44 protein-coding genes and 1 riboswitch (1 of these 45 running past the window's edge) are annotated in these 57671 nt (G+C 63.1%); of the genes, 17 read left to right on the top strand and 27 right to left on the bottom strand.

Going from position 1 to position 57671, the window contains the following annotated elements; translation table 11 throughout:
- The 4 genes in view from AC1RBA_RS06845 to tsaB are tightly spaced (each overlapping or abutting the next) and all read right to left on the bottom strand, a layout consistent with a single transcriptional unit that may run on beyond the window.
- Window positions 1-410 carry the 5' end (the start) of a DUF1853 family protein gene (locus tag AC1RBA_RS06845; RefSeq protein ID WP_492417343.1) on the bottom strand. The gene continues 529 nt to the left of window position 1, outside the view, so the window shows 410 of its 939 coding nt (coding positions 1-410); its start codon is at window positions 408-410; its stop codon lies beyond the left edge, outside the window.
- Window positions 403-1305, bottom strand: coding sequence for a uracil-DNA glycosylase (locus AC1RBA_RS06850; protein ID WP_492417344.1), 903 nt, complete (start codon window positions 1303-1305; stop codon window positions 403-405). The genes AC1RBA_RS06845 and AC1RBA_RS06850 overlap by 8 nt, the downstream gene beginning before the upstream one ends.
- Complete coding sequence (rimI, locus tag AC1RBA_RS06855; RefSeq protein WP_492418125.1) at window positions 1302-1790, bottom strand: ribosomal protein S18-alanine N-acetyltransferase; 489 nt, start codon at window positions 1788-1790, stop codon at window positions 1302-1304. Before rimI ends, AC1RBA_RS06850 begins: the two co-directional genes overlap by 4 nt.
- Window positions 1790-2515 (bottom strand): tRNA (adenosine(37)-N6)-threonylcarbamoyltransferase complex dimerization subunit type 1 TsaB, encoded by a 726-nt coding sequence (gene tsaB / locus AC1RBA_RS06860; RefSeq protein ID WP_492417346.1) that lies wholly within the window; start codon window positions 2513-2515, stop codon window positions 1790-1792. Before tsaB ends, rimI begins: the two co-directional genes overlap by 1 nt.
- 186 nt (window positions 2516-2701) lie before the next feature.
- Between tsaB and dapC the strand changes: the two genes are divergently transcribed.
- The 9 genes from dapC (at window position 2702) to AC1RBA_RS06905 (ending at window position 12751) form a co-directional block, all read left to right on the top strand.
- Window positions 2702-3931 carry a succinyldiaminopimelate transaminase gene (dapC, locus tag AC1RBA_RS06865; RefSeq protein WP_492417348.1) on the top strand — a complete coding sequence of 410 codons (1230 nt, stop codon included), beginning with the start codon at window positions 2702-2704 and terminating at the stop codon, window positions 3929-3931.
- A gap of 17 nt (window positions 3932-3948) precedes the next feature.
- Window positions 3949-4776: a 2,3,4,5-tetrahydropyridine-2,6-dicarboxylate N-succinyltransferase gene (gene dapD / locus AC1RBA_RS06870; RefSeq protein ID WP_070223998.1), complete on the top strand. Its 828-nt coding sequence runs from the start codon at window positions 3949-3951 to the stop codon at window positions 4774-4776.
- Window positions 4777-5007: 231 nt separating this feature from the next.
- Window positions 5008-6555 carry an FAD-dependent oxidoreductase gene (locus tag AC1RBA_RS06875; RefSeq protein WP_492417350.1) on the top strand — a complete coding sequence of 516 codons (1548 nt, stop codon included), beginning with the start codon at window positions 5008-5010 and terminating at the stop codon, window positions 6553-6555.
- A gap of 124 nt (window positions 6556-6679) precedes the next feature.
- Entirely contained in the window at window positions 6680-7372 is a 693-nt protein-coding gene (locus tag AC1RBA_RS06880; RefSeq protein WP_492417352.1) for a hypothetical protein, read from the top strand.
- A 10-nt stretch (window positions 7373-7382) separates the two neighbouring features.
- Entirely contained in the window at window positions 7383-7991 is a 609-nt protein-coding gene (locus AC1RBA_RS06885; RefSeq protein ID WP_492417354.1) for an RES family NAD+ phosphorylase, read from the top strand.
- A 138-nt stretch (window positions 7992-8129) separates the two neighbouring features.
- A complete protein-coding gene (locus AC1RBA_RS06890; protein WP_492417355.1) occupies window positions 8130-8486 on the top strand; it encodes an ArsC family reductase in 357 nt (118 codons plus the stop codon).
- A 48-nt stretch (window positions 8487-8534) separates the two neighbouring features.
- A complete protein-coding gene (gene dapE / locus AC1RBA_RS06895; RefSeq protein ID WP_492417357.1) occupies window positions 8535-9671 on the top strand; it encodes a succinyl-diaminopimelate desuccinylase in 1137 nt (378 codons plus the stop codon).
- Window positions 9672-9727: 56 nt separating this feature from the next.
- Complete coding sequence (prmB, locus tag AC1RBA_RS06900; RefSeq protein WP_070224006.1) at window positions 9728-10618, top strand: 50S ribosomal protein L3 N(5)-glutamine methyltransferase; 891 nt, start codon at window positions 9728-9730, stop codon at window positions 10616-10618.
- A gap of 138 nt (window positions 10619-10756) precedes the next feature.
- Window positions 10757-12751 carry an ATP-binding cassette domain-containing protein gene (locus AC1RBA_RS06905; RefSeq protein WP_070224008.1) on the top strand — a complete coding sequence of 665 codons (1995 nt, stop codon included), beginning with the start codon at window positions 10757-10759 and terminating at the stop codon, window positions 12749-12751.
- Window positions 12752-12792: 41 nt separating this feature from the next.
- Here the strand turns inward: AC1RBA_RS06905 and AC1RBA_RS06910 are convergent, their stop codons facing one another.
- Entirely contained in the window at window positions 12793-13293 is a 501-nt protein-coding gene (locus AC1RBA_RS06910; protein ID WP_492417359.1) for a chemotaxis protein CheW, read from the bottom strand.
- A gap of 193 nt (window positions 13294-13486) precedes the next feature.
- Here AC1RBA_RS06910 and arfB point away from each other — a divergent pair, with 193 nt between their 5' ends.
- Window positions 13487-13885, top strand: a complete 399-nt coding sequence (gene arfB, locus AC1RBA_RS06915; protein WP_034749850.1) for an alternative ribosome rescue aminoacyl-tRNA hydrolase ArfB — start codon at window positions 13487-13489, stop codon at window positions 13883-13885.
- Between the two features lie 3 nt (window positions 13886-13888).
- On the opposite strand, the gene AC1RBA_RS06920 is transcribed toward arfB, so the two are convergent.
- Window positions 13889-15748, bottom strand: a complete 1860-nt coding sequence (locus tag AC1RBA_RS06920; protein ID WP_492417360.1) for a flagellar assembly protein A — start codon at window positions 15746-15748, stop codon at window positions 13889-13891.
- A 269-nt stretch (window positions 15749-16017) separates the two neighbouring features.
- Window positions 16018-16407 (bottom strand): hypothetical protein, encoded by a 390-nt coding sequence (locus AC1RBA_RS06925; RefSeq protein ID WP_070224012.1) that lies wholly within the window; start codon window positions 16405-16407, stop codon window positions 16018-16020.
- Between the two features lie 263 nt (window positions 16408-16670).
- Here AC1RBA_RS06925 and ompR point away from each other — a divergent pair, with 263 nt between their 5' ends.
- Together ompR and AC1RBA_RS06935 are read left to right on the top strand one after the other, a co-directional pair.
- Entirely contained in the window at window positions 16671-17372 is a 702-nt protein-coding gene (ompR, locus tag AC1RBA_RS06930) for an osmolarity response regulator transcription factor OmpR (RefSeq protein WP_223278807.1), read from the top strand.
- A 13-nt stretch (window positions 17373-17385) separates the two neighbouring features.
- Entirely contained in the window at window positions 17386-18744 is a 1359-nt protein-coding gene (locus AC1RBA_RS06935) for a sensor histidine kinase (protein WP_099410924.1), read from the top strand.
- Between the two features lie 150 nt (window positions 18745-18894).
- On the opposite strand, the gene AC1RBA_RS06940 is transcribed toward AC1RBA_RS06935, so the two are convergent.
- Together AC1RBA_RS06940 and AC1RBA_RS06945 are read right to left on the bottom strand one after the other, a co-directional pair.
- Window positions 18895-19374 carry an Imm26 family immunity protein gene (locus tag AC1RBA_RS06940; protein WP_230505205.1) on the bottom strand — a complete coding sequence of 160 codons (480 nt, stop codon included), beginning with the start codon at window positions 19372-19374 and terminating at the stop codon, window positions 18895-18897.
- 93 nt (window positions 19375-19467) lie between these two features.
- Window positions 19468-19773, bottom strand: a complete 306-nt coding sequence (locus tag AC1RBA_RS06945; protein WP_034750230.1) for a ferritin family protein — start codon at window positions 19771-19773, stop codon at window positions 19468-19470.
- 142 nt (window positions 19774-19915) lie between these two features.
- Between AC1RBA_RS06945 and AC1RBA_RS06950 the strand changes: the two genes are divergently transcribed.
- The 3 genes from AC1RBA_RS06950 to AC1RBA_RS06960 all read left to right on the top strand — a co-directional run bounded on the left by AC1RBA_RS06950 (window position 19916) and on the right by AC1RBA_RS06960 (window position 25580).
- Window positions 19916-21073 (top strand): iron-containing alcohol dehydrogenase, encoded by a 1158-nt coding sequence (locus AC1RBA_RS06950; protein ID WP_230505203.1) that lies wholly within the window; start codon window positions 19916-19918, stop codon window positions 21071-21073.
- Window positions 21074-21140: 67 nt separating this feature from the next.
- A riboswitch (TPP riboswitch) is annotated at window positions 21141-21238 on the top strand.
- An 85-nt stretch (window positions 21239-21323) separates the two neighbouring features.
- The gene (locus tag AC1RBA_RS06955) at window positions 21324-23471 is read left to right on the top strand and encodes a TonB-dependent siderophore receptor (protein ID WP_492417362.1); all 2148 of its coding nucleotides are present in this window, start codon (window positions 21324-21326) and stop codon (window positions 23469-23471) included.
- 12 nt (window positions 23472-23483) lie between these two features.
- The gene (locus AC1RBA_RS06960; protein WP_492417364.1) at window positions 23484-25580 is read left to right on the top strand and encodes an alpha/beta hydrolase family protein; all 2097 of its coding nucleotides are present in this window, start codon (window positions 23484-23486) and stop codon (window positions 25578-25580) included.
- Here AC1RBA_RS06960 and AC1RBA_RS06965 read toward each other — a convergent pair.
- The 3 genes from AC1RBA_RS06965 to AC1RBA_RS06975 form a co-directional block, all read right to left on the bottom strand.
- Window positions 25577-26113 (bottom strand): AAA family ATPase, encoded by a 537-nt coding sequence (locus AC1RBA_RS06965; protein ID WP_492418127.1) that lies wholly within the window; start codon window positions 26111-26113, stop codon window positions 25577-25579. The two genes, AC1RBA_RS06960 and AC1RBA_RS06965, sit on opposite strands and share 4 nt — an antisense overlap.
- Window positions 26113-26724: a nicotinamide riboside transporter PnuC gene (pnuC, locus tag AC1RBA_RS06970; protein WP_070224181.1), complete on the bottom strand. Its 612-nt coding sequence runs from the start codon at window positions 26722-26724 to the stop codon at window positions 26113-26115. Before pnuC ends, AC1RBA_RS06965 begins: the two co-directional genes overlap by 1 nt.
- Window positions 26725-26809: 85 nt before the next feature.
- Window positions 26810-27328 carry a DUF2867 domain-containing protein gene (locus AC1RBA_RS06975; RefSeq protein ID WP_492417365.1) on the bottom strand — a complete coding sequence of 173 codons (519 nt, stop codon included), beginning with the start codon at window positions 27326-27328 and terminating at the stop codon, window positions 26810-26812.
- 67 nt (window positions 27329-27395) lie between these two features.
- Between AC1RBA_RS06975 and AC1RBA_RS06980 the strand changes: the two genes are divergently transcribed.
- Together AC1RBA_RS06980 and AC1RBA_RS06985 are read left to right on the top strand one after the other, a co-directional pair.
- Window positions 27396-28046 carry a TetR/AcrR family transcriptional regulator gene (locus tag AC1RBA_RS06980; protein ID WP_121670043.1) on the top strand — a complete coding sequence of 217 codons (651 nt, stop codon included), beginning with the start codon at window positions 27396-27398 and terminating at the stop codon, window positions 28044-28046.
- A 71-nt stretch (window positions 28047-28117) separates the two neighbouring features.
- Window positions 28118-28519 (top strand): hypothetical protein, encoded by a 402-nt coding sequence (locus AC1RBA_RS06985; protein WP_492417367.1) that lies wholly within the window; start codon window positions 28118-28120, stop codon window positions 28517-28519.
- Between the two features lie 3 nt (window positions 28520-28522).
- On the opposite strand, the gene AC1RBA_RS06990 is transcribed toward AC1RBA_RS06985, so the two are convergent.
- The 15 genes from AC1RBA_RS06990 to sppA all read right to left on the bottom strand — a co-directional run bounded on the left by AC1RBA_RS06990 (window position 28523) and on the right by sppA (window position 57670).
- On the bottom strand, window positions 28523-29056 hold the full coding sequence (locus AC1RBA_RS06990; RefSeq protein WP_492417369.1) for a hypothetical protein: 534 nt from the start codon (window positions 29054-29056) through the stop codon (window positions 28523-28525).
- Window positions 29057-29184: 128 nt separating this feature from the next.
- Window positions 29185-30282, bottom strand: a complete 1098-nt coding sequence (locus AC1RBA_RS06995; protein WP_492417371.1) for a tetratricopeptide repeat protein — start codon at window positions 30280-30282, stop codon at window positions 29185-29187.
- A gap of 4 nt (window positions 30283-30286) precedes the next feature.
- On the bottom strand, window positions 30287-31882 hold the full coding sequence (locus AC1RBA_RS07000; protein ID WP_492417373.1) for a tetratricopeptide repeat protein: 1596 nt from the start codon (window positions 31880-31882) through the stop codon (window positions 30287-30289).
- A 27-nt stretch (window positions 31883-31909) separates the two neighbouring features.
- Window positions 31910-33502, bottom strand: coding sequence for a tetratricopeptide repeat protein (locus AC1RBA_RS07005; protein ID WP_492417375.1), 1593 nt, complete (start codon window positions 33500-33502; stop codon window positions 31910-31912).
- A 2-nt stretch (window positions 33503-33504) separates the two neighbouring features.
- Window positions 33505-35562 (bottom strand): phospholipase D-like domain-containing protein, encoded by a 2058-nt coding sequence (locus AC1RBA_RS07010; RefSeq protein WP_492417377.1) that lies wholly within the window; start codon window positions 35560-35562, stop codon window positions 33505-33507.
- A gap of 25 nt (window positions 35563-35587) precedes the next feature.
- Window positions 35588-38362: a type VI secretion system Vgr family protein gene (locus AC1RBA_RS07015; protein WP_492417378.1), complete on the bottom strand. Its 2775-nt coding sequence runs from the start codon at window positions 38360-38362 to the stop codon at window positions 35588-35590.
- A 148-nt stretch (window positions 38363-38510) separates the two neighbouring features.
- Entirely contained in the window at window positions 38511-40664 is a 2154-nt protein-coding gene (locus AC1RBA_RS07020; protein ID WP_492417380.1) for a S46 family peptidase, read from the bottom strand.
- Between the two features lie 87 nt (window positions 40665-40751).
- Window positions 40752-42875: a PAS domain-containing sensor histidine kinase gene (locus tag AC1RBA_RS07025; protein WP_254679452.1), complete on the bottom strand. Its 2124-nt coding sequence runs from the start codon at window positions 42873-42875 to the stop codon at window positions 40752-40754.
- Window positions 42872-45466, bottom strand: a complete 2595-nt coding sequence (locus AC1RBA_RS07030) for a chemotaxis protein CheB (protein WP_070288722.1) — start codon at window positions 45464-45466, stop codon at window positions 42872-42874. The genes AC1RBA_RS07025 and AC1RBA_RS07030 overlap by 4 nt, the downstream gene beginning before the upstream one ends.
- A 138-nt stretch (window positions 45467-45604) precedes the next feature.
- Complete coding sequence (locus tag AC1RBA_RS07035; protein WP_070288723.1) at window positions 45605-47026, bottom strand: efflux transporter outer membrane subunit; 1422 nt, start codon at window positions 47024-47026, stop codon at window positions 45605-45607.
- On the bottom strand, window positions 47023-50274 hold the full coding sequence (locus AC1RBA_RS07040; protein WP_070288724.1) for an efflux RND transporter permease subunit: 3252 nt from the start codon (window positions 50272-50274) through the stop codon (window positions 47023-47025). Before AC1RBA_RS07040 ends, AC1RBA_RS07035 begins: the two co-directional genes overlap by 4 nt.
- A complete protein-coding gene (locus AC1RBA_RS07045) occupies window positions 50271-53387 on the bottom strand; it encodes an efflux RND transporter permease subunit (RefSeq protein WP_492417384.1) in 3117 nt (1038 codons plus the stop codon). The genes AC1RBA_RS07040 and AC1RBA_RS07045 overlap by 4 nt, the downstream gene beginning before the upstream one ends.
- Window positions 53384-54736, bottom strand: coding sequence for an efflux RND transporter periplasmic adaptor subunit (locus AC1RBA_RS07050; RefSeq protein ID WP_492417386.1), 1353 nt, complete (start codon window positions 54734-54736; stop codon window positions 53384-53386). The genes AC1RBA_RS07045 and AC1RBA_RS07050 overlap by 4 nt, the downstream gene beginning before the upstream one ends.
- 436 nt (window positions 54737-55172) lie before the next feature.
- On the bottom strand, window positions 55173-55706 hold the full coding sequence (locus AC1RBA_RS07055; protein WP_492417388.1) for a GNAT family N-acetyltransferase: 534 nt from the start codon (window positions 55704-55706) through the stop codon (window positions 55173-55175).
- Window positions 55707-55795: 89 nt separating this feature from the next.
- Complete coding sequence (gene sppA, locus AC1RBA_RS07060; protein WP_070224056.1) at window positions 55796-57670, bottom strand: signal peptide peptidase SppA; 1875 nt, start codon at window positions 57668-57670, stop codon at window positions 55796-55798.
- Window position 57671 lies beyond the last annotated feature (1 nt).

Raw genomic sequence — 57671 nt, forward strand, 5'->3', positions numbered from 1 at the left:
GCAAATTCCCAGTGCAGCAATTCACTCTCGTCACGCAGCAGAAAATCAAACTCGCCCACCGTGTCGTTGCGGTTGACCTGCACTTGCAAGCCATGCGCGGCCAGCAAGCCATGTTGCTCAAAATAAAAGGCCAGCAGCTTTTCAGCGTACAGGCCCAGGCGGGAATAGAATCGGGGCCCCAGCGCCGCATCGAGCGGTGACGGGTCATCCTGCAGCGCCCCCAGCCACGCCGCCACGGCAGGCGTGACGGGGGGCAAGCTGGCGATGCGCCCGCCCCAGTAGGGGCTGGCAGGATCGAGCAAGTCGGGCGAGTCGAGCAGCCAGGCCAGCGCACGCACGCGGGGGTGCGTCAAATGTCCCCAGCGGCGTTCGAAGCGGGCCTGGAAGGTAGAGACGGCCGTATCAACCACCGTGCGTGCTTTTCGCCAGGCACAGGTCGGCCCAGGCGCGCGCCTTGGCCTTGCCCGTCCCGTCCTGCAACAGTTGCTCTGGGTGGAAGGTGGCCACGACGGACGCACTGCCCAGCTGGCGCACCTTGCCCCGTACGGGTTTTTCGCCGGGATTGATGCCGGCGGCGGCCATCGAACCGAGGGTGACGATGGTGCGCGGCTGCAGCAGGGCCAGTTCGCGGTCAAAATACGGACGGCAGGCGGCCGACTCGGCCTCGGTGGGCAAGCGTTCCTGGCCCGTCTCGTCAAGCGGACGGCATTTCAGCAGGTGCGTGATGTACACGTCGCGCCCCGCGTCGACGTCGATGGCTTTCAACATATTGTCGAGCAACTTGCCCTGCTCGCCCGGCAAGGCGCGCCCTTCCCGTTCTTCCAGGCGCGAGGGGCTGCTGGCCAGCATCAGCCAATCGCCCTGGCGGTCGCCACGGCCCATGACGACGCCCTTGCGCGTCTTGCACAAGTCGCAGCGCGCGCACTTGGCGACGGCCGACGTCAAGCCTTCCCAGTCGAGGGCGGCGATGTCACTATCGCTCAGCTGTCTGGCAGGCGGCGGTGGCGGCGCATCGTCGAACCAGGCCGTGTCGTCGGGCGCGGCGGCAGGCACTGGCGTAGCGGCAACGACGACGGGCGCAGCAACCTCCACAGTGTCCACGACTGCCACCTCGGCCAGCATTTCGATCACAGGTGCCGGAACAGCGACGGTTGCGGCAACTTCGGCCACGGGTTCCGCCACGGCCACTTCCGCCTCCACGGCGGTCTCAGCGACGACGTCGACAGCCTCGGGTGCGGCGCCCTGGCGCAAGCGCCACAAGGGGCCGACGCCCATTTCATCGAGAAAAACGGCGCTGCGGCTCATAAGGTATAACGCATCACGATGGCGTCCTCACGTTGCGAGTTGCTAGCCGGGTAGTATCCCTTGCGCCGGCCTATCTGTTCAAATCCATAGCGCTGGTAAATATCGAGCGCGCGCGTATTCGACGGGCGCACCTCCAGCAGCATCGATTCCATGCCCAGCTGGCGCGCGCAGGCGCAGGACTGGTTCAGCAGGAAGCGGCCCAGCCCCTGGCCCTGGATGGCACCCTCGACGGCAACGTTGAGCAAGTGCGCCTCATCGACGACCAGCATCAGCAAGAAATAGCCAAGCAAGGTACCATCCACGTCGCGCAGCACCCAGGCCGGATAGCCGCTCTTGAGGGAATCGACAAAGTTGCCGTGCGTCCAGGGATGCGGGTAGACGCGCTGTTCCAGCGCCAGCACCTCCAACAGGTCTGCTTCCTGCATCGGCTGATAGTCGAGGCGCAGCAAGTCCCAGCCTGCCGCGCTGTCCTTGCCCGTCTCCATCATTGTGCCGACTCCGCAGCGGCCTTGGCGGCCTGCATGTCGAGGCGCTCGGCACTCGTGTAGGCGATCTTGTTGCGCAAATACAAAGGCTGCGCCTCGGCCGCCGTCACGCACTGGCCGGCCGCAAAGGCGATGCGCGCCAGCTGCGCCACTTGCACGGCGTGCGGCATGATGGCGGCATCGGCCGTGGCGGCGCACGGCAACGCGGCCAGCGCTTCGGCGTAGGCACCAAAGCCGTTGCCGCAGCCGGTCACGTCGCCCTGCGGCGCCACGCCGGCCGGCGCGCTCAAGGCCGGCGGCAGGACGGCTTGCAAGCCATCCTGGTAATCATATTGCGCCCAGTACACTTCGCCCATGCGGGCGTCGAGCACGGTCACGATGTGCTGTGCGCCATGCTGCTGGTGGCACGCGAGGGCCATGGCGTCGAGCGTGACGACGGGCACGACAGGCAGCTTGGCGCCATAGGCCAGGCCTTGGGCGATGCCGCAGGCCGTGCGCACGCCCGTAAACGAGCCGGGGCCTGAGCCGTAGGCGATGGCGTCGACGTCGGCCAGGGTCACGCCCGCTTCGGCCAGCAATTCCTGCACCATGGGCAAGATCGACTGGGAATGGGTGCGCACGCCCGACGAGGCGCGGGACAGGACGACATCGCCGCGCAACAAGGCGCAGGACGCGAGTTCGGACGATGTTTCAATGGCAAGCAGGGTGGGAAGTAAGGTAGACATAGCGTATTTTACCTTGCCAAGCCCGGGAGCGACATGCCGTGCAGGTCAACAACAGCCCACTTGCACAGCCTGCGCCCGAGGACGGCTATAATAAAAGGCTAAGCTGATTGCTTGACCGGCGTCATTGCGCCATGCCAGGCAATCCATACGCGACACTATCACCCCACTCTTGCCCTGGTCCGCTCCGTGAATCCACTTCTTGCTAAACTGCAACCATATCCATTCGAAAAGCTGCGCCAGCTGTTTGCCGGCGTGACGGTCAATCCCGAGTATGCGCCCATCAGCCTGGGCATGGGCGAACCCAAGCACCCGACGCCAGCCTTCATCGAGCAGGCGCTGGTCGACAATATCCACGGCCTGGCCAGCTATCCGACCACCATCGGTTCGGAAGCCTTGCGCAGCGCGATTGCCGGCTGGCTGGAACGCCGCTACGGCATCCCCAAGCTCAATCCTGCCACGCAAATCCTGCCCGTGAACGGTTCGCGCGAAGCGCTGTTTGCGCTGGCGCAAACGGTGATCGATCCGGCAGCCGGTTCGCTCGTGATCAGCCCGAATCCGTTTTACCAGATCTATGAAGGCGCGGCCTACCTGGCCGGCGCCGAACCGTATTTCGTCAATTCCGACCCGGCGCGCAATTTCGGCTGCGATTACGACGGCGTGCCCGCCTCGGTATGGGAAAAGGTCAAGCTGCTGTTCCTGTGTTCGCCGGGCAATCCGACGGGCGCCGTGCTCACCCTGACGGACTGGGAACACCTGTTCGCCCTGTCCGAGCGCTACGACTTCGTCATCGCCGCCGACGAATGCTATTCCGAGATCTACCACGGCGACACGCCTCCGCTGGGCGCGCTGCAGGCGGCGCACATGCTGGGCCTGTCCACCATCGAGCGCCCGTATGCGCGCCTGGTGGTGTTTTCCAGCCTGTCGAAGCGCTCGAACGTGCCGGGCATGCGTTCGGGCTTCGTTGCCGGCGACGCGGAAGTACTGAAAAAATTCCTGCTCTACCGAACCTACCACGGCGGCGCCATGAGCCCCGCCGTGCAGGCGGCCTCCGTCGCGGCCTGGAACGACGAAACCCATGTCGAGGAAAATCGCGCCAAGTACCGCGCCAAGTTCGACGCCATCACGCCGCTGCTGCAATCGGTGATGGACGTGCAATTGCCGGACGCCGGCTTCTACCTGTGGGCCGACGTCAGCCGCACGGGACTGTCCGACACCGAATTCGCGCAACGCCTGTACGCCGAATATAATGTCACGGTATTGCCTGGCAGCTACCTGGCGCGTGACGCGCACGGCATCAATCCGGGCCGCAACCGCATCCGCATGGCCCTGGTGGCCGAAACGGCCGAAGGGCTGGAAGCGGCGTTGCGCATAGTAAAATTCTGCCAGCAGCTTTCCGCATCCGCATCAACCAACTAAATGAACAAGACATCATCATGAGCCAACAACTGCAAACCATCATCGACCAGGCCTGGGAAAACCGCGCCGAGATCAATCCGCGCAACGGCACGGCCGAACTGCGCGACGCCGTCTCCCACGTCATCAATGGCCTGGACAACGGCAGCATCCGCGTGGCGGAAAAAACCTCGGGCGACTGGGTCGTCAACCAGTGGGTCAAGAAAGCCGTGCTGCTGTCGTTCCGCCTGGAAGACAACGTCGTCCTGCCATCGGACGGCACGATGCAGTTCTACGACAAGGTGCCGACCAAGTTCGCCAACTACACGGCCGAAGACTTCGCCAAGGGCGGTTTCCGCGTGGTGCCGCCAGCCGTCGCCCGCCGCGGCAGCTTCATCGCCAAGAACGTCGTGCTGATGCCGTCCTACGTCAACATCGGCGCCTACGTCGATGAAGGCGCCATGGTCGACACCTGGGCCACCGTCGGTTCCTGCGCGCAGATCGGCAAGAACGTCCACCTGTCCGGCGGCGTCGGCATCGGCGGCGTGCTGGAACCGATGCAAGCGAACCCGACCATCATCGAAGACAACTGCTTCATCGGCGCCCGTTCGGAAATCGTCGAAGGCGTGATCGTCGAAGAAAATTCCGTCATCTCGATGGGCGTGTACATCGGCCAGTCGACCAAGATCTACGACCGCGCCACGGGCGAAGTGACCTACGGCCGCGTGCCGGCCGGTTCCGTCGTGGTCTCGGGCAACCTGCCTTCAGAAGACGGCAAGTACTCGCTGTACTGCGCCGTGATCGTCAAGCGCGTGGATGCAAAAACCCGCGCCAAGACCGGCATCAACGAACTCCTGCGCGGCATCTGATGACACCTCTGTAAACCTGCTGCGCGTCGCGGGGCGCGACCGGCGATGCTCACCGTACGCATGTACGGTTGCGCTTCTCGGCCACGCCGCGCATCCGCTCGCTACGGTTTGCAGAGGCGTCGAGACGCACGTAAAAAATCATGTCCTGCCATCCGGCGGGACATTTTCATTTCCGACTAGCAACTTCAATCGTCCCGCTGTCCTCTCCCATCCTGTCCTATACTGGATGGCATGAATACTCCTCCCGTATTGATCGTCGGCGCCGGTCCTACCGGCCTCATGCTTGCCTTGCGCCTCGCGCGCCATGGCGTCGATTGCCGCATCATCGATAAAAACAGCGGCCCCGGGCAGGCGTCGCGGGCCATGGCCGTGCATGCGCGCACCCTGGAGTTTTACCAGCAGCTGGGCTTTGCCGACGAACTGGTGCACCTGGGCATCAAGATCAATGCCATGCACATCCACGAAGGCGGCGAAGAGTTGGTGAAACTGGCGCTGGGCGAGATCGGCGAAGGCCTGAGCCCCTATCCTTTCGTGCTGAGCCTGCCCCAGGACGAGCATGAACGCTTTCTGATCAGCAAGCTGGCGGCGGCCGGCGTGCACGTGGAATGGAATGTCACGCTGGACTTGTGGACGCAGGACGATAGCGAAGTGCAAGCCATCCTGCTCAACAATGGCGAACGACAATATTGTACGTTTGACTATATCTGCGGCTGCGACGGCGCCCGCAGCAAGGTCCGCGAGATCGCCGGCTTTGACTTTTCCGGCGGCACCTACGACCACTTGTACTACGTGGCGGACGCGCAAGTAGCCGGCAAGAATACGGATTTGCACGCCCACCTGGGCGCGAACTCTTTCGCGCTGATGTTGCCCGTGCGCACCAGCGGCATGCAGCGCCTGATCGGCATCCTGCCCGACCGTCCCGACGGCGCGCCCGCGCCCGTCTTCGACGACGTGCGCGGCGACGTGGAAACCCTGCTGGGCATCCACGTCGAACACGTGAACTGGTTTTCCACCTATAAAGTCCATCACCGCGTGGCGGGCCAGTTCCGCGCGCGGCGCTGCTTCATTTTGGGCGACGCGGCCCACCTGCACAGCCCCGTGGGCGGCCAGGGCATGAATACGGGCCTGGGCGATGCCGTCAACCTGGCCTGGAAGCTGGCGCAAAAGCTGCATGGCCAAAGCAATGATGCCCTGCTCGACACCTATGAAAGCGAGCGCATCGTGTTTGCCCGCAAGCTCGTCGCCACCACCGACCGCGCCTTTCAGGCCATCGTCGCGCAGGGCATCGCCGGGCAATTCCTGCGGCGCTGGCTGGTGCCGCACGCGCTGCCCTTCCTGTCCGGCTTTGCGCGGGCGCGCCGCTTGCTGTTCAAGACCGTGTCGCAAATCGAGATCAGCTATGAAGACAGCGCCCTCTCCGCCGGCCATGCGGAATACCTGCGCGGCGGCGACCGCCTGCCCTGGTTCTCGGACGGCACGCAAGACAATTTTATCGCCCTGCGCAGCATGGATTGGCAATTGCACATCTATGGCGAGCCGGCGCCCGAACTGCTCGACGAGGCGCGCGTGCTGAAACTGCCCGTGCATTGCTATACCTATAACGTGGCCGCCAAGCTGGCCGGCCTGGGCCGCGACGCGGCCTACCTCGTGCGCCCCGACGGCCACATCGCGCTGGCCCTGCACCTGCAGGAAAGCGGCGCCCTGCGCGCCCTGGCCTTGCGGCTGGGCCTGCATTTCGGTCCCGTCGAACCGGGCAAGGCGGCGCCCCGGCCGGTGTAAGAGACAACGCCGCAGGTTTGTGCTGCATCAAGGCAGATAGAGTTAATCTCCTTGCTTTGTTTGCTTTGTTTGCTTTGTTTGACTTGCTATCCTATGCTGAGACTTGCCTTTCAAGGATACGGCCATGTCGAACACACATCGCAACCACTCAACAAATGACCAGCCCGCCTGCGAAGCCGAAGATGCTGAATCGGCATCCCCGCTGGCTGAGCAGCTGGCCGCCACACTGGCTGCCAGCGCCACAGGCTTGCGCTTCAACATTGCGCAAGACACCTTCCAGGAAGCCTATGCATCGCTGCTGGATGCCGTGCCGCGCGACGACCGGCCCGCGCTGCTGGCGCAAATGCGGCACGATCTCGATATCGTGGCAGAGCGGGAGCTGAGCATGGCTTCCGGCAACGATACGCAGACAGGCCACGTCAGCACCCGGCAATTCATGCGCGGCCTGGAAGAACAGGAACGGCATCAGCGTGAAAAAGACCTGGCCTCGCACAGCTTGCTGTCCGGCCCCGAATTGCGCGCCCGGCTGGCAGTCACGCCGCAGGCACTCAGTGCGGCACTGAAAGCCAGACGCCTGTTCGCCTTGCGCGGCGCCTCCGGCGAATATGTTTATCCGGCATTTTTCGCCGATCCCCGCCACGACCGGCACACCCTGGAAAAAATCAGCAAAATTCTCGGTGACTTGCCCGGCGCCGCCAAATGGGACTTTTTTACCGCCCCGCGCCTGTCGCTGGGCGGTAAGTCGCCGCTGCAAGCCTTGGCAAAAGGAAAACTCGACGCCGTGATGGCGGCCGCCCGCGCCTACGCCGACGAATAGCGGCGCCCCCGTGGCAACCTTGCGCCTGCCCCGCTTGCCGCAACTGCCCGCATCGCTGCAAACGGTGCGCTGCGATCCTGCCACCTTGTACCGGGTTTCCGGCCATGCCACGGGTGAACCGTACTTCGGCAGGGCGAATACCTACCGCTTCGACGATCCCCACCCGCAAGCGGCGGCCCGTTTCGGCACCTGCTACCTGGGCACCTCGCTGGCCGTGGCGCTGGCTGAAACCCTGCTGCACGACCGCAAGCCCATCCGCAACCACTTCATCATCGGCCTGGCCGTGATACAGGCGCGCTTTGTCATACTGCTCACGGGAGAAGCACTCGTCCTGGCCGACTTGACGGGTGCCGCCCTCCGGAAGCTGGGCGGCCACGCGGGACTCGGCGGCACAGCGTCGTATCAAACGACCAAAGCCTGGTCGGCCGCCATCCATGCGCATCCGGATGAGGTCGATGGCATGCTCTACATGTCGCGCCACAAGAATGATGAAACGGCAGTGGTACTGTTCCACCGCGCCACGCCCAAGCTGGCGATGGCGTCCGCCACGCCGCTATCCGCGCACCGCGACTTCGGCCAGGTGGCCACGCAACTGGGCATTCGCAGCGCCTGGCCCTGAACCTGCCCGTAACATGCAACCGTGTTGCACTGCCGCATCGGCTGCGCATCGACTGTATAATGGCGGCTACCATCGCATTTTGACCTGGCGCAAGCGCCGCGATCAAGCGAACCGCATTCATTCCCCTTAGCCCTACCCATGACGACCATTACACTCTACGGTATCCCCAACTGCGATACCGTCAAAAAGGCCCGCACCTGGCTGGCCGCGCAGCAACTCGATTTCACCTTCCACGACTTCAAGAAGCAGGGCCTGGAACGCGCCACCGTCGAGGCGTGGCTGGCGCAATTGCCATGGGATGTGCTGGTCAACAAGAAAGGCACGACCTGGCGCGCCCTGTCCGACGAGCGCAAGGCGTCCACCGTCGATGCGGCCAGTGCCCTGGACCTGATGCTGGAAAACCCGTCCATCATCAAGCGCCCCGTGCTGGACAAGGATGGCCAGTTCAGCGTGGCGTTTTCGGATGCGCAGTACCAGACCCTTTTCTCGCTGTAACCATACTTAGTTGACCACCGGAACGATGTTGCCGGCACGACCTTACCCATGACCACCTCCAAAACCCTCGCCCTGACCGAAAAACTGATCGCCCTGTCCTCGGTCACGCCCGACGACAAGGGCTGCCAGCAGCACCTGATCGACCTCCTCACCCCGCTGGGCTTCGTCTGCGAGACGATCCAGTCGAACGACGTCACCAATCTGTGGGCACGCCGCGGCACGACGTCCCCCGTGTTCGTCTTTGCCGGCCACACGGACGTGGTGCCGACCGGCCCCGTCGAGCAATGGCGCTCGGAACCGTTCATTCCCACGCACCGCGACGGCAAGCTGTACGGCCGTGGCGCGGCCGACATGAAGACGTCGATCGCCGCCATGGTGGTGGCTTGTGAGGAATTCATTGCCGCCACGCCGGAGCATACTGGCTCGATCGCCTTTCTGATCACCAGCGACGAGGAAGGCCCGGCCACGGACGGCACCGTCATCGTCTGCGAGCAACTGAAGGCGCGCGGCGAGCAGATCGACTATTGCCTCGTGGGCGAGCCGACCTCGAGCGCGCAGCTGGGCGACATGATCAAGAACGGCCGCCGTGGTTCGCTGTCGGGCCGCTTGACCATCAAGGGCGTGCAAGGCCATATCGCCTACCCGCACCTGGCGAAAAACCCGATCCACGAAGCGGCGCAGGCGCTGGCCGACCTGGTCGAGGAAAAATGGGACGCGGGCAACGAGTATTACCTGCCGACCTCGTGGCAAATGTCGAATATCAACGCAGGCACGGGCGCCAACAATGTGATCCCGGGCGACATGGTGATCGACTTTAACTTCCGCTTTTCCACGGCCAGCACGGCCGAGGGCTTGCAGGAACGGGTCCACGCCATCCTCGACAAGCATGACTTGCAGTACGATTTGCAGTGGACCCTGAGCGGCCTGCCCTTCCTCACGCCGCGCGGCACCTTGAGCGATGCGCTGTCGTCGGCCATCCTCGAAGAAACGGGCCTCACGACGGAGCTGTCGACCACGGGCGGCACCTCGGATGGCCGGTTTATCGCGCAAATCTGCCCCCAAGTGATAGAATTCGGGCCGCCCAATGCCAGTATTCACAAGATCGACGAGCACATCGAACTGCGCCACATCGATCCCCTGAAGAATATTTACCGGCGCACGCTGGAGCATTTGCTGCCCGTCTGAACCAGAATACCGAGGCCCGTCACGGCGGGCCAGAACACCGTCTTTTCGAGAATGCCATGACCCCGAACCCGTTTTCCACGCCACGCGACCTGCTGCGCTACGCCGTTACCCGTTTTAATACCGCCAAGCTGTTTTTCGGCCACGGCAGCGCCGAAGCGTTCGACGAAGCGGCTTATCTGATCCTGCACACCTTGAAGTTGCCGCTCGACAAGCTCGAACCGTTTCTCGACGCCAAGCTGCTGCCGTCGGAAGTGGCCAGCGTGATGACGGTCATCGACCGCCGCAGCATCGACCGCGTGCCAGCCGCCTACATCACCAAGGAAGGCTGGCTGGGCACGTATAACTTCTACGTCGACGAGCGCGTGATCGTGCCCCGCTCCTTCATCGCCGAGCTGATCCCTGAATACTTCTCGCCGTGGGTGGCGGAACCGGAAGCCGTGGAAAACATCCTGGAACTGTGCACCGGTTCGGGCTGCCTGTCCATCATGATGGCCGACGCCTTTCCGAACGCCCAGGTCGACGCCGTGGACATTTCCGCCGACGCGCTGGCCGTGGCCAAGCGCAACGTCGACACGTACAAATTGCAAGACCGCGTGAACCTGATCGAATCAGACCTGTACACGAACGTGCCGGCCAAGAAATACGATTTGATCATCAGCAACCCGCCGTACGTGAATTCCGCGTCGATGGGCGCCCTGCCCCAGGAATACCTGGCCGAACCGCAAATCGCCCTCGACGGCGGCAGCGACGGCATGGACCTGGTGCGCAAGATCATCGCCGGCGCAGCCGAGCGCCTGACGGACGACGGCATCCTGATGATTGAAATCGGCAACGAACGCGCCTACGCGGAAGCGGCCTTCGGCGAGCTGGGCCTGACTTGGCTGACGACGAGCGCCGGCGACGACATGGTATTCCTGCTGACGGCCGAGCAGCTCAAGCTGGTTTGATCGACTTGGTAGGTCGGATTAGCGTAGCGTAATCCGACATGCCTGTGCGGCACCCGTCGGATTACGCCCTTCGGGCTAATCCGACCTACACGATGTTTTTACGGCGAGGGGTAAAGCCCAGCCTTTACAAAGAAAAAAATGATACGTTTCCTACAAGTAAGCCTGATGCGCGGCATCAAACCGTTGCTCGAACAAGTCGATGTCACCCTCAATCCGGGCGACAAGATCGGCCTGATCGGCGCCAATGGCGCGGGCAAATCGAGCCTGTTCGCCATGATGCGCGGCGAATTGCACCCTGACCAGGGCGAGATCGATTTCCCGGCCAAATGGCGCGTGGCTTACGTGGCGCAGGAAACGCCGCCGCTGGACCGTGCCGCGCTCGATTACGCCATCGACGGCGACGTGACCTTGCGCAAGCTGGAAGCGGAACTGGCGCGCCTGGAATCGGAACCGGCCACGTCGGAAAACGGCATCGCCATCGGCGAGATCTACAGCGCCATGGCCGATGCCGATGCATATACCGTGCAGTCGCGCGGCGAGCAATTGCTGCTGGGCCTGGGCTTTACCCTGGACCAGATGCAGCAGCCTGTCGCCAGTTTCTCCGGCGGCTGGCGCATGCGTCTGAACCTAGCGCAAGCGCTGATGTGCCCGTCCGACCTGCTGCTGCTCGATGAGCCGACCAACCACTTGGACCTGGACGCCATCATCTGGCTGGAAGACTGGCTCAAGCGCTACGCCGGCACCTTGCTGATCATTTCCCATGACCGCGACTTCCTCGATGAAGTGGTCAACGTCGTCGTGCATATCGACGAGCGCAAGCTGAAACGCTATTCGGGCAACTATTCGAGCTTCGAGCGCCAACGCGCAGCGCAGATGATCCTGGCCGCCGGCGCGCTGGAAAAGCAGCAGCGCAAGCGTGCCCATCTGGAATCGTTCGTGAACCGCTTCAAGGCGCAAGCCTCGAAAGCCCGCCAGGCGCAAAGCCGCATGAAGGCGCTGGCGAAGATGGAAGAACTGGCGCCGCTGCGCGCCGCCGCCGAATTCTCGTTCGAATTCCGCGAGCCTTTGAGCGCCCCGAACCCGCTGCTGGTGATGGAAGACGTCGATGCGGGCTACAAGATCGAAAACGAAGCGACGGGCGAGATCACGCACAAGACCATCGTCAACGGCATCAAGTTTTCGCTGCAGATCGGCCAGCGTATCGGCCTCCTGGGCCAGAACGGCGCCGGCAAATCGACGCTGATCAAGACCATCGCCGGCGAACTGATGCCATTGACGGGAGACGCCACCATGGGCAAGGGCCTCAACATCGGCTACTTCGCCCAGCACCAGGTGGAAATGCTGCGCCACGACGAATCGCCGCTGTGGCATCTGGCGAAGATCGCCCCGACCGTGCGCGAGCAGGAACTGCGCAACTTCCTGGGCGGCTTCAACTTCCCCGGCAACATGGTCACCGCGTCGATCGCGCCGTTCTCGGGCGGCGAAAAAGCCCGCCTGGCGCTGGCCCTGATCGTCTGGCAGCGGCCGAACCTGCTGCTGCTCGATGAACCGACCAACCACCTGGATCTGGAAACGCGCGAAGCGCTGACGGAAGCGTTGGCCCAGTTCGAAGGCACGCTGGTCGTCGTGTCCCATGATCGCCATTTGCTGCGCGCCACCACGGACGAATTCATCATCGTCGCCGACGGCAAGCTGCAGCCGTTCGACGGCGACCTGGACGACTACAAGGATTGGCTGTTCAAGACCAAGCTGGGCAAGGGTACCGATGTGCTGCCGGCCGCCGGCAAGGCCAACAAGACCGACTTCCCGGTAACGTCGTCCGTCCCTGCGCCGGCCGCCGCCCCTGCCGCGCCCGTGCGCGACAAGCGCCAGGAAGCGGAAGACCGCCAGAAGGCGGCCGCCCTGCGCAAGCCGATCGAAAACAAGATCAAGCGCCAGGAAGAGCAGATTGCCAAGCGCAACGCGCAAAAGGCGGAAACGGAAGAAAAGCTGGGCGAGCCGACCATCTACGACGCGGCCAACAAGGCCAAGCTGAAACAGTTGCTGGCCGACCAGACCTTCTTCACCAAGGACCTGGCGCAGCTGGAAGCGGAATGGCTGGACTTGCAGGATCAGCTGGAAAAACTCGGTTAATCAAGCAGCGACAAAAGACGACCTTCAGGTCGTCTTTTTTTTTAGGCCACCTGCATGGGACCGGGGCTGCGGATTGCCATCAGGCGGTCGATGTCGACGAGGATCAAGCGGCGTCCCGCCACCGTGGCCAGGCCCATCAGGTAATCGGCCTCCGCCTCGCCAAGGCCAGGCACGGCGGCGATGTCGGCGGGCGCCAGGCTGACGATATCGGTGACGCCGTCGACCACCATGCCCATCACGCCATTACTCAGCTGCAGGATGATCACGTCGGTGGCCGGGTCTGGCGCGCCGTGGGCGCTGCCGAACGCGGCACGCATATCCACTATGGGGATGATCACGCCGCGCGAGACGGCCACGCTGTGCAGCACTTCCCCTTCCGAAGAAAAACGGTCGAGCTCCTTGAGGGCACGCAATTCCCGCACGCAGCGGTAATCGAGGCCGTATTCCAGGCCGCCCAGCCGAAAGCTCAAGTACTGCGTCAGGGATTGCGCGGTGCCGCGTTCCGCCGTCGCTGCGGCGCCAGGCGTGGTCGTGGGCTGCATGGTGTTCCTTTCATCCGGTAAGCGCTGCCAGGATGCGCAGTGGCGCAACGTTGGCCCATGCTAACCAGCATCCCCGCCTCCAGCGTTGAGAAACATCAACTTTCCCGGAAGACATCATCGACTGGCCGCCCGCCCTTGCGCCGGCGCAGCCATCTTCCCTTACAATACCCACATCACTCCCTACAGGCAGGCCATGCAACACCTCGTCAACCCCGCTGAAGTTGAATTTTCCGCCATCCGCGCCCAGGGCCCGGGCGGGCAGAACGTCAACAAGGTGTCCAGCGCCATCCATCTGCGCTTCCCCATCGCCGCCTCGTCGCTGCCGGAAGCGTACAAGGAACGGCTGCTGGCCCTGCGCGACAGCCGCATCAGCAAGGATGGCGTACTGGTGCTCAAGGCGCAGCAGTCGCGCAGCCAGGAGCAGAACAAGGAAGAAGCCTTGCGCCGGCTGCAGGAAATCATCGACAGCGTCACGTTCCTGCCCGCCGTGCGGCGCGCCACCAAGCCCACGCGCAGCTCGCAGCGGCGCCGCCTCGACAGCAAGAGCACGCACAGCGTCCTCAAGCAGTCGCGCGGCAAGGTCACGGATTAAACGCTAGGGCGGTGGCGCATACGTCCACTCCAGGCTGCCCGTGCTGTCCGCGAACACGGCTTGCGTGGCCGGCGTGGCGCTGCGCAGCAAGGCCTTGATCTCTTTCGGCGGCCGGTCGTAGACCTTGGCCGGCCCGGGCGGCACGACCAGGGCGCGCACCGTCGTTTCTCCATCGACCAGGCCCAGGCTGCAGCGCGACTGGCCAGCCGTCGCCTGCCGCTCCTGGCGCAGCTGCGCCACCAAGGACAGCATTTGCGCCTGCAGAATTTCCGACTGCTTGACTTCCACGCGCAGCCGCGCCACTTCCTTCAGGACGGGAGCGATGCGCGCGGCCAGCTTGTCGTATTGCAGCTGTTGCGCCGGCTGCAGCTGCAATTCGCCGCGCCGCAGCTGGCCCGCCAGGGTCAGGTAGTTGCGCACTTCCGGCAACTGCGCGATGGCATCAATTTCCTGCTGGCGCTTGTGCTGCACCTGCTGGTACTGCGCGGCCTTGGCCAGACTCTCGGCGATCTGTTGCTCCAGGGCGCTCAAATCGGGCACGAGGGGAAATAGCAGCATTTCCACCTGCTTGCGCGGGCCAGCGCTGCCGATGCGGATGGTGCGCGCCGCCACGGCGCAGCCTTCGGCCAGTTCGATGACGACCTCGTCGGCGATGATCTCGCAATTGCTGGCGCTGTCGATCACCACGCGCGTGCCGGCGATGACACAGCTTTCGGCGCGCTTCACATGCACTTCGCCGCTGAGTGCCTGCAGCACGGAACCGGAAGCGACGCCCTCGACGCGCACGTCGCCGTGTTCATTGAACGCCGTGCCGCCCACCAGGTTGCGCTGCAACAAGATCAGTCCGCCATGCGAGTGCAAATGGCCATACACGTCGCCATGGATGGTGATGTCGCTGCCGTCGAGCTGACGCTGCTCCTGCACGTCGCCATATTCCTCGTAGGCGGCGCGCAGCTTCAGATTGCCCGTGGTGCGGCTGCTGACGCCTTCGCGGCTGACGATCTTGTTCTCGATGGAGATCTTGCCGCCCTCATCGACATTCACGTAACCAGCCTGGGTTGCCACGACGAAATCGCCATCGCTGAAATGTTCGACCGCCGTGCCCGGCCCCGCCACTGTGGCCAGGTCCAGCGCCAGCGGCGCGGGCGGCGGCAGGGCCTTGCCGGCCAGGTCATAGCCGGGCAAGCCGGGCGCACCTGGCAGCAGACGCAGCAGGCGCGCGTGTTTTTTGACTTGCGGAAAGCGGTTCTTGAAGCTGAGCAAATCGAGGCGGCCATCGGAGCGTTCGCGCGGCGCATCGTCGCGGTGGATGCCTTGCGACACCTCCACCAGTTGGGCGTCGCGCCCCGGCTGCGGCGGCAGCACCCGCGCCACCGTGATGCGCTCGGCCTTGCCGCTGGCGAGAACGGCGCGCACGGCCACACTATCGATGCCGTAGTGCACACCCTTGCACCACAGGTCAGCCACCAGCTCGTCAAACTCGCGGCGCACAGGCACCTGGCCATCGGCGTCAGGAAGCAATGCTTCAAAGTAAAACTCGGCGCTGTCGCCGTGGATCTTGACCTGTTTATACAGGGCGCGGCGCTGGGGTGAAAATGGCGACACGCGCACGGCGATGCGCAGCAAGGCGTCACCCTTGGGCGCGGCGCGGGGCGTGGGGGCATGGAACAGGGTCAGCAGGAACAAACCGTAATCGAGGCCAGCCAGCAACTGCCCCGACTGGAACAGCTGGTCGACGGCGGCGCGCAGCTGCGCCGGCGCCAGCGACAGGTCCAGGAACACGCCCCCGTCGCGCTGGACCAGGCCGTACGGCAGGCCGCCTGCGAGGGCCGCATCAGGAACGGGTGTGTCGTCGTCGCTCACCACTTGCCTCCCCCTGCAACACATTCAGAGAATTGTCTCAGTGCGCTACAACAATATCACGGGGCGTGGCGGTATGCCGGATTAGCATAATCCTGGCGCAACAAACAGGGGAATGAAAAATGGAGATGGATGTTTCAGGTAAAGTCACGACATCTGGCAAGACCGTAGCGAGCGGAAGTGAATTGTGGCCGAGAAGCGGAACTGTACTTTAGTACAGTGAGCATCGCAGGCCACAAGTCGCGACGCGCAGTAGGTATTGCCGGATGTCATCAACGACGCGGCGGATTCGAGTAAATATCCTGGCCCACTTCGTTGATCTGGCGGCGCAGGTCGCGGCGCTCGTCGGGCGTCATGCGGCCCGTGCGGCGTGAGGCGTCCGCGCCCTCGTTGGCGCGGCGCTGCTCTTCGGCGCGGGTGTCGAAACTGCGTGCGTCACGCTGTTCGCGCAGTCGCGTATCATTGCTATTGCTGCGCTGTACCTGTTCATACCGCTGGGCCTGCATTTGCTGCTGGTCGTCACGGCGTGGCGGCGGCTGGTTTTGCGCCAGCGCCAAGCTGGCGGCAAACACGGAACAAACGGCAAATGCGGACAGCACAGTCGTACGTGCGGCAATAGCTGCGCTGGGAGCGGCGTGAATTTTTTTAGTAAAGATATTCATTGAGTTCCTCTTCCGCGATGCCGTATAAACTAAAGCTGATTTCCACTGTGGCCCCAGTGTATGATGCTTTACACGGTGCAGTAAGAGTAATTGGGTAAAGTTTGTAACACTTTGTAATGGGTCGCCACAGCCCCTTGCCGACGCCGCGCGAGGCGTTACTATAGCAACTAATATAAGATAACACGACACCCTAAATGACCACAACCTCCACTACCGGCAGCAATACAACAACGCAATCGATCCATGGCCACCAGGCAAAAATCATGGTGGTCGATGACGATGTGCGCCTGCGCGACCTGCTGCGGCGCTACCTGACCGAACAGGGCTTCAATGTCTTCACGGCAGAGAGCGCGACGGCCATGAACAAGCTGTGGCTGCGCGAACGCTACGACCTGCTGGTGCTCGACCTGATGCTGCCGGGCGAAGACGGCCTGTCGATCTGCCGCCGCCTGCGCGGCGCGGGCGACCAGACGCCGATCATCATGCTGACGGCCAAGGGCGAGGACGTGGACCGCATCGTGGGCCTGGAAATGGGCGCCGACGACTACCTGCCGAAACCATTCAATCCGCGCGAACTGGTGGCCCGCATCGGCGCCGTGCTGCGCCGCAAGGGTCCCGATGAAATCCCGGGCGCGCCGTCGGAAACGCCGCAAACCTTCGAGTTCGGCGACTTCGTGCTGGACCTGGGCACGCGCACCTTGAAAAAGAACGGCGAAACGGTGCCGCTGACCACGGGCGAATTTTCCGTATTGAAAGTGTTTGCCCGCCATGCGCGCCAGCCGCTGTCGCGCGAAAAACTGATGGAACTGGCGCGCGGACGCGAATACGAAGTGTTCGACCGCAGCCTGGACGTGCAGATTTCGCGCCTGCGCAAACTGATCGAACCCGATCCGTCGAGCCCGCTCTTCATCCAGACCGTGTGGGGCCTCGGCTACGTCTTCATCCCGGACGGACAGCCGCGCTGATCGCTGGCGAGGCATGATGAAGCTTGTTCCCGATATCAGCCTGGCGCGGCTGAAAAGCGGCCTGTTCTGGCGCACCTTTTTGCTGCTCGGCACCTTGACCACGGTCAGCATGATCACCTGGATCGGCATGATTTCCGTCATCCAGCGCGAGCCGCAGGCGCAGCAGATTTCCGCCCAGATCATTTCCGTCGTCACCATCACGCATGCGGCACTGACGCACTCGGCGCCCGAGTTGCGCCGCGAGCTGCTGTTCGACCTCGTCAGCAACGAAGGCATCCGCATCTTCTCGCTGGAAGAGGACGACCGCATCGAGCCGCCGCCCGACAATTACCTGATGCCCGAGATCGAGGCGCTGGTGAAGGCCAAACTGGGCAAGGACACGCGCTTTTCCGCGCGCGTCAACGGCGTGGCCGGCTTCTGGGTCAGCTTCAAGATCGACGACGACGAATACTGGCTGATGCTGGACCGCGAGCGCCTGCGCGGCCTCACGGGCTTCCAGTGGCTGGGCTGGGCCAGCCTGGTATCGCTGCTGTCGCTGTTGGGCGCGGCCATCATTTCCAGCCTGATCAATCTGCCGCTGTCGCGTCTGACGGCGGCCGCGCGCGACATCGCCAAGGGCAAGCAGCCGGCGCCGCTGCCGGAAAAAGGGCCGATCGAAATCATCGAGGCGAACCGCAGCTTCAACCAGATGGTCGATGATCTGAAACAGGTGGAATCGGACCGCGCCGTGATTCTGGCCGGCATTTCGCACGACTTGCGCACGCCGCTGGCGCGCATGCAGCTGGAAGTGGAAATGGCCAACCTGTCGGACGAGGCGCGCGAAGGCATCCAGTCCGATATCGGGCAGATGGACGCCATCATCGGCCAGTTCCTCGACTACGCCAAGCCGACGGAAGCGTCGAGCTTTACCGACGTCGACCTCAGCGGTTTGCTCCACGATATGACGCGCGAAGCGATGCGCCTGTCGGACGTGAAGCTCAACGCCACTATCGCCGATGGCGCGCATGCGATGGGCAACCCCACCGACTTGCGCCGCGTGCTGAACAACCTGATCGAGAATGCGCGCCGCTATGGCAAGACGCCGGGCAGCGACGTGACGGAAATCGACATCGCCTGCCAGGTGCGCACCAGCCACGGCGCGAAAAAGGTCATCATCGAGGTACAGGACCACGGCACGGGCGTGCCGGCGGAAAAGATCGAGCAGCTGATGAAGCCGTTCACCCGCCTCGACACGGCGCGCGGACAAGCCAACGGCGCTGGCCTTGGCCTGGCCATCGTCGACCGCGTGCTGCTGCGCCACGGCGCCGAATTGCAGGTGCGCAACCGCGAAGGCGGCGGCCTGGCGTTTCAGATCAGCTTGCCGGCGGCATAAGCGGCGTAGGTCGGATTAGCGAGGCCTTGCCTCGCGTAATCCGACAACATTGTTGACCTGGGCCGCTGGTGGTGTCGGCTTACGCGCTTTGCGCTAAGCCGACCTACGCCGTCCGATGCAGGTTCCGGCACCAAGGCCGCCCGGCAGCCATCAAGCCGACGCCTGCTCCTGCGCCAACAATTTACTCATCAACAATTCCGTCGCCCCGTAGCCGTACAGGGAATCGCTTTCCATGCCCGGCGTGTCGAAGGGGATAGATTCCTCGCGGTTCAGCTTGGCAGGATCGGCGTCCGCATAGCTGGCGCGCCAGGCGCGCTGCAAGGATTCATTGCGGCGGATAAAGGCCGGCATGGGCCAGGCATCGCGCTCCCAGTGGAGGCTGTCGCCCAGCAGGGGCCAGCGTTCGTTGAGCAGGGCCATGTCGCCCGTGCGCAGGCGGCGCACGGCCTGTTCCGGCCGCAAGCCTTCCAGCTCTTCCAGTGTGGGCAAAGTGTCGCGCTTCGGCCCGAACATATACGCCAGCATGATGCGCCCGGCAGGCGCCCTGCGCGCCACCACGCCGACGGCATAACCGCCGCCCGGCAGGGGCACGGCAAACCAGCTGCCTTCTCGGTATGGTAATGATTTCATTTCTGCAGACTCCCCCAAAATCGTGTTCGGGGCACAGTCTACGCGAAGCAAAGGTTAAATGGCGCATGGTACACCACAACAACAAACCAATAGTTACAATATTTTCTCGTCATAGTGATACTGGGCAACAATTGGCCCCGCCTTGAACAGCGCTTCCTTCATGGCCGTATCGAGGCGCGCGTCGCGGCGGCGCATCCATTCGAGCAGCATGGCCGCTTCCTTGCGGCTCGTGTCGCCCGCATGCGCCAGCACGCGGCGCAGTTCCGGGTCCGTGCACGCCTCGAAGCGCTGGCTGTTCAAGTCCAGCGCCTGCAGCGCGGCGATGGTGGCGCCGATGGCGCGGTGCATGTCGAGCGCGGTGGCCGGCAAGCCGGATTCTTCCAGTGGGACGGTGGTCATGCGCATTCCTTTTCGCGTGGTGGTGACATCGGCTGCATTCTCCACCGCGCCGACGAAAAGCTCAAGCGTCCACAACACGATTTCACCCGTTCGGCCATAATCATGCCTCAGCAACAGCCTACACCTCGGCAGCGGGAGCCCCATGTTCAATTTCGATTTTTACAATCCGACGCAAATCCTCTTCGGCCAGGGCCAGATCGCCGCCATCGCCGGCCTGATCCCGCCGCAGGCCCGAGTGCTCATGACGTATGGCGGCGGCAGCATCAAGCAGAACGGCGTCTACGATGAAGTCAAGGCGGCACTGGCCGGCCACACGGTACTGGAATTTGCCGGCATCGAACCCAATCCCAGCTATGAAACCCTGATGCAGGCCGTGGCCATGGTGAAAAGCGAGCGCATCGATTTCCTGCTGGCCGTCGGCGGCGGCTCCGTGGTCGATGGCACCAAGTTCATCGCCGCCGCCGCCCTGCATGAAGGCGAGGCATGGGACATCCTGGCCAAAGGCGGCAAGATCGTCGAGGCCGCCCTGCCCTTCGGCACGGTGCTCACCTTGCCGGCCACGGGTTCCGAAATGAATGGCTCGGCCGTGATCACGCGCAAGGCCACGCAGGAAAAGCGCTCGTTCATGAGCCGCAAGGTGTATCCGAAATTCTCCGTGCTGGACCCGTCGAAAACGTTCACCTTGCCGCTGCGCCAGGTGGGCAACGGTGTCGTCGACGCGTTTGCGCATGTGATGGAACAGTACCTGACCTACCCCGTGAACGCGTCCGTGCAAGACCGCTTCGCGGAAGGGATTTTATTGACCCTGATCGAGGAAGGCCCGAAAGCCCTGTCGCACCCGGACGACTACGACGTACGCGCCAACGTGATGTGGAGCGCCACCCTGGCCTTGAACGGCCTGATCGGCGTAGGCGTGCCGCAGGACTGGTCCACGCACGCCATCGGCCACGAATTGACGGCCCTGTACGAGCTCGACCATGCGCAGACCCTGGCCATCATCCTGCCCAGCATGCTGCGCGTGCGCAAGCAGGCCAAGCGCGCCAAGCTGCTGCAATACGCGGCCCGCGTGTGGGGCCTCGATGGCGGCGACGAGGACGGCCGCATCGAGGCGGCCATCGCGCGCACGGAATTCTTCTTCCGCCACATGGGCGTCAAGACGCGCCTGGCCGACTACGGTCTGAACCACGCGAGCGTGGACGCCGTCGTGTCCGCCCTGGAAGCGCACGGCATGACGACGCTGGGCGAACAGCGCGAAGTGACGCCCGCCGTCAGCCGCAAGGTGCTCGAACTCAGTTTGTAGATTCGCGTCACAGTGTTGTAAAACGGTCAGCCGGGTGGGACAGCTGGCCGTGCTTCATGCTAAGCTGTCATTTCGCTAGGGGTCCTGGAGCAGTCATCCGGGTGAGAGATACCCTTCGTACCTGATCTGGATAATGCCAGCGAAGGAAAGCGCAAAGTACCTCCCTCCTTTGATAGCTCCTGCGTTGGCGCCAGCCGAACAAGCAGCCTGCCGTGCTCTTTCCCGAGACGGCTTGAACCACGAGCACTCTATGTCCACACCGAATTTATCCGTTTCTGTATTGACCCTGGCCATCCTGCACGCGTTTGCCGCGCCTGCCCTGGCCGCAAATGACGCCGTCGAAGCCGCCGAGCCGCAGGCCCAGAATATGGCCGAAGTCGTCGTCACGGCCAGCAAGGCGCCGGCCGCCAAGCGCGCCTCCGTGGGCGGTTTCAGCGACGCGCCGCTGCTGCAGACGCCCGCGTCCGTCACCGTCATTTCGCAGAAAGACATGCAGGACTTGCAAATTCGCAACCTCAGCGATGCCGTCAAGCTCGACGCCAGCATCAACGATGCCTACAACGCCGTCGGCTATGCGGAACAGTTCACGATCCGCGGTTTCAAGCTCGACAACAATTCCAGCTACCGCAAGGATGGCGTGGCCATTCCTGGCGACACGCAAATTCCGCTGGAAAACAAGGAACGCATCGAAGTGCTGAAAGGCCTGGCCGGCTTGCAGGCGGGCGTGGCCGCGCCGGGCGGCGTGATCGACTTCATCGTCAAGCGCCCCACCGCCGCGCCGCTGCGCACGGTCACCGTGGAAGCGCGTGAGCGGGGCACCCTGTACGGCGCCATCGACCTGGGCGGCCGCCTGGAAGACACGCGCTTCGGCTACCGCGTCAACGTGGCGGCCGAGCGTCTGCGCTCCTACATCAAGGGCGCGGACGGCAACCGCAAGTTCATTTCCGGCGCCTTCGACTGGCAAATCTCGCCGCAAGCGCTGCTGCAGCTCGACGCCGACTACCAGGACAAGGCGCAGGCGACGGCGCCCGGCTTCCAGCTGCTGAATAACACGACCTTGCCGACCGGCATCAGCGCCGACGCCATGCTCAACCTGCAGCCGTGGACGCGCCCCGTGGAAACCGTCACCAGCAATATCGGCCTGCGCTTCCAGTACGCGTTCAATGACGACTGGCGCGCCACCCTGTCGGCCAACCAGCACTCGTTCAAGCGCGACGACTACACGGCCTTCCCGTATGGCTGCAGCGGACAGGACCTGTACCCCGGCTTCTGCGGCAATGGCGATTACGACGTGTACGACTACCGCAGCCTGGGCGAGACGAAAAAACCGCTGAGCGCGCAAGCCATGATCCAGGGCAAGTTCGCCACCGGCTCCCTGCGCCATGAACTCACGGCCGGCGTCTCGACCTTCCGCCGCAAGGACCGTGCCGGCCTGTATGTGTACGACTGGGTCGGCGTGAGCAACATCTACCAGCCGCAGATCGTCGGCACGTCGCCCGGCGTCACGGGTCCCGTGCGCCTGGTGCGCAAGGATACGGAAAACTCCGTCTTCGTGCAGGATATCGTCAGCCTGGCGCCGAACTGGAAACTGCATGGCGGCTTGCGCCATATCAATGTCGATGGCTACCAGTACGTGCTGAAGGCCGACACGGAAATCCGCGCCAAGCACGATTTCCTGCTGCCGAATGTATCGCTCGTCTACACCCCGCTCGACAATGTGTCCGTGTATGCGGCCTATTCGCAGGGCATGGAACATGGCGGCACGGCCGACCGCAAGGCGATGAATGCCAATGAAGAACTGTCACCGAGCCGCTCGAAGCAGATCGAACTCGGCGCCAAGATGGATGTGACGCCGGACTTCATGCTGGCGGCCAGCCTGTTCCAGATCCGCAAAGGCCTGGAATTCCAGAACACGGCCGGCTACTTCGTGCGCGAAGGCCAGGCCCAGCACCGCGGCCTGGAATTGTCGGCCCAGGGCAAGGCAAGCGCCAACCTGAGCCTGGGCGCTTCCGTGACGGCCCTGAACAGCCAGCAGTCAGGCACGGGCAATGCCGACCTCGACGGCAAGCGTGTACCCAACGTGCCCGCCTTCAAGGCGGCCGTGCATGCGGACTACGCCGTGCAACAGGTGGCGGGCTTGAGCGTGAACGGCAGCTGGGAATATGCGGGCAAAAAAGCGTTTGAGTACAACAACACGACCTTCGTGCCGTCGTACCACGTGTTCAACCTGGGCGCCGCTTACGCCACGCGCATCGCCGGCACGCGCGCCGTGCTGCGCGCCGCCGTCAACAACGTGGCCGACAAGTTCTACTGGCGCGACGTGACGCCGGAATCGGACGGCTATCTGTACCCGGGCGCCAGCCGCACCTTCAAGGTGTCGGCGCAGTTCGATTTTTAATTTCTGTAAAGATTGATCCAGGGCGCAAGAGACCTGGCACGGGCACGACGGCGAGGATGGCGAGGAAGCTGGAAATATTTCCTAATAGGAATTGATTTTATTGCTACAATAAATATCATTATTTGCAACTACCCACCCTTGCCGATGCCTACATTGCCACGCGCCTTGCCCTTACTCGTCGCCGTCCTGTTCCCGACTTTGGCGGCCAGCGCTGCCTGGTCGGCAGAGCGACTCATCCCCATCGAACACTTCACCAAGCGCGATGCCGTCAGTAAGCTGCGGCTTTCGCCAGATGGCAAGCATTTGGCCGTGACGGTGCAAGTTCCCCAGGGTGAACGCATGGTTCCCACCATCGGGATCTACAGCCTGCCCGAGATGCAACTGGTCGGCACGCTGCGCCTGCGTATCTTTGAAGTGCCGATGAGCTACTTCTGGCTGAACAACCGGCGCCTCGTCATGCGCAAGGGCGAGGAACAAGGCTCCCTCGAAAAGCCCATGTCGACGGGAGAAATCCTCGCCTTTGACCTCGACGGCAACAAGCAGGAATATTTGTATGGCTATGAAATGTTTCGCTCATCAAGCCGCGGACAGTATCAGGATGATTATGGCTACGCCTATATCAATACCATTCCCCGGCCGCGCACGGGCCATGTCTTTCTGTCCGCCCAGGACTGGGATCGCGACCGCTCGATGCTGTATGACGTGGACAGCAAACAGGGCGTGCGCAAGCTGATCGCCAATATTGCTGCGCCGCGGCTGAGTTACATCTTGCAGAATAATCAGGTGCCACGTTTTGCCTATGGCTGGAACGACGAGCTCACTCCCATCTTGTATCGCTATGACGATGCCAGCAGCGAATGGCGTCTGCATACGATGCAGAAAGGCAGGAATTTCATTCCATTCCAGTTCACGCCGGACGACAGCGCGTTTTTCGCCTTTCAGAACAACGATAACGGCCCGTATTCGCTGATACGTCAAGAACTTGCCAGCGGCAAACAAACTGTCCTGGCGCAGGATGCCGTCGGCGACGTCAGAACTGCCATGCTGGCGCCCGACGACACGCCATTTGCCGTCGTCATCGACATCGGCAGGCCACGCACCGTGTACGTCGATCCTGCCAGCGATAGCGCCAGACTGCACCAGCAATTGAGCGCCTCGTTTCCGGACGATCATGTCCAGTTCATCAATTTCACGGACGATGGCGCCACCTTGCTGTTTGCCGTTTCCAACGACCGCGATCCGGGCAGCTATTACCTGTATCACAAAGCCAGCAACAAGGCCGACCTGCTGTATGCGACCATGGCCGACATCGATCCGGAACAGATGGCCCCGCGCCGGCCGATTGCCTTCAAGGCACGTGACGGACTGGACCTGCATGGCTACCTGACCATGCCGAAGCATGCTCCCGGCGTCAAGCTGCCTCTGGTGGTGATGCCCCATGGCGGCCCGCACGGCATCGCCGACACCTGGTATTTCGATAGCGACGCCCAATTCCTTGCCAGCCGCGGCTATGCGGTGCTGCAGGTAAACTACCGTGGCTCCGATGGTCGCGGCGAGCGGTTCCGGCGCGCCGGCTATCGCCAATGGGGTACGCTGATCCAGGATGACATCCTCGACGGCCTCGCGGCCGTACTGGCGCAGGGTGAAGTCGATGCCAGCCGCGTCTGTTCGTATGGCGCCAGCTTCGGCGCGTATGCGGCCATGATGCTGCCTGTCCGTGCGCCTGGCGCCTTCAAATGCGCGATTGGCTATGCCGGCGCGTATGAACTGAAGCTGCTGCAGGACGCCCCCATGACGCGCCGCCTCAAGTATGTGCGGCGCGAGTTCCAGGACTATCTGGGCGAGGATACACGCGAACTCGATGCCATTTCACCGAGCCAGCAAGCGCAGCGGATCAAGGTGCCGGTGTTGCTCATCCATGGCGACAAGGATGAGACCACGCCGCCCGTGCAGGCCGAGCTGATGCGCAAGGCGCTGATTGCCGCCAATAACGCGCCCGAATGGATGATGGTGGAAGACGAGGGGCATGGCTTTTACAAGACGCGCAACGCCACCGCGATGTATCGGAAACTGGAAGCATTCCTGCACCAGCATATTGGCAGGCCTTAACGCTGCAGGACTGCCGCAGCCCTCGCCATCCAGCCGTCAACCTGCTTCAAGCGCTGCGCGAGTGGACCGTTGACCAGCAGGTAGGCGATGCCGCGCGCGTCCAGCTCGTCGAGCAGATAGCGGTAGATCAGCTGGCGCACGGCTTCCGATTCGCGCTGCAAACCGTCTGGCGTCCAGGGGCTGTCGGGAGCAGTCACGATGGTCGCGTGGTATTGATGGCCGGCGGCCAGCGCCGCCAGCGGCGCATCGGCGCCATTGAAATAATGGCGGCTGTAGACCGCCGTCATCAAGGGCGTCGTGTCGCAGAACAGGAAGTGACGGGCTTGCGCAGCGGCCGCGTCTTCGCGTTCAACTTGCGTACGCGCAATCCCATACTGGTCTTCCGCCACAGGCACCCTGCCCTGCGTGGCGACGAATTCACGTAAATACTCAGGCACCCAGACGGTGCCGTAGCGCTCGGCCAGGGCCGCCGCCAGGGTCGACTTGCCCGACGATTCCGCGCCCAGGATGGCCACGCGCACGCAGCGGCCCATCACTTGAGGACCATTGCATCGGGCGCGGCTGGCGCCGCTTTTTTCCACGCCAGCAAGCCGATCGTGGCCATGACGACAAACACGGCATACAGGATGGCCGTCAGGGTCAGGTCCTTGTGCAGGTACAGCCACACGTACAGCACGTCGACGACGATCCAGACGATCCAGTTTTCCAGCTTCTTGCGCGACAGCAGGAATTGCCCCACCAGGCTGCCTGCCGTGAGGAAACCATCCGCGTGAGGCACGTCCGTGTCGGTCGAAGTCAGCAGCCAGGCCAGCAGCACAAAGCCCGCCAGCCACGCCAGGGCGCTGCCCAGCCAGCCGCGCATGCCCAGCCGCGTGACGGGCAAGGTCTTGCCGCCGCTGGCCGGATGCAGCCACTGGTACCAGCCCCAGAACGAGACGCTGATGAACAGCAGTTGCAAGGCCATGTCGCCATACAGGCGCGATTCGAAAAACACGAAACCGTAGGCGGCCGAGGAAATGATGGCGAACAGCCACGCCCAGTGATTCTGGCGGATGTTCAGCGCAACGGTTGTCAGTGCCAGGACAAAGGAAATCAGTTCAAGCGGCGTGGTGGCAAAACCCAGCAGGAGAAGCGTATCGTTCATGGGAATCGTGATGAGGCTGGTGGTGCAGTATGCAATACCGGCCATGAATAAGCAAGATTGCCCTTGCCGTCCGCCCCTCCCCGCCTCAGGAGAAGCCCGCCCTGGCGGCGCGCGCCAGCGAATGCCGCACGATCAGCTTGTGAAACGGCCGGATCAGCATGATATAGGCACGCCCCACCCGGTTATGGCAATGCACGACGCTGGAGACGGTCACGTTGCCATGGCGGCCCGCGTCGCGGTTGCGCAGCACCGACAGGCGGAAATCGAGGTGGCTGTCATCCTCGCCCAGGATGATCTCGTCGTCGCTGACGGCATAGATGCGGAAGATGCCGATGCGCTTGCCGGGCCGCGCTTCCATCTGTTTTGCCGTCCGGATGCCGAAACGCGCCACGATGGCATCGCGCAGCACCATCAGCTTGCGCGCCCAGCCCGGCTGCTTGCCCAGCAGCTGGCGCGCCAGGCTCTGCATGTCCATCTGGCGCGCCTGCGCGGTGGGCAAATCGACGGCGTAGGCGTCGGCCAGGTTGCTGCCGGGATACAGCGGGGCGATGCTGGCGCCTGGCGGCAAGTCCACGGTGCGGACGGCAATGTTCATCTCATGCATGTGCTCTCCATGTTTTCAGTGATAACATGCCCATCATACACGACAATGTGAACAGCGATAACATCGAATGACAACAACGAGCACCTACCATCACGGCAACTTGCGCGACACCCTGGTCGCCACCGTCATCGCGCAACTGGCGCAGCAGCATGACGCCGCCCTCTCGCTGCGCGAACTGGCGCGCACGGTGGGCGTCTCGGTCGCCGCCGTGTACCGCCACTTTCCCAGCAAGGAAGCCCTGCTGGCCGAGGTGGCGGCGGCCGGCTTCGCCAGCCTGATACAGAAATGGGAAACGCAGCTGCCGCCGCCGGGCAGCCTGCCGGCCGAACAGCGCTTTCAATTGCTGGGCCAGCAATACATCGAATTCGCCCTGGCTGCGCCGGCCCACTACCGGCTGATGTTCGAGCACCAGGACGTGCGCCAGTTCCCCGCCCTGCAGGAAGCGGCGCAGGCGTGCTTCCAGTACGTGCTGCAGACGGCAGGCGCCGCCGTGCGCGAAGCGGGCCTCGATCCCCGCTGGGACAAGGCCGCCGCCAGCGCCGGCTGGTCGCTGGGCCACGGCTACGTGATGCTGCTGCTCAGCGGCCGCCTGGCGATGGCGGACGGCGGCGACGCGCTGTCGCCGGCCATGGTGCCGCGCTTTTTTCAATTGCCGGTGGAGGCGCTGCGGCAGGCGCCGCCGTCAGGAGCTTTTGACTCATGCACAACATCTCGATAGACACGCTCTCCGTCATCGCCAGGCAATGACTTGCCGTCACGTGCCTGCAACGCTTTTGCCGGCGCTTTGATGTGGATCATCCTGCCCTGTCCGCGTTCGCCGCTCACGTGTGGAAAGTGGCGCAGGTCGGGCCAGAGGATTTTGCCGCCTGGGAACGGGGCTTCGCTTCCCTGGCTGTGACGGGCATGGGCGATCCCTGGCCGGAAGACGTGCGTGCGCCACTGCCCGGGCACCTGCTGGGCACGCTGGAAGCACTGGCGCAGCATGTGCTGGAAACGAGCGCCTGTACCTGGCATGGCGATGACCTTGCGGCCAGCAGGCGCCAGCTGGAAGCCGTCTTTGACATCTGCGTCCGGCATGACGTCGCCGTGCCGCAGCTTGGGCACTATGCGCAGCACGATGCGGCGCTGCGCGGCGGCTGGGGGCCGGCGCTCACGGACGAAGAAGTCAGGGCGTGGCAAGCCCTGATATAGCGCTCACGCCAGAAAGTCTTGGCGCACCTGTTCGAGCAGGCGCTCCTCTTCATCCGTATCGGCATCGATTTGCGTGACCACGGTCCAGAACGGCGCGCACGTCTTGATCTGCTCGAAAGCACGGCTCGTTTCCAGCCGCACCATGGTTTTCCTGAGGCTGTGCAGATAGCCTTCCTCGATGGCGCAGAGCAGCTCGTCATCAGCGACGTCGATCAGCTCGCTCAACGCGCCTTCGATCCTTGCGTGGCCCTCTTCCCATAGTTGCCCGATTTCCGGCACATCGGCTTCCATGCACTCGTTCGACCAGTCCGGAGGATAGTAATCACGCGCCCTGTTACCGGGATCGGTGTCAAAGCTCAGCGAAATGGACGGGAACGATACGGCGTTGAAGGCAAAGGCTGAAAATGCCTGATCCTTGAAAGCGGACGCGCCCAGCAGCGCCAGCGAGGCATTGGCCAGCCTGAACCAGGTTGCTTCAACGTCATAGGCTGTTTCAAACGCGTGCCAATCCGGCGGTAAATCGGGAGTCTGGGGCATGGGAACCTGTCGAAAAAGAATAGCGGTGGATAGTGCGCGGAATTATACGTGGCGCAGCCCATGCGGCAGGTCGTGGCGCGTGCACAGTGTGGGCGATGCCGGGGAGGCAAACCGGCGGGACGCTGCGCCTAGCCGGCGGCCAGGAAGTACGGTTTTTGTAACTGCGAGGCGTCGCTTGGCTGCGGGGTGGCTGGTGGTGGGCTGATGCCCTTGGCGGCATGCAGCAAGGTATCCCTGTCGCCATTCCAGGGCGGCAGATCGGCGGGCGGGAGCGGCAAGACCTTGTCCAGATTAGGAAAACGCGCATTGGGATTGAATCCAAGTTCACGGCTAAGTACGCCGTAACGTTCCGCTCGCGCTTTATCAATGTACGGAACCAGCATATTTGCAAGATCAAACGGATCGCCGAATTCAATCGTGAGTTTGTTTGCGCATTTCTCGCAGCCCAGCCTTACTCCGGTATGTAATACTTGCAAGGCACGCTCTTTGGTTTCAGTTGTTCTTTCCCCATCAGACGTGCCGTCAGGCGTTCTTAATACAACATATAAATAAGATAAATCATATGCGGATGGGCCATATCCCTGCCCCAGTGCACACTCCATCATCTTGATTGCCACAGGAATATTCCCCCACATTTCAGCACCCGGATAATCCTTCCCCGCAGTGAGTTTTTCTCCTAAAAAACCCAGCGCTTGGGGGTTACCCATCTGCGCCGCCTTTTGCCAAAAGGCATAGGCACGCGTGATGTCGCCGTTAACGCCCGTGCCATTCGCGTAATACGTCCCCATCCGGTCATAGGCGGCAGGTATGCCCAGGCGCATCGCCTTTTCCACCAGTTGCACCGCTTCTTCCTCACCATATACAGGATCACGCCCTTCCACATACAGGCTGGCCAGATTGAGCATCGCCTTCCAGTGCAATCGCTCTGCCGCCTGACGCGTCAAATCGACGATTTTTTTGTAATCGCGGTCTTCCACAAAAATTTCAGGATCTTCCAAAGCGCGTGCTTCGAGAAACCAGTCCTCGGCTTGCGCATCAATGGGCGGCACCTTGTTCGATTCGATTTCACAAATGAAATCAGGGACATGCGGATTGAAGAGCGGCAGGCTCTGGTTACGTGGCAAGACTTTGTCGTTAGGCATTTTGCAGGCAAGCAGGCAGCACAAGACAATCAGCGACGCAAGGCGTCCTCTTGTGGCAGCCATGCTGGATTGATTGCTATCCATTACCTTATCCAAGATCAGGAAGGGACGCATCCATCAAATGCCACGTCACGTCGCCATCTGGCAAGTCCAGCAGCCAGTCGCGGCGCGGTCGCGGGAACGGTGCGCCCTGGGTCAGCCAGGCCTGGCGCCAGTACTGGTTGACGATGGCCTGCAGCGGATGGTCGGCCGCCACCCACGGTTGCCAGACGCCGCTGACCGGACAGACCTGGTCGCAAGCGCAGCTCAACAAAGGCTCGGGCCGCGCCACCTCGCGCAGCAAACCCTGCACCGCGCGCGGTTCCACGGCGCCATGGTTGTGCCGTATCGTCAGGCACTGCTCCCACGTCACGGGGCCATAACGACTGTTTCCATCAGCATCCAGCGTGCTGAAATGGCGGAACGCTTCGCCTTTGTGAAATAGTCGGGCCGGTTCCGTCAAGCCCTGCCCAGCGGCAGGTTGCCAGTATGCGGAAAATGGCGCAGTCGGCGCATCGCTGTGCAAGCCGGTGGGGCGCAGCGCATAGTCGGCGGCCAGGAAATATGGCTCTTTTGAAAGCGAGGCGGCGCCTGGCTGCGGGGTGGCGGGCGGCGGACGGATGCCCTTGGCAGCATGCAGCAAGGTATCCCTGTCGCCATTCCAAGGCGGCAGATCGGCGGGCGGGAGCGGCAAGACCTTGTCCAGATTAGGAAAGCGCGCATTGGGATTGAATCCAAGTTCACGATTAAGTACCGCATAACGTTCGCCGCGAGCCTTGTCAATGAACGGCACTAACATATCGGACATATTGAAAGGTTGGCTGAACTCTATTGAGAGATCGCGTGCGCACTGCGCGCAACCCAGGCGGACACCTTCATGTAAAACTTTTAGTGCGCGGTCTTTTGTTTCTGGCGTCCGATGATCGCCAATTATTGTGCCATCTGCAGTTCTTGGCGCAGCATATAAATAATATAAATCATATGCCGCTGGACCATAACCTTGGGCAACCGCACACTCCAGCATTTTGGTCGCTACAGGAATGTTGCCCCACATATCGATACCTGGGTGATCCTCTCCAGCAGTCAATTTTTCGCCGAGAAAACCCATTGCCTGTGGATTTCCCATCTGCGCCGCCTTTTGCCAAAAAGCATAAGCACGCGTGATGTCGCCTTTGACACCCGTGCCATTCGCGTAATACGTCCCCATCCGGTCATAGGCCGCCGGTATGCCCAGCCGCATTGCCTTTTCCACCAGTTGCACCGCTTCTTCCTCACCATATACAGGATCGCGCCCTTCCACATACAGGCTGGCCAGATTGAGCATCGCCTTCCAGTGCAATCGCTCTGCCGCCTGACGCGTCAAATCGACGATTTTTTTGTAATCGCGGTCTTCCACGAAAATTTCAGGATCTTCCAAGGCGCGTGCTTCGAGAAACCAGTCCTCGGCTTGCGCATCAATGGGCGGCACCTTGTTCGATTCGATTTCACAAATGAAATCAGGGACATGCGGATTGAAGAGGGGCAGACTCTGGTTCCGTGGCAGGACTTTGTCGTTAGGCATTTTGCAGGCAAGCAGGCAGCACAAGACAATCAGCGACGCAAGGCGTCCTCTTGTGGCAGCCATGCTGGATTGATTCCAAATCATTGCGTGCTCCATCGCTACGGCATTGCGTTACCCAAGATCAGGAAGGGACACATCCATCAAATGCCACGTCACCTCGTCGGCAGGCAAATCGAGCAGCCAGTCGCGGCGCGGTCGCGGGAACGGTGCGCCCTGGGTCAGCCAGGCCTGGCGCCAGTACTGGTTGACGATGGCCTGCAGCGGATGGTCGGCCGCCACCCACGGCTGCCAGACGCCGCTGATCGGACAGACCTGGTCGCAAACGCAGCTCAACAAAGGCTCGGGCCGCCCCACCTCGCGCAGCAAACCCTGCACCGCGCGCGGTTCCACGGCGCCATGGTTGTGCCGTATCGTCAGGCACTGCTCCCACGTCACGGGGCCATAACGACTGTTTCCATCAGCATCCAGCGTGCTGAAATGGCGGAACGCTTCGCCTTTGTGAAATAGCCGGGCCGCTTCCTTCACTCCTTGCCCTTGGGCGGGTTGCCAGTATGCGGAAAACGGCGCAGTCGGCGCGTCGCTGTGCAAGCCGGTGGGGTGCAGCGCATAGTTGGCGGCCAGGAAATATGGTTTTTGCAACAGCGAGGCGGCGCTTGGCTGCGGGGTGGCGGGCGGTGGGCGGACGCCCATGGCGGCGTCAAGCAGGCTCTTTCGTTGACCATCCCAGGGCGGCAGATCGGCCGGTGGCAATGGCAGGATTTTATCGAGGTTGGGAAAGCGGCGATTGGGGTTGAAGCCGAGGGCACGATTAAGTACCGCATAACGTTCACCGCGAGCTTTGTCCACATATGGCGCCAGCATATCGGCAAGATCAAAAGGAGAACCAAATTCAATTGCCAGTGCGCTCGCACATTCTGCGCAGCCAAACTTGACACCCTCATGCAATACATTTAAAGCACGCTGTTTGGTTGTAGGAGTTCGATCGCCAATCTCATCGCCATTCGCAGCTCTTGGTATTGCATACAAATAGTGCAGGTTAAACGCAGCAGGCCCGTATCCCTGAGAAAGCGCACATGCCATCATTTTTATCGCTACAGGAATATTGGCCCAATATCCTGGAATCGCACCATCTGTTCCCGCTCTTAATTTCTCTCCTAAAAATGCCATCGCCTGAGGATTTCCCATGACAGCAGCCTTTTGCCAGAATGCATAGGCGCGAGTGATGTCGCCGTCAACGCCGGTGCTATTCGCATAATAAGTCCCCATCCGGTCATAGGCCGCCGGTATGCCCAGCCGCATCGCCTTTTCCACCAGTTGTATCGCCTCTTCATTACCGTATAACGGATCGCGCCCTTCCACATACAGGCTGGCCAGATTGAGCATCGCCTTCCAGTGCAATCGCTCTGCCGCCTGACGCGTCAGAGCGACGATTTTTTTGTAATCGCGGTCTTCCACGGCAATTTCGGGATCTTCCATGGCGCGCGCTTCGAGGAACCAATCCTCGGCTTGCGCATCGATGGGCGGCACCTTGCTTGCCTCGACTTCGCAAATGAAGTCAGGAACATGCGGATTGAAGAGCGGCAAACTTTGGTTGCGCGGCAAGACTTTGTCGTTTGGCATTTTGCAGGAGAATAAAGGTATACATAGGAAAACTGCCAAGATAAAAAATGGCGGGCGAATGAATATGTTTTGATGCGGTCTCATGGTCACCCCAAGCGTATGGTAGAACTTCGGCTATCTTCTAATGGCAACAAAAAACCAATCATTTTTTTTAATTTTGCTCCTCCTTGTTTTGCCAGCTTTTTCGTTCGATTGGCCTTCATTAAGTTTCCCCACTTCTCAAAAGCATCCACAATCTCCGCCTTCGTCCCGCTCCCGCCATCGACCAATCCCCCGCTATGCATACGCCACACCCGCTTGCGCAAATCGCGGGCCACGCGGTGGTCGTCGGTGGCGATATTGATCTCGCTGTCGACGGCCATGCTGCGCTGGTTCAGGTTGGCGCTGCCCAGCGTCATGAACACGTCGTCGACCAGCATCAATTTGGAATGGATGTAGATTTCACGGTAGCGCCAGCGGTCCTTGTCAAACGCACTGACATTGAGCATGGCCACCGATACCTTCAGCCCGAATTCGCTTTCGAGTGTCATCACGCCGGGTTTGTTGATGCCGTTGGCATGCTGCACCACGTCGGGCAACTTGACTTCCACCTCGTTGGTGATGCCGAATCCGCCTCTGACATGCCGGGTTTTCGGCTGCTTGTTGTAGTCATCGATCATCTTGTTTTGACCCGTCATGCCAGCGTGCTGCCCCAGCGCCGCCAGCGTATCGTGGGTGCGCGGCACCATCTGCGCGCGCTCCGGCACGGGGATGACGATGAATACGTGCATGACCGGCATGTCTTCAAGACTCTTGCCCGCCTTGACACTGCCGGCCTTCCACGCGGCGACCACCTTCTTGCGCTCGGCCAGCAAGTGCCGGGCCCATTCTTCATACTGGAAATACTGGTTTTCCACGTACAGGTAGCCGGCCGCCAGGCTGGCCTGGGTCACGGCGCGAAAGTAGGTTTCCTTGATCGTCTTGTCCTGCTCCTCGGGCTGCGTCAGGACGATCTGCACGGTGGAGTCATCCGGCCCGGCCTTGCGCAACAGCTGGGCCGGCGGGTTTTTACATGACGAATACCAACTCACGCATTCCCCGGCGGCCTGATGCGTGCGGTCGTCGATCGCGCGGTCCCATGCCTTCACGAAATTGTTGTACAGCTCGATCAATGCCTTACCACCGTCGATGCGGCAGGCATAATCCTGGTACGGTTTCAGCGTGGAGAACCCGCCGTCCGCGGCCATTCCCTGCAAACACTCGCGCCGCTCGTTGACACCGCCCTGTTCGCGGCGCGTGTCGTCGAGCAGATGGGCCGTCGTGTCCCAATAATCGGTCACCGAGTTCAGGCCCATCACGTAACCGACGGCCTTGGCTCCCTCTTCGTGGGCGAAATCGATCAGGATCGTCTTCTGGTGATGCGTGCCCAAGTAGCTCATGCCAGGTTTTTCAATTTCCCCCATCGTCAGGCCGTGCGGCTGGCTTGTTTCGGTCGCGATACTCTTGCCTATCGCATGGCTGTTGCCGTGTCGCAGGTGAATCGTCAGGCGCCCCAACAAGCCATGGAACGCGGCCGCATACCAGCTGTAGCAGTATTCTTCACGCGCCAGCATCGGGATATCCTCGGGCCGTACCCTATCGCCCCTGTAACCGCCGCTGAACATCTCTTTCTTGGCGACCGCGTCCTGCAACATCGCCAGGCTGCCTTTTGCGCTGATGTTCTCAAAGCGCTGTCCACCGGTTTTCCATGGCGAGGTGCCATGCGAATGGCCCGGCATATTGTGCACCATTGGTGAACCGATCCGGTCATGCCAGATCAGCAAGCGCACCCTGAGGTGACGCCGCGTGGTGGCGTCGATCAGCAAGTCGCCAAACGTCTCGCCACGCGGCCAGGTGGCGCTGTTGCCGCGCACCAGTTCCATGCCCGGGTCGAAACCCCAGCAACACAGGTCGATGGACTTTTTAGCCTTGGCGATCTCGCCGGCGATGTCGGCGAACCCTTCCTGTCCGCAAATGAACAGTGTCAGCCTGTTGTTGTGCGTAATCGGATGAGTGGCCTTGCCCTTCAGGTTGCGGTTTTCCAGCAGCCACTGGAGCGAACTGGTCGCAGTCCGTCCGACTTCGTCGATATGGGTGGTTTCGATGCGGCCGCTCGATTCCGGCATGGCGCTCTCCAGTCAGTGTCGTGCATCATTGAACCCAGCGGCTGTCGCTGGTGTCGTCGAACGCGCGCAAGCCGCGGTTCGACAGCGTGTGTTCGCCGTCCGGCGCCGCGTCCGGGTCGAAGCGTGTGCTCGCCTGCAATGAAAACTCTTCGCCATTGCCAAGGACGACACGGTAGCGCGGCGTGCCGTCCTGGTGCGCGATCAGGATGCGGCCGAATTCGTCAGTCAAGCCGCGTTCGACTTCGGCTTCCCCGTTGTACAGCGTGTACGGCACATTGGCGTACTGGCCGCCATCCGCATGGGCCTGTATCGTATGCTGCAATTGCCCCGCTACCGGCGCGACGGGCGGTTCCAGCTCCGGCTGCGGCCGGTTCTTGGGCGCCAAGGTTTCCAGGTTTCCATGGAACAGCGTCGGCGACGCGGTAAAAAACTGTACCTTGTCGCTAATTTCAAGCATGCAATTGGCGCCATGCAGACGCACGCCTTTGCGGCCGCGAATATGCACCCAGTCGGTCTGACTGATCAATTCCAGCACCTTGTGAGCAACGATATCGACCGCATCGGTTTGCGCCGCGATCTGCACCGGGCCAGCCGCGGCGATCAGTTTCATGCCCGCCTTGTGGACGAACAGGCGGAACGCCGCGCCGATGCTGGCGAACAGGCCGCCGCCGGCCGCCAGCGACAGATCGCGCCCGGTCGTCAGCGCCGTGTGCTCGGCACTGGCGATGTGCGTCGATTGCGCGCTCGTCGTTTCGATACCGGCCGGACTGGCCAGCACCAGATGCGGCTTGGATAGTTCGGGAAATGCGCTTTCGCCACTGCCGGCACCGCCCTTGATCCCGGCATGCTGGTCATTGAGCACATCGGCGGCGGCGCCCTGCTGGGCGGCGCTTTCTTGCGCGCCGTAATGCTGCGCCAGGGCGGCAAGCGCCTTGTGCCGTTCAGCAGCCTCGGCCAGCCGGCGCAAGGTTTCATCCATGCTCTTGATATGCGAGGCGGCGCCAGGGCGCGCTTCGGTGGTCAGCAACATGCCGCGGCCGGCGCGCGCCACGCCCCAGGCGTCTGACGCCAGTTCCCAGCCCTCGCCACGCGCATCCTTGCGCCCGCTGGCGTCTTCGATGCGGCTGATGCAGCCGAGCGACAATTGGCTGTGCTGATGATCGCTTTTCAGTTGCGCCTGGATGCGCTGGTGCGTGTCGTCGAGCACCAACTGATTACCGCGCACGCCGCAGCCGCCGCCAGGCATCAGCTCGGCGCTGCGCCAGCCGCCCAGCATGCCTTGCCCCGGCAAATTCCACGGCGGCGCATGGTTGCCGTTGTACACTGCGCCGACGATGACGGGACGGTCGATATTGCCGTCGAGAAATTGGATCAGCACTTCCTGGCCGATGCGCGGCAACGCGATCTGGCCGAACGCCTGGCCCGCCCATGGCGTCATGACCCGGATCCATGGCGAACTGCCCGCGTCGAACTTGCCCAGCCGGTCCCAGTGGAATTGCACCTTCACCCGGCCCAGCCCGTCGGTATGGATGGTTTCGCCTGCCGGCCCGGTGACGATCGCCGTCTGCACGCCGGGCAACGCACAAGGCGTGCTGTTGAAGTGCCGCCCCGGATACCAGCGGATGCTCTTGCGGATGCAGTTAAACCGGTTTTCATAATGCGACTTCGCGCCCGTGCCTGCCTGGTAATTGTTGCTGGCGATATGATCGACGGACAGGATCAGGTATTCGCGCGCGCCGATGTCCGGGCGCGCCTCCTCACCTCTGGCCGGCATGGATTGCTGGGCGCTGAAGTGTCCGCCCAGCGTGAAACTGCGCCCGGCCTGGGCGCAGCGGTGATTGCCGCCAGCTTCGAAGTATTGCGCCTGGCAGTTCTGCTCCTCCAGGCGGCGTTGCGCCAGCGCTTCGCCGTCGCCCATGCCGGCATAGCCATAGCCGGTGTTTTGATACAGTTCATGGGCAAACACGTCGCCCTGCTGGTGCAGCGCATAGCCGCTGGCGCGGCTGGCATACGGATGCTTGTAGTTGAAGCTGGCCAGCGTGAGCGAGCCTGAAGCGATCTTGCGTATTGCCTGCCAATCGCGTATGCCGTCGCGCTCCAGCGAGCCCGCGCCGCTGCGATACACCATCTCGTCGGCTTCGCTGGCATGGCCGTCGCCTGGATCGATGCTGTCGCTCAGCCAGGTATTGTCGCCCAGACACAGCGTATGACCGTCGGCGCGATGTTCATACCAGTAATGGATACCCTGGTCTTCCCAGCGCCGGTGCAGATGGTTGTAATCGGTTTCATTATGCTGGTTGGCGCAGCTTAAAATTGCTTTTTCCTCATGCAGCCGGTTTTGCCAGTCGCGCTGCACATAATGCTCGAAGGTCGTTTCGCTGATGTCGATGACCGTGCGTTCGTGGAACGAGACGTTGTCCATGCGCAGCCTGGACAACGCCAGCCAGGGTTGCAGCACCATCTGGTAGAACGCGAAACCGCCATCGCTGCGCAACAGGCGAAATTCGCCGACATAACCATTAAAATAGCGCAAGCTGCCATCATCGCGCACCAGCGAAATCGTGACCATGCGTCCCATCATCACCGTCAGGGGGACGTGGAGATTGTCGGACAGCAGTTCGACGTCGAAGCGGAAGTCGCGCGACATTTCCTCGTGTGCCCGCAAGCTGTTGACCAGCAGCGCGGTATCGGGCGGACCATCCTCGCGCGGAAAATCCATGCGCAGCAAGCGGCTGTCCTGGACTCGCCTGTCCGCCCCGAAAAGCCGCGCCAGATCGGCTGCCAGCTCGCCATCATCCATGTTGCCTCCATCCCATAGTTTCCCTGGTCCATGCTAACCATGGTGGACGCCGGCATATTGATGGAACTCAAACCAGTTGCCCATACGCAAAAAAGCCGCATCGGCCCTGGGGCGGATGCGGCTTTGTTCCAGCGCTTGCTAAAACTGATTACTTCGCGGCTTTGACTGCTTTCGGATACTTGATGCTCATTTCCTGCAGCAAGTTATCCGCGTGGTCCACTTCCTTCATCACCCACAGCATGTAGCGGATGTCGAGGTGGATGGCGCGCGTGATGGCCGTGTCGAAGTACCAGTCCTTGGTGATCGATTCATACGTCGAATCGAAGTTCAGGCCGATCAGTTCGCCGCGCTTGTTCATCACGGCCGAACCGGAATTGCCGCCCGTGGTGTCCGCGCTGGTGAGGAAGTTGACCGGCACGGTACCCAGCACCGGGTCGCGGAACTGGCCGTAGCGTTTTTGCTTGACGGCGTCGATCAAGCCTTGCGGCGCTTCGAACGGGGCCTTGCCCGTGACTTTCTCGACGATGCCTTCCACGGTCGTGAACGGCCCCTTGGTGATGCCGTCGCGCGGCGAGTACGGCGAGACCGTGCCGTAGGTCACGCGCAGGGTCGAGTTGGCGTCAGGATAGACCGGCTTGCCTTGCGATTTCTTCCACGCAATCACGGCTTGCATGTATTGCGGAATCACGCGCTCCAGGTTGCCGTCGATTTCCTTGCGGCGCTCTTCCAGCGCCAGTTCCACCGGATACAGCTTGACGGCCAGCTGCATGAAAGCATCGTCGGACTGGGCAACGGCAGCCAGGTCCTTGTCCAGCCAGGCCAGGCGCTTGGCCGTGTCAGCCAGTTGCGTCTGCTGGTACAGGGCGGCCACGGCGCCTGGTGCCGGCAGCAGCGCGTCCAGGCCTTGCGGATGGCTCTTCGCCGCCAGCTGCGCGTAACGATTCAGGCCCGCTTCAAAGCGCGCCTGGTCGACCTTGTTGACGTACGACTGTTCCAAACGGGCCAGACGGGCCTTGATGAAGGCCAGGTCGCGCTGCTGGAAGCCCGATTCGCGCTCGGCGTCCGGCTTCTGGCGCTCTTGCGACAGACGGTAGACGGTGCGCGCGCTTTTCAGCAGGTCGCTGTTGGTGGCCACCGTCCAGGCGAACTCCTCTTCGCTCAAGGCCATGTCGCTGGCGATCGCCGCGTCCAGTTCGGCCAGCAGGGTGGCCGACACGTTCGGCTGTTTCGCGTACCAGGCGCGGAACTCGGCATCCTGCCCATCCTTGATGGCGGCGATGTCCTTGCGGGCGAAACCATCGAGCAAGCCCTGGGTTTTCTTCAGCACGTTGTTGATGCTTTTCACCACGCTCGCATAGCGCACGGCGGCCGCCGCATCGCCCTGCGTGGCGGCGGCCATCACGGCCAGGTCGGCTTGCAGTTCGGACACTTTCAGGGGGAAGGCCGTATCGCGCGCGAAGCGGATTTCCGCCGGCAGCTTGTAGCGGCTGGTGCGGCCGGGGTAGCCCGCCAGCAAGATGCCGTCGCCGGCCTTCAAGCCTTCGGCCGAGACCACCAGGAAGTCCTTGGACTTGTAGGGAACGTTGTCGGGCGACGGGTCGGCCGGACGGCCATCCTTGCCCACGTAGGCACGCAGGAACGAGTAGTCGCCCGTGTGGCGCGGCCATTCGTAGTTGTCGGTGTCGCCGCCGAAGTTGCCGATCTTGTCCGATGGCGCATACACGAGGCGCACGTCGCGTATCATCATCTGGCGGATGCGGTAGTACTCGAGCCCGCGGTGGAAGGCAGGCACGGAGCAGCGGTACATCTTGTCCGTCTCGCATTCGGCGATCAGGTCCTTGATGCGCTTTTCCACAGCTTCGTGGCGCGCGCGGCCGCTCATGTTGGCCGTCAAGCCTTTCAGCACGCGCTCGCTGACGTTTTCCACCTTGTCCGTCACATACACGAGGCTGTTCGGACCGCCCGGCAGCTCGCTAGCGCGCGTCTTGGCCAGAAAGCCGTCGGTGATGTAATTGTGTTCCGGCGTGGAATTGCGCTGCACGGCGCCGTAGGCGCAATGGTGGTTCGTCACCACCAGGCCCGCGTCGGAGACGAAAGCGGCCGAGCAGCCGCCCAGCGACACGATGGCGCTCATCGGGTGCTTGCTCAGGTCGGCGAGTTTTTCTGCAGGAATGTCGATGCCGACCCGTTTGAGCTCGGCTTTCAGCTGTGGCAGCTGGTGTGGTTGCCACTGCCCTTCGTCGGCGTGTGCGCCGGCGAACGCGCCCAACAAGGCGACTGGTAAAACGATTGTTTTGAACAAGATATGCCCCTCCGTAAATAGCAGGCGAAAGTATAGCCTGTCCAAGGGACCTGAGTCGGCAAAAATTAACCCATTGCAATTTCTGTATCAGGCGGCAGGCTGCCTCACTCCCTGCAGGGGAATCTGCAGGGCCAGGCGGCAGCCGGCGCCCGATGCGGGCAAGCCCACCTCGAAGTGCCCGCCCAGCGCCGTCACCCGCTCGGCAATGCCGATCAGGCCAAAACACTGCTTCTTGCGCTGCTGCTGCGGCGTGATGCCGATGCCGTTGTCGCTGATGGTCACGTACACGGCGCAGGCATCCGAACTGAGCTCGATCTCGACCTGGCTGGCCTGGGCATGGCGCATGACGTTGCTGAGCGCTTCCTGCACGATGCGGAACAGCACGATCTCAGCCTGGCTGCCGATGGCGGCAAACAGCGCCTCGTCGCGTATCAGCAGGCGGCAGGCGACGCCGCTGCGCTTGCGGAAGTCGCCCACCTGCCATTCGATAGCGGCCTGCAAGCCCAGGTCCAGCGCCATCGGGCGCAGTTCGTTGATGATGCCGCGCACGCTCTTGATGGTCGTGTCGACGTTGCTGAGCACGGCGCCGACGCGGCCGTGCAGGCGCGGATGGGAACCCTCGGTGCGGGCGCTGAGCATGGAGATATCGATGCGCAGCGCCAGCAGGTTTTGCCCCAGTTCATCGTGAATATCGCGCGAAATGCGCTTGCGCTCGTCTTCCTTGGCCGTTTCCAGGTGCAGGGCAAGCTGGCGCAGCTGCGCGTGCGACTGGCGCAAAGCGCCATCCATCAGCTTGCGTTCCGTAATGTCCGTGTGCGCCACCACCACGCGCAACGGCCCTTCGCCGAGGAAACGGCTGATCCTGGCCTGCGACCAGCGGGGCCCCGAGCGCGTGGCAAACTCGTATTCGAGCGCAAACGTGTCGGCAGTACCGGCAATGACGGAGCGGATGCCGGCGGCCAGCTCGCGTCCGGCGCTGCGCTGCCAGCGCGGGTCGGTCTCGCAAAATTCCAGGTACTGCAGCGGCGGCTGCTTTTGCCCGACGAACGCCAGGCAAGCCTGGTTCGCATGCACGACGCTGCCCGCCTGGTCCAGCACCAGCACGCGGTCCGTCAGCGAATCGATGGTGGCGTGAAAGAAGCGCTCGGCATCGCGCAAGGCTTCCTGCGCCCGCTCGCGCTGGTGCACTTCCAGCTGCAGGTGCTGGTTGGCCCGCAGCAGTTCGGCCGTGCGGTCGATGACCCGCTGGTCCAGTTCGCGGTGCAGTTCGCGCAAGTCCGCCTCGGCCAGCTTGCGTTCGGTGATATCGGAAAACACGCCGACAAAATGGCTGATGGCGCCATCGGCCGTGCGCATGGGCGTGATCGACAGCGATTCGACGAAGCGCTCGCCATTCTTGCGCCGGTTCACCAGTTCGCCATACCAGCTGCCTTCCTCGTGCAGGCTGCGCCACATGGTTTCATAGAAATGCGGCAAATGCGTGCCGCCGCCGAGGAAGGACGGATCGCGTCCGATGGCTTCCTCGGCCTGGTAGCCGGTGATGGTGGTGAAGGCGGGGTTGACGGAAATGATGCGGTTGGCGCTGTCCGTCACCAGCACGCCTTCGCGGATACTGTCGAGGATGACGAAGGCGCGCCGCAAGGCCGATTCGCGCGCGTGCTCATCGCCCAGGTCCGTCACCAGCATGCGCGCCGTGGCGCTGTCCGCGTCGAAATTGGCTTCGATGCGCACCATGCCGCCCATGCCGCCCGCCTCGCCTTCGAACAGTTGCGCCTCGAGCACCTGGCGCGCGCCGCAGGTAAAGACGGTGTCGAGGAAGCGGCGGAAGCCGCCCTGCGCCTGGGGCGCGACGAATTGCTCGAAGCGCCGCCCCAGCAGCTGGTTCTTGTCGCGCTGCAGCAAGCCGCAGGCGGCCACGTTGACACGCGTGATCACGCCCTCGCGCGCCAGCGAGAAGTAGCTGACGGGCGCCTGTTCATACAGCTGCGCATAACGGTCGCGGCTGCTTTCATATTCATTCTTCAGCTGCTCGAGCTCGGCCAGGGCCGCGTTCTGCATTTCCAGCTCGATCTGGCTGACCTGCAACTCATGCAGCTGGCGTATCACCTCTTCATTCGACTGCGGCACGGGCTGGCGCTGCTCCGCCGCCAGTTGTTCGGCCTGCTCCCGCAATCGGGCCGGCACGCTCTCCTCGTCGAATGGTTCGCTCATGAGGCGCTCTCCCCTGCTTTCCCGTCTGCCGCGACGCCGGACTGGATCTGGCGCAGCTGGGCTTCCAGCAGCTTCGATTCCGTGATGTTGATGAAGGTCACGACCACGCCATCGATCACGTTTTCGATCGTGCGGTACGGCATGATGCGCACGTTGTACCAGCGCCCGTTCTTGGTCGGCACTTGCCGTTCGCAAAACACCAGGCTGCGGATCACTTCGAGCGCATCGTCTTCCAGGCCCGGATAATCGAGGTCGTTGACGATGTCGCTGAGCGGGCGGCGCAAGTCCGTCTGGATCAATTTGTAGATTTGCGTGGCCGGCGCCGTGAAGCGGCGGATGCGCAAATCGCTGTCGAGGAAGATGGTGGCGATATCGGTGCTGTTGAGCAAGTTTTTCATGTCGCTATTGACGAGCGACAAATCATCGACCTTCGATTGCAGCTCGGCATTGACCGTGTACAACTCCTCGTTGAGCGACTGCATCTCTTCCTTCGAGGTGGTCAGCTCCTCGTTCGTCGACTGCAGCTCTTCATTGGTCGACTGCAATTCTTCGTTGGCCGATTTCAATTCCTCGCGCGAGGTCTGCATTTCATCGCGCACGGCCTGGATTTCATTGCGCGCCTGCGCCAGCTGCTGTTCCAGCTCCAGCACCTTGGGGTTAGGCGAACGGCCGCGCCGCGCCTCGGCCACCAGAGGCGCACTGGAAAACGTGACAAACACCATGCCGCGCAGGGATTCGGGCTGGCTCAGGGCTTCGGCGCTCAGATCCACGCCCAGCGATTGCCCCAGGTGGTCCTTGACGACCAGGCCCTTCAGGCGTACCACGCTTTCGCTTTGCAGCGCCTGCTTGATCAGGCTGGCCAGCTCGTAACGCAAGCCTTCGCGCGCCATGGCATGGATATTCCAGTTGGCCTTGCCGGCCGCCGGTTCCAGGAAGGCGCCCGTGCGGCCGTTGATGTAAAGAATGTCGCCATCCTGGTTCAGCAGCGCGGCGGCCGGCGAATATTTCTGGAGCAATAATTGCTCGACATGGGCTTGAATCTTTCCAGTCATGCTGACTTCTCTCGTGTCGCTAGGTGTGGGGGGGGATGCCAACGATACCTTGGTGGGAAAATACGTGGGCAGGCGCTGGCGCGCCAGATTGTCGAGGCGGCGGTACAGCCGGGTCGACGTGGTCAGCGGCGAAAACAGCTCGGAAAAATGACCGGGCGTATCGGCGCTGCCCAGCAGTAAAATCCCATCGCGGTTCAAGGCGTAATGAAACAGGGGAATGAGGCGCTGCTGCAGCTTGGCATTCAGATAGATCAACAGGTTGCGGCAGCACAGGATGTCGAGCTTGGTGAACGGCGGGTCCGAAATGATGTTTTGCTGGGCGAAGATGATCGTGTTGCGGATCTCTTTCTTCACATGGTAGCCGTGCTTGTCATTGACAAAGAAACGCTCCAGCCGCTCGGCAGATACGTCGCTGATGATGCTGTGCGGAAAGCGCCCCTGGCGCGCGCGGTCGATGGCATCGGCCGACAGGTCGGTGGCGAAGATCTGCAGGCTGTATTTCGACGGCGGGTTGATGCCGGCCACCACTTCATGGAACACCATGGCCAGCGAATACGCTTCCTCGCCCGTGGAACAGGCGGGCACCCAGGCCTTGAAGGCGCGCCCGTCCGGGTGGGCCGCCAGCATTTGCGGCACGACCACCATCTTCAGGTATTCCCACACTTTCGGATCGCGGAAAAAGCTCGTCACGCCGATCAACAATTCCTTGAACAGCAAGTCGATTTCCGCGGGATTCTCGCGCAGGTAGGGAACGTACTCTTCCATCGACGTCATTTGATACAAGCTCATGCGCCGCTCGATACGCCGCAGCACCGTGTTGATCTTGTAGTCGGTAAAACTGTTGCCCGTGTGCTCGGACAGCAGGGCGACGATTTCCTGCAGCGAATTGCGGCCGTTCGGCTCATGCCCCGGCAAGCTGAGGAAACTGCTGCGGAACAGATAGGTGATGATCTTGTCAGGCATCTTGTCGGGGAAATCGACGAGGTCCACCACTTCGGCGACAATCGCGCTTTGCGGCATCATGTCGAACTTGGCCGTATCGGGATGCTGGGCCAGGGTCAGGCCGCCCGCCTGCTTGATCGCCTGCAGGCCGCGCGTGCCGTCGCTGCCCATGCCGGAAAAAATCACGCCGACGGCCAGTTCGCTCAGCTCGCTGGCCAGGCTTTCGAAAAAGGTATTGATGGGCAGGCGGTGTCCGCGCAGCTGCACCGGCTCGCTGAGCACGAATCGGCCCTTGGCCAGGCCCAGGTCGGCATTCGACGGGATCACATAGATATGATTGGGCCGCAACTCCGCCTGGTGCGTGATTTCCGTGACGGGAATGCTGGTGGCGCGCTGCAACAATTCCGGCAGCATGGCCTTTTGCGTGGGATCGAGGTGCTGGATCACCACATAGGCAATGCCGCTTTCCTGCGGCACGTTCGCCAGGAAAGCGACGATGGGATCGAGCCCGCCGGCGGAAGCGCCGATGGCCACCACGGGAAAAACGATGGTGGCCACGTCGGGAACGGACATATTACTGTGTTTGCTGCGTGTCATCGTCTGCAAGAAAGCAGCCACGGCGGGGCCGTCAGGCTGGGAATTGATAATCTTGCATTCTAGCACTCAAGATGGGCAGGAAAACGCGAATTTGGCGCAGGGGTTTTCGCCTGCACCGGCCTGCCCCTGATCGCCCCCTTACTGCGCCTGCGGCGCATGCCAGCCGCCGCCCAGCGACTGGATCAGGGCCACGGCCGTCGTCTGGCGGTCCGCCTGCGCCTGCACCAGCGAGCGGCGCGCCGACAGGGCCGTCACCTGCGCCGTCACCACATCCGTGTAGCCTACCTGGCCCGCGTTATAGCGGTTCAACATCTGCTGTTCGACCTGGTCGGCGGCCGACGACGCCTGCTGGCGCAAGGCCAATTGCTCGGCCAGCGCGCGCGTGGCCGACAACTGGTCTTCCACGGCGCCAAAGGCACTCAATACCGTCTGGCGGTAGCGCGCGACGGCCGCCTCATGGCCCGCCTTGGCAGCATCGACACTGGCCGTGGTGGCGCCCGCGTTGAACAGCGTTTGCGCTGCCGACACGCCCAGCGACCACAAGCTGCTTGAAGCGTTGAACAGGTCGCCCACCTTGCTGGCGCCGGAACCGTAGGAACCCGTCAGGTTCAGGCTCGGATAGTAGGCCGAGCGGGCGATGCCGATCTGCTCGTTAGCCACGGCCACCCTGCGCTCGGCGGCGGCGATGTCGGGACGGCGCTGCAGCAGGGTCGATGGCACACCCAGCGGCACCTCGGGCACGGTCAGGGTCCACGGCGCCACGGCCAGACTGAAGTCGGACGGTGCGCGGCCCAGCAGGATGGCGATCGCGTGTTCGAGCTGGGCGCGGGCGCGCGTCTGGCTCGACAGGTCGATCTGCGCATTGGCCAGCTGCGTCTGCGCCTGCAGCAGGTCGGACTTGGCGGCGATGCCCGAGTTAAAACGGTTGCCGGTGATCTCGAGCACGCGCTTGTAGCCATCGATGGTGGCGTTCAGCAGCGCGATCTGCGCATCGCTCTGGCGCAGCGAAAAGTAATTGGTGGCCAGCTCGCCCTGCGCCGACAGACGCGCGGCGGCCAGGTCCGCCGCACTGGCGGCCGCGCCGGCATCGGCGCCCGTCACGCCGGCGCGCAGCTTGCCCCACACGTCCGGTTCCCACGAGGCGCCGATGGCGGCCTTGAAGTTGTTGTTCGTCTGCTGCTCGCCGCCGCCACCGGAACGGGCGCCGCTGCCCGTCAGGTTCACGGTGGGGAACAGCGAGGCGCGCTGTTCGCGCACCAGCGCGCGCGCCTGCTCGTACGAAGCGATGGCGGCCGCCACGTTCTGGTTCGAGATGTCGATGCCTTCGGCCAGCTGGTTCAGCTGCGCGTCGCCGAACAGGGTCCACCAGGGACCGCGCTCCAGGGTGTCGGCCGGCGCGGCCGGTTGCCAGCCGGCCGCCTCCTTGAACGTTTGCGGCGCGGCGGCCGTCGGCGTTTCATACGCGGGGCTGACGGCGCAGCCGGCAAGGAGAACTGCTGCGGCCACGGCCAGCAGGCGGCGTGCGGGAACGGCGGATGGAATAGGTTTTACTTGCTTCATGATTGTGTGCTCGGGTTATCTGGCCCAGGAATGCGGCTCAATTGCTGCTCGTCGGCGCTGCGCGTGCGCAGCTTGTCGAGCAGGATATAGACCACCGGGGTGGTCAGCAATGTGAGTAACTGGCTGGCGATCAGGCCGCCGATGATGGCGACCCCCAAGGGCTGGCGTAGCTCCGACCCCTCGCCGAAACCGATCGCCAGCGGCAAGGCGCCAAGCGCCGCCGCCAGGGTGGTCATCAGAATGGGGCGGAAACGCAGCAAACATGCCTCGCGCACCGCCTCCACTGCACTCAAGCCGCGCGAACGCTCGGCCTCCAGCGCGAAGTCGATGATCAATATAGCATTTTTCTTGACGATACCGATCAACAGGAACACGCCGATCAGGGCGATGATGGAAAACTCCATGCGGAACAGCAGCAAGGCCAGCACGGCGCCCACCCCCGCCGACGGCAAGGTCGACAGCACGGTGACGGGATGGATCAGGCTTTCGTACAGGATGCCCAGCACGATGTAGATGACCACGATGGCCGCCAGGATCAAGAGCGGCTGCTCCTTGTTGCTGTCCTGCGCGCTCTTGGCCGAGCCCTGGAAGCTGCCGCGCACGTTCACCGGCATGCCGATTTCCGACTCCGCCTGGGCCACGGCGGCCTGCCCGTCGCTGAGCGGATAGCCGTCGGCCAGGTTGAACGACACGGTGGTGGCCAGCTCGCCGCCCTGGTGGTTGATCGAGGTCGCGGTCGCGCTTTCCGCAAAGGTGCTGAACGAGGACAGCGGCACCATGTGCGCCAGGGTCGTGGACAGGGCCGAGCCGCTGGACGGGTCGCGCGCCGCCGTCGTGTTGGACGTCGCCGCGCCCGTCGCCGCAGCGGTGGTGCTGGCCGTCGCCGTCGTGCTGGTGGCCGCGACGGCCGCCGCATTCGACGCCGGCACATACACGGAGCGCAGCGCTTCCGGGCTTTGCGCATAGCGGGGCGCCACTTCCATGATCACGTGATACTGGTTCAGCTCATCGTAGATGGTCGCCACCTGGCGCTGGCCGAAGCTGTTGTACAGCGCATTGTCGATATCCTTGACTTGCACGCCCAGTTGCGTGGCGCGGTCCTTGTCGATGCTGACAAACGTTTCCACGCCGTTTTCCGCCTGGTCCGTGTCCACGTCGATCAGGGCCGGCTGCAGCTTCATCTGGTCGGCCAGTTTCGCCGCCCACTTCTTCAGGTCCGCCTGGTTGTCGCTGATCAGGGTGTACTGGTAGGTGGAATTGCTCGAGCGCCCGCCCATGCGCAAATCCTGCACGGGGTTGAGGAACAGCGAAATGCCCGTCACCTTGGCCAGTTGCGGACGCAGGCGCGCGATCACGGCTTGCCCCTTGTCCGTGCGCTGCGAGGCCGGCTTCAAGTCGATGAACATGAAGCCGCCCCCTGCCCGTCCGCCGCCCGTAAACCCCACGACGGTGGCGACGGCCGGGTCGTCCTTGATGATGTTGACCAGCTGGCGCAATTTACTCTGCATGGCCTGGAACGAGATGCTCTGGTCGGCGCGCATGCCGCCGTTGATCTGGCCCGTGTCCTGCTGCGGGAAGAAGCCCTTGGGCGCGGCCGCGAACAGGTACACATTCAGGCCGACGACGAAGACGAGGATGGTCATCACCAGCGCGGCGCTCGACAGCGCCCAGTCCAGGCAATGCTCGTAGACTTTCAGCATGCGCTCGAAGCCGCGCTCGAACCAGCGCGCGACCCGGCCCGGCGGCTGGTGCTGCTGGCCGCTTTTCAGCAGCCAGGCGCACATCATCGGCGTGGTCGTGAGGGAGATGACGAGCGAAATCATCACGGCGGCCGACAGGGTGACGGCGAATTCGCGGAACAAGCGCCCCACCTGCCCGCCCATGAACAGCAGCGGGATGAAGACGGCCACCAGCGACAGACTGATCGACAGCACCGTAAAACCCACTTCGCGCGCGCCCAGCAGGGCCGCCTTGAAGCGGTCCATGCCCGCCTCGATGTGGCGCTGCGTGTTTTCCAGCACCACGATGGCATCATCGACGACGAAGCCCGTGGCCACCGTGAGCGCCATCAGCGACAGGTTGTTGAGCGAAAATCCCAGCATGTACATCACGCCGAAGGTGCCCAGCAGGGAGACGATGGTGGCCACGGCCGGGATGATGGTGGCGCGCACGCTGCGCAAAAAGGCGCTAACCACCAGCACGACGAGCACGATGGACAGGATCAGGGTGAATTCGATTTCGTGCAGCGACGAGCGGATGGAATTGGTGCTGTCGGACGCCACCTGCAGCTTGATGTCGCCCGGCAGCTGCGCCTGCAGTTGCGGCAGCAGCGCGCGCACGCCGTCCACCGTGGCGATGACATTGGCACCGGGCTGGCGCGTGATCAGCACGATGACGGCCGGGTCGCCATTGAACAGGCCCAGGGTATTGTTGTTCTCCACGCCGTCGACCACGTCGGCCACGTCGTCGAGGCGGATGGCGGCGCCGTCGCGCCAGGCCACGACCAGGCTGCGGTAGTCGTTTGCTGAGCGCCCGCCCGACGCCGTCGCCGCGCCCGAATAGATCTGCAGGCTGCGCTCGTCGCCGGAAATGGCTCCCTTGGGCCGGTTGGCGTTGCTGGCCTGGATGGCCGCCCGCACGTCCTCCATCGACAAGCTGTAGTGATTGAGCTGGTACGGCAGCAGTTCCACGCGCACGGCGGGCAGCGAACCGCCGCCCAGTTCCACGTCGCCCACGCCTTTGACTTGCGCCACCTTTTGCTGCACCAGGTTCGACACGGCATCGTAGATCTGGCCCGGCGTGCGCGTTTTCGACGTCAGCGCCAGGATGATCACGGGCGCGTCGGACGGATTGGCCTTGCGGTAAGTGGGATTGCTGCGCAGGGTGGCCGGCAAATCCACGCGCGCGGCGGCAATCGCGGCCTGCACTTCGCGCGCGGCCGAATCGATCTTGCGGTTCAGGTCGAATTGCAAATTGATGCGTGCCGAGCCCGTGCCCGACGACGACGTCATTTCGTTCACGCCCGAGATCACGCCCAGGCGCCGCTCCAGCGGCGTGGCCACCGACGTGGCCATGGTCGCGGGGCTGGCGCCGGGCAGGCTGGCGCTGACGGAAATGGTCGGATAATCGACCTGCGGCAGCGGCGAGACGGGCAGCACGAAGAAGGCGCCGATGCCCGCCAGCGCGATGCCGATGGTCAGCAGCACGGTGGCGATGGGACGCTTGACGAACGGTTCGGACAGGTTCACGCGGCGCTCCCCGCACCCGGCTTATCGAGACTGACAGCGTTCTTCCCTTTGCGCGCGAAGCGCTGGCCCAGGCGGTCGAAGCCCAGGTAGATGACGGGAGTGGTGAACAAGGTCAGCACCTGGCTGACGATCAGGCCGCCGAAGATGGCCAGGCCCAGCGGACGGCGCAACTCGGCGCCCTCGCCCCAGCCCAGCATCAGCGGCACGGCCGCGAACAGGGCCGCCAGGGTCGTCATCAAAATCGGGCGGAAACGCAGCAGCGCTGCCTGGTGGATGGCTTCCTGCGGGCTTTTTCCCTCGTCGCGCTCGGCCTCGATGGCGAAGTCGATCATCATGATGGCGTTCTTTTTCACGATGCCGATCAACAGGATGATGCCGATGATGCCGATCACGCCCAGGTCCTGCCCGGAAATCATCAGGGCCAGCAAGGCGCCCACGCCGGCCGACGGCAGGGTCGACAAAATCGTCAGCGGATGGATGTAGCTTTCGTACAGCACCCCGAGCACGATGTAGACGCAGACGACGGCGGCCAGAATGAGCCACAGCTGGTTCGACAGCGAGTTTTCATACGCGCCGGCCGCGCCGAGGAAGGTCAGTGTCACCGACGGCGGCAAGGCGATGTCTTTCGCCGCCTGGCGGATGGCGTCGACGGCGCTGCCCAGCGCCACGCCTTGCGTCGTGTCGAAGCCCAGGGTCGTGGCCGGATACTGCGCCACATGCGTGATCTGCAGCGGCGCCTGTTTTTCGCTGACGCTGGCAAAGGCGGACAGCGGCGTCGACTTGCCGGAGCCCGTGCGCACCTGCAGGTCCGACAGGTCGGACGGCGTGGTGACGATGCCCGGCTGCGCTTCGAGGATCACGCGGTACTGGTTGGTTTCCGTGAAAATCGTCGAAATGATGCGCTGGCCGAAGGCGTTATACAAGGCGTCGTCGACGGTGGCCGTGGTCACCGACATGCGCGCGGCGCTGTCGCGGTCGATGGCGACCGTCACGGCGGCGCCCGTGGCGCCCGCATCCGTGACGACGTTGCGCAACTGCGATTGCTCGCGCATGCGGGCCGCCAGCTTGCCCGCCCACTCCGTGACGGTGGCCGTGTCGGCCCCTTCGAGCGAAACGCGGTATTGCGTCGGGCCCGATTCCGCGTCGATGGTCAAATCCTGCGTCGGCTGCAGATACAGGGTCACGCCGGCCACCTTGGCGACGCGGTTGCGCAGGCGTTCCATGATCTCGTCCTGGCTGCCGCTGCGCGGACGCTTCAGGTTGATCAGCATGCTGCCCGTGTGCAGCATGGTGTTGTTGGCCGCATCGACGCCGACGAGGGAACTCAAGGTATCGACAGCGGGGTCTTCCAGCAGCGCGCTGGCGGCCGCCTGCTGCAAGGCGGCCATGCGCGCGTACGAGACGGCTTGCGAGGTTTCGATGCGCGCCTGCAGCTGGCCCGTGTCCTGCGTGGGGAACAGGCCTTTCGGGATGGTGATATACAGGACGACGGTCAGCAGCAAGGTGGCCAGGGCCACGAGCAGGGTCAGTCCCTGGCGCTTCAGTACCCACACGAGCGCAAGGTCGTACTGATGGATGACCTTGTCGAGGAAAGCCTGGATGCGCTGGCCCGTGGCGCTGATTTTTTCGTCGGCGTGGCTTTTCAGCCAGCGCGCCGACATCATCGGCACCAGGGTGAGCGACACCACGGCGGAAATCAAGATGGTGATGGCCAGGGTCATGGCAAATTCGCGGAACAGCCGGCCCACCACGTCGCCCATGAACAGCAGGGGAATCAGCACGGCGATCAGCGAGACGGTGAGCGAGATGATGGTAAAGCCGATCTGCGATGCGCCCTTCAATGCGGCGGCCATCGGCGTTTCGCCCTCCTCGATGTAGCGGGCGATGTTTTCGATCATGACGATGGCGTCATCGACGACAAAACCCGTGGCGATGGTCAGCGCCATCAAGGAGAGGTTGTTCAGGCTGTAGCCGAGCAAATACATGACGCCGCAGGCGCCGATCAGCGAAATCGGCACGGACAGGCTGGCGATCACCGTGGCGCGCAGGCTGTGTAAAAAGGCGAAGATCACCAGCACCACCAGCAGCACGGACAACAGCAGTTCCATTTCCACGTGCTCGACGGAGGCGCGGATGCCCGTCGTGCGGTCGCTCAGCACGTCGAGCTTCATGGCCGCCGGCAGGCTGGCCTGCAGGTCGGGCAGCAGGGCCTTGATGGCGTCCACCGTCTTGATGACGTTGGCGCCGGGCTGGCGCTGCACGTTCAGAATGATGGCCGGCTGCTTGCCCGACCAGGCACCGAGGCGCGTGTTTTCCGCGCTGTCGACGACGTTCGCCACGTCAGCCAGGCGCACGGGCGCGCCGTTTTTATACGTGATGATCAGGCGCTTGTAGTCTTCCGCCGTCACCAATTGATCGTTGGCGTTGATGGTAAACGAGCGCGTGGGTCCGTCGAAACTGCCCTTGGCGCTGTTGACGTTGGCCGCCGCGATGGCCGTGCGCAGGCTGTCGAGGCCCAGGCCGTACGAGGCCAGCAATTTGGTGTCGCCCTGGATGCGCACGGCGGGACGCTGGCCGCCCGACAGCGAGACGAGGCCCACGCCGTTGACCTGGCTGATCTTCAGCGCCAAACGCGTGTTGACGATGTTCTGCACCTGCGTCAGCGGCATCGTGTCCGACGTAATCGCCAGGGTCAGCACGGGCGCGTCGGCCGGGTTGATCTTCGCGTACACGGGCGGCGCCGGCAAGTCGGTCGGCAGCAGCGAGCCGCCCGCGTTGATGGCCGCCTGCACTTCCTGCTCGGCCACGTCCAGGGTCTGGCCCAGGGTAAATTGCAGGGTGATGAGGGAAACGCCGGCCGCGCTGGTGGAACTCATGCGCTGTAGACCCGACATCTGCCCGAACTGGCGCTCCAGCGGCGCCGTCACCGTCTGTCCCATGACTTCGGGACTGGCGCCCGGGTACAGGGTCTGCACCTGGATGGTGGGGAAGTCCACCTGCGGCAAGGCGGCCAGCGGCAGGAACTTGAAGCCGACCAGCCCCGCCAGCACGATGGCCAGCATCAGCAGCGCCGTGGCGACGGGGCGCTGGATGAACGGCGTCGATGGACTCATTGCGCTGCGCCCTTCGCCGGAGCGGTCGCCGGTGCACTGGCCGATGCGGAGGCGGTGGCCGAAGCGCTGGCCGCGCCCTCAGCATGCTGGCGGCGGTGGCGGCGTTCGCCGTTCGCGCCGGCAGCACCTGCGCCGCCCATGGCCGGCTTGTCGCCCGCCAGCATGACCTTCGCGCCTTCCTTCAGGCGGTCGGCGCCTTCCGTGATGACTTGCTCTCCCGCTTCCAGGCCGGCGCGGATTTCCACCATGTCGGTGGTGGCCTGGCCCCGCGTGACCATGCGCACGGTGACGGCCTTGTCGGCCTTGAGCACATACACGAAATCGCCGTTGTTACTGTGACGCAGGGCCGTCACGGGTACCAGCACGGCGCCCGTGATGTTGCCCAGTTCCAGCCGCACGTTGACGAACTGGCTGGGGAACAGGGCCATCTTGTCGTTCGTGTAACGGGCCTTGGCGCGCACGGTGCCCGTCTGCACGTCGACCTGGTTGTCGAGCGCCGTCAGGCTGCCTTTGTCCAGGGTATGCGTGCGCGTGCGGTCCAGCGCCAGCGCCGCCAGGGCCGAGCCGCCATTCAGGCGCTCCTGGATGGTCTGCACCTTATCCTGCGGCACGGAAAATTCCACGTCGATGGGCGAGAGCTGCGTCACGACCACCACGCCGCCCGTGTCGCTGGTGCTCACCAGGTTGCCGATATCGACCACCTTCAGGCCCGCGCGGCCGCTGATCGGCGATACCACCTTGGTGTAGCCGAGGTTCAGCCTGGCCGTGCCTTCGGACGCGCGGTCCGTCATGACGGTGCCTTCCAGCTGCTTGACCAGGGCTGCCTGCGTATCGACGTCCTGGCGCGCGATGGAATCCTGGCCCAGCAGGGTTTGATAGCGTTTCAGGGTCAGGCGCGCGTTTTCCAGCTGCGCTTCATCGCGCTGGCGCTGGCCCGTGGCCTGCATCAGCGCCATCTCGAACTGGGCCGGATCGATCTGCGCCACCACCTGGCCCGCCTTGACCATGCCGCCTTCCTTGAATTTCAATTCCTTCAATATGCCCGACACTTGCGGGCGCACCGTCACAGTGGATGCGGCCGTCACCGTGCCCAGCGCATCGAGCACCACGGGCAGGTCGGACTTGACGGCCGTGGCCACGCCGACGGTGGTCGAGGGAGCGCCGCGGCGTCCGCCAGGCCCGCCGGGTCCGCCCGGGCCACCGGGACCGCCCTGGGCGCTGGCGCCGGAATGGGTCAGATACCAGGCACCGCCCCCCAGCGCCGCCATCACGGCCAGCGCGATGACCGTGCCGACGATTTTCGAACGGCGGCTGCGCCGTGGGGTATGGGGTGTTGTCTGCGAATCCATCGCTTATCCTTGTAGTGGCCGCTGGCACGGCGATTCTGTGGCGCCGGCCGAGGTGGAACACACTCAGGACGGACGACCGTTTTTCGGGGTTGTTTCGGTACACAGCCGGGGAGTCAAGAGCTGAAAATCAGCTGAAAAAACATCGCTCTCCAGCGTGAAACGACTCTAGCATAGTCATGTAACTGTTTCATTTCTACTTGAAACAATTACACACAGCCTGGCAGGCATGGGAGGACCAGGCGGGCCGGCAGGCGGGCCGACCCTGTGGGGTAACAGTGGAAAAATCAGGCTTGCGGGGCGTCATCGCCCGGCGTGCGCCAGACGCGGGCGACTCGCATGCAGATACAAACTCGCTACAAATCTCCCGCCAGCCGCCTTGACCCGGCGCCGCGCGGGGATCAAGTGGTCACAGACGGCGGCGATTCTTTACCTGAATTTACATGGTCATGCCGAGGATGACATCCTGGTAGTCGGTGCGGCCGACGCGGAAGGTGCGCCGTCCCACCTGCGCAAAGCCGCAGCGCGCATAAAACGCCAGCGCGTCGTGGTTTTCCGCGTACACGCCCAGCAGCACGCGCCCTGCCCCGCCGGCGCGCGCTTGGCTCAGCGCCGCCTGCATCAGGCGCTGGCCCACGCGCCGGCCCTGGAAGCGGTGCAGCAGGTAGATGCGCTTGATTTCCAGGTCGTCCGGACGCGGGTCCGCCACCGGCAGGCTGGCGGGACTGAGCACCAGATAACCGACGGGTGCGCCGCCGGGCATGGCCTCGGCCAGCCATAAACGCATGGCCGGCAGCGCCAGCCAGTCGCGGTACAACTGCGCGTCATGCTGGCGCTGGCAATGGGCGATGACGTCGGCGCCATCGAGGATGCCGGCGAACGCTTCCAGAAAGGTGGCCTGACCCACCAGCGCCAGCGCCTGTTCATCGCCCTTGATGCAAGGGCGGATGGTGATACCCGTGGGTCCACTCATGTCGCTTGCCATAGTCTGCTCCTCAAGGAAAACAAGCCGGGCGAAGCCGGCTTGGGGATGTCATCTATATTGCCGTGTAAGGCCTGACCTTACTTGCCGCCCAAAGGCACCTCGCACAGGCAGTGCGTAAGCGCCATGAACGGTTTGCGCTCGCGCGTGATGCCCGACAGCCAGGAGAGGTCCTGCGCCATGCCCAGCGCCGCATCGGCCGGCAAGCCCGTGCCGGCCAAGCCCAGTTTCACGTGCTCGCCCAGCCCCAGCGAGGCCATGGCCTTGGAGCCGAACATGCCGATCAGGCGATCGACGTTCGACGTTTCCTGTTCCAGGTAGGTCACGCGGTAGTCGGCGCCCAGATTGGCCCGCTTGGCGGCCGAGGCCAGCGCATCGCCATAGCTGCCGATGCGGTCGACCAGGTTGCGCTCTTTCGCCTGCAAGCCGGTCCAGACGCGACCCTGCGCCACTGCATCGATCTTTTCCGGCGTCGTCTTGCGCGCCTTGGCCGCCAGGTTCAGGAAGTCGCCATACACGTGGTTGATCGAACCCTGGATCACTTCGGCGAAGCGGGGATCGAGCGGGCGCAAGGGGTTGCCCGCGTCGGCCAGCCACGTGGTCGGCGAGCCGGCCGTGTGGATGCCCAGCTTTTCCACCACCTTGTCGGCCGTCGGCAGAATCGCGAACACGCCGATGGAGCCGGTGATGGTAGCCGCGTCGGCGATCACTTCATCGGACGAGGTGCTGATCCAGTAGCCGCCCGAAGCGGCCACGTTGCCCATCGAGACGACCACCGGCTTGCCGGCGGCGCGCGTCAGTTCCAGTTCGCGGCGGATCAGTTCCGAGCCGAAGGCGCTGCCGCCCGGCGAATCGACGCGCAACACGACGGCCTTGATCGACTTGTCTTCGCGCGCCTGGCGGATCAGGCGCGAGGTGGACAGGCCGCCGATGGCGCCCGGCGGCGCGATGCCGTCGCCGATCTCGCCCGAGGCGATGACCACGCCGACGGCGTCGCCGATGTGCACGGGGCGCAGACGCGCCAGGTAATCGGTGTAGTTCACCTGGCGGAAGTTCGTGCCTTCCGTGTTCTTGGCGCCGCGCGCCATCATGAACTGGCGCAGCTCATCGCGCGTTTTCAGGCCGTCGACCAGTTTTCCATTGAGCGACAGCTTGGCAATGTCGCCACCGGCAGCCGTCATCAAGGCTGGCAGGTTGTCGATCGTTTGCATGATGGCGCCGGCCGGCAGCTTGCGCGCCTTTTCCACGTCCGTCGTGTAGGTGGTCCACAGGCCGTTGTTCAGGTAGCGGTCCGCTTCGGCCGCCGCTTCGGACGGGCCGTTGGCGATGAAAGGCTCGGCCGCGCTTTTATACGTGCCCACTTTCAGCAGGTTGACCGTCACGCCCACCTTGTCGAGCGCGTCGCGGTAGTAATTGCGGTAGCGGCCAAAGCCTTCCAGCATGACGCCGCCCATCGGGTGCAGAAATACCTCGTCGGCCTTGGCCGCCACCAGGTACTGGCGCTGGTTGTAGCTCGAACCCCAGGCCGTCACTTTCTTGCCCGTGGCGCGGAAACGCTCGACGCCGGCCGCCACTTCGCGCAGCGACGCCAGGCCGCCGCCCTGCAATTCGTCGAGCAGGATCACCATGGAACCGATGTTCTTGTCCTTGCCGGCCGTGTCGAGCACCGCCAGCACGTCGCGCAGCTGCACGCTTTTCTTGACTTCGCCGCTGACATTGGCCAGCACGGCCTCGCGCACGCCGCCCGGGGTTTCCTCGACCAGCGGGCCTTGCAAGTCGAGTACCAGGGTGGTCTTGTCCGCCAGGGGCTTGGCGCCGCCGCCAAAGATGGCAATCAGGATGGCGATGACGATCAGCAGGAAAATCAGGTTGATGACCGCGCGGCGGGTGGCGTCCAGCGCGCGCCAGAATGCGCCAAAGCCGCGGCGTAGCGGCGGGAAGGGGTTGAGTGACATC

The organism is Janthinobacterium sp. GW823-FHT03B06, from assembly GCF_058796955.1.

Coding starts and splice junctions, on each gene's coding strand:
- AC1RBA_RS06850 (WP_492417344.1), bottom strand. CDS start 1,305: ATGAGCCGCAGCGCCGTTTTTCTCGATGAAATGGGCGTCGGCCCCTTG.
- rimI (WP_492418125.1), bottom strand. CDS start 1,790: ATGGAGACGGGCAAGGACAGCGCGGCAGGCTGGGACTTGCTGCGCCTC.
- tsaB (WP_492417346.1), bottom strand. CDS start 2,515: ATGTCTACCTTACTTCCCACCCTGCTTGCCATTGAAACATCGTCCGAA.
- dapD (WP_070223998.1), top strand. CDS start 3,949: ATGAGCCAACAACTGCAAACCATCATCGACCAGGCCTGGGAAAACCGC.
- AC1RBA_RS06875 (WP_492417350.1), top strand. CDS start 5,008: ATGAATACTCCTCCCGTATTGATCGTCGGCGCCGGTCCTACCGGCCTC.
- AC1RBA_RS06880 (WP_492417352.1), top strand. CDS start 6,680: ATGTCGAACACACATCGCAACCACTCAACAAATGACCAGCCCGCCTGC.
- AC1RBA_RS06890 (WP_492417355.1), top strand. CDS start 8,130: ATGACGACCATTACACTCTACGGTATCCCCAACTGCGATACCGTCAAA.
- dapE (WP_492417357.1), top strand. CDS start 8,535: ATGACCACCTCCAAAACCCTCGCCCTGACCGAAAAACTGATCGCCCTG.
- prmB (WP_070224006.1), top strand. CDS start 9,728: ATGACCCCGAACCCGTTTTCCACGCCACGCGACCTGCTGCGCTACGCC.
- AC1RBA_RS06905 (WP_070224008.1), top strand. CDS start 10,757: ATGATACGTTTCCTACAAGTAAGCCTGATGCGCGGCATCAAACCGTTG.
- AC1RBA_RS06910 (WP_492417359.1), bottom strand. CDS start 13,293: ATGCAGCCCACGACCACGCCTGGCGCCGCAGCGACGGCGGAACGCGGC.
- arfB (WP_034749850.1), top strand. CDS start 13,487: ATGCAACACCTCGTCAACCCCGCTGAAGTTGAATTTTCCGCCATCCGC.
- AC1RBA_RS06925 (WP_070224012.1), bottom strand. CDS start 16,407: ATGAATATCTTTACTAAAAAAATTCACGCCGCTCCCAGCGCAGCTATT.
- ompR (WP_223278807.1), top strand. CDS start 16,671: ATGGTGGTCGATGACGATGTGCGCCTGCGCGACCTGCTGCGGCGCTAC.
- AC1RBA_RS06935 (WP_099410924.1), top strand. CDS start 17,386: ATGATGAAGCTTGTTCCCGATATCAGCCTGGCGCGGCTGAAAAGCGGC.
- AC1RBA_RS06940 (WP_230505205.1), bottom strand. CDS start 19,374: ATGAAATCATTACCATACCGAGAAGGCAGCTGGTTTGCCGTGCCCCTG.
- AC1RBA_RS06945 (WP_034750230.1), bottom strand. CDS start 19,773: ATGACCACCGTCCCACTGGAAGAATCCGGCTTGCCGGCCACCGCGCTC.
- AC1RBA_RS06950 (WP_230505203.1), top strand. CDS start 19,916: ATGTTCAATTTCGATTTTTACAATCCGACGCAAATCCTCTTCGGCCAG.
- AC1RBA_RS06955 (WP_492417362.1), top strand. CDS start 21,324: ATGTCCACACCGAATTTATCCGTTTCTGTATTGACCCTGGCCATCCTG.
- AC1RBA_RS06965 (WP_492418127.1), bottom strand. CDS start 26,113: ATGGGCCGCTGCGTGCGCGTGGCCATCCTGGGCGCGGAATCGTCGGGC.
- pnuC (WP_070224181.1), bottom strand. CDS start 26,724: ATGAACGATACGCTTCTCCTGCTGGGTTTTGCCACCACGCCGCTTGAA.
- AC1RBA_RS06975 (WP_492417365.1), bottom strand. CDS start 27,328: ATGCATGAGATGAACATTGCCGTCCGCACCGTGGACTTGCCGCCAGGC.
- AC1RBA_RS06980 (WP_121670043.1), top strand. CDS start 27,396: ATGACAACAACGAGCACCTACCATCACGGCAACTTGCGCGACACCCTG.
- AC1RBA_RS06990 (WP_492417369.1), bottom strand. CDS start 29,056: ATGCCCCAGACTCCCGATTTACCGCCGGATTGGCACGCGTTTGAAACA.
- AC1RBA_RS06995 (WP_492417371.1), bottom strand. CDS start 30,282: ATGGATAGCAATCAATCCAGCATGGCTGCCACAAGAGGACGCCTTGCG.
- AC1RBA_RS07000 (WP_492417373.1), bottom strand. CDS start 31,882: ATGATTTGGAATCAATCCAGCATGGCTGCCACAAGAGGACGCCTTGCG.
- AC1RBA_RS07005 (WP_492417375.1), bottom strand. CDS start 33,502: ATGAGACCGCATCAAAACATATTCATTCGCCCGCCATTTTTTATCTTG.
- AC1RBA_RS07010 (WP_492417377.1), bottom strand. CDS start 35,562: ATGCCGGAATCGAGCGGCCGCATCGAAACCACCCATATCGACGAAGTC.
- AC1RBA_RS07015 (WP_492417378.1), bottom strand. CDS start 38,362: ATGGATGATGGCGAGCTGGCAGCCGATCTGGCGCGGCTTTTCGGGGCG.
- AC1RBA_RS07025 (WP_254679452.1), bottom strand. CDS start 42,875: ATGAGCGAACCATTCGACGAGGAGAGCGTGCCGGCCCGATTGCGGGAG.
- AC1RBA_RS07030 (WP_070288722.1), bottom strand. CDS start 45,466: ATGACACGCAGCAAACACAGTAATATGTCCGTTCCCGACGTGGCCACC.
- AC1RBA_RS07035 (WP_070288723.1), bottom strand. CDS start 47,026: ATGAAGCAAGTAAAACCTATTCCATCCGCCGTTCCCGCACGCCGCCTG.
- AC1RBA_RS07045 (WP_492417384.1), bottom strand. CDS start 53,387: ATGAGTCCATCGACGCCGTTCATCCAGCGCCCCGTCGCCACGGCGCTG.
- AC1RBA_RS07050 (WP_492417386.1), bottom strand. CDS start 54,736: ATGGATTCGCAGACAACACCCCATACCCCACGGCGCAGCCGCCGTTCG.
- AC1RBA_RS07055 (WP_492417388.1), bottom strand. CDS start 55,706: ATGAGTGGACCCACGGGTATCACCATCCGCCCTTGCATCAAGGGCGAT.
- sppA (WP_070224056.1), bottom strand. CDS start 57,670: ATGTCACTCAACCCCTTCCCGCCGCTACGCCGCGGCTTTGGCGCATTC.